54 protein-coding genes (1 of these 54 running past the window's edge) are annotated in these 57,671 nt (G+C 50.7%); 22 read left to right on the plus strand and 32 right to left on the minus strand.

What is annotated here, in order from left to right; genetic code table 11:
* Positions 1 to 531: 531 nt before the first annotated feature.
* Entirely contained in the window at positions 532 to 2,490 is a 1,959-nt protein-coding gene (locus BMZ51_RS04870; protein WP_074881829.1) for a M23 family metallopeptidase, read from the plus strand.
* A 44-nt stretch (positions 2,491 to 2,534) separates the two neighbouring features.
* Here the strand turns inward: BMZ51_RS04870 and BMZ51_RS04875 are convergent, their stop codons facing one another.
* Positions 2,535 to 3,134, minus strand: coding sequence for a DUF998 domain-containing protein (locus BMZ51_RS04875; protein WP_068008622.1), 600 nt, complete (start codon positions 3,132 to 3,134; stop codon positions 2,535 to 2,537).
* A 146-nt stretch (positions 3,135 to 3,280) separates the two neighbouring features.
* A complete protein-coding gene (gene clpB / locus BMZ51_RS04880; protein ID WP_068008619.1) occupies positions 3,281 to 5,860 on the minus strand; it encodes an ATP-dependent chaperone ClpB in 2,580 nt (859 codons plus the stop codon).
* 207 nt (positions 5,861 to 6,067) lie between these two features.
* Between clpB and BMZ51_RS04885 the strand changes: the two genes are divergently transcribed.
* The gene (locus tag BMZ51_RS04885; RefSeq protein ID WP_068008617.1) at positions 6,068 to 6,838 is read left to right on the plus strand and encodes an MOSC domain-containing protein; all 771 of its coding nucleotides are present in this window, start codon (positions 6,068 to 6,070) and stop codon (positions 6,836 to 6,838) included.
* 119 nt (positions 6,839 to 6,957) lie between these two features.
* Here BMZ51_RS04885 and BMZ51_RS04890 read toward each other — a convergent pair whose 3' ends face one another.
* The 5 genes from BMZ51_RS04890 to BMZ51_RS04910 all read right to left on the minus strand — a co-directional run bounded on the left by BMZ51_RS04890 (position 6,958) and on the right by BMZ51_RS04910 (position 13,793).
* Entirely contained in the window at positions 6,958 to 7,731 is a 774-nt protein-coding gene (locus BMZ51_RS04890) for a DUF4167 domain-containing protein (RefSeq protein WP_074881831.1), read from the minus strand.
* A gap of 409 nt (positions 7,732 to 8,140) precedes the next feature.
* A complete protein-coding gene (gene prmC, locus BMZ51_RS04895; protein ID WP_068008614.1) occupies positions 8,141 to 9,025 on the minus strand; it encodes a peptide chain release factor N(5)-glutamine methyltransferase in 885 nt (294 codons plus the stop codon).
* Entirely contained in the window at positions 9,025 to 10,098 is a 1,074-nt protein-coding gene (prfA, locus tag BMZ51_RS04900) for a peptide chain release factor 1 (RefSeq protein ID WP_068008612.1), read from the minus strand. Before prfA ends, prmC begins: the two co-directional genes overlap by 1 nt.
* A gap of 82 nt (positions 10,099 to 10,180) precedes the next feature.
* On the minus strand, positions 10,181 to 12,445 hold the full coding sequence (ptsP, locus tag BMZ51_RS04905; RefSeq protein ID WP_068008609.1) for a phosphoenolpyruvate--protein phosphotransferase: 2,265 nt from the start codon (positions 12,443 to 12,445) through the stop codon (positions 10,181 to 10,183).
* Between the two features lie 97 nt (positions 12,446 to 12,542).
* Entirely contained in the window at positions 12,543 to 13,793 is a 1,251-nt protein-coding gene (locus BMZ51_RS04910) for an aspartate kinase (RefSeq protein ID WP_068008607.1), read from the minus strand.
* 156 nt (positions 13,794 to 13,949) lie between these two features.
* On the opposite strand from BMZ51_RS04910, the gene ubiG reads away from it, so the two are divergent.
* The 3 genes from ubiG (at position 13,950) to BMZ51_RS04925 (ending at position 16,255) form a co-directional block, all read left to right on the plus strand.
* The gene (gene ubiG / locus BMZ51_RS04915) at positions 13,950 to 14,726 is read left to right on the plus strand and encodes a bifunctional 2-polyprenyl-6-hydroxyphenol methylase/3-demethylubiquinol 3-O-methyltransferase UbiG (RefSeq protein WP_068008604.1); all 777 of its coding nucleotides are present in this window, start codon (positions 13,950 to 13,952) and stop codon (positions 14,724 to 14,726) included.
* 32 nt (positions 14,727 to 14,758) lie between these two features.
* A complete protein-coding gene (locus BMZ51_RS04920; RefSeq protein ID WP_074881834.1) occupies positions 14,759 to 15,466 on the plus strand; it encodes an alpha/beta fold hydrolase in 708 nt (235 codons plus the stop codon).
* 219 nt (positions 15,467 to 15,685) lie between these two features.
* Complete coding sequence (locus BMZ51_RS04925) at positions 15,686 to 16,255, plus strand: phasin family protein (RefSeq protein WP_068008598.1); 570 nt, start codon at positions 15,686 to 15,688, stop codon at positions 16,253 to 16,255.
* A 73-nt stretch (positions 16,256 to 16,328) separates the two neighbouring features.
* Here BMZ51_RS04925 and BMZ51_RS04930 read toward each other — a convergent pair whose 3' ends face one another.
* From BMZ51_RS04930 to BMZ51_RS04945, 4 genes are all read right to left on the minus strand, one after another.
* Complete coding sequence (locus tag BMZ51_RS04930; RefSeq protein WP_068008594.1) at positions 16,329 to 16,901, minus strand: DUF1178 family protein; 573 nt, start codon at positions 16,899 to 16,901, stop codon at positions 16,329 to 16,331.
* Positions 16,898 to 17,752: a carbon-nitrogen hydrolase family protein gene (locus BMZ51_RS04935; protein WP_068008623.1), complete on the minus strand. Its 855-nt coding sequence runs from the start codon at positions 17,750 to 17,752 to the stop codon at positions 16,898 to 16,900. Before BMZ51_RS04935 ends, BMZ51_RS04930 begins: the two co-directional genes overlap by 4 nt.
* A gap of 48 nt (positions 17,753 to 17,800) precedes the next feature.
* The gene (gene grxC / locus BMZ51_RS04940; RefSeq protein ID WP_068008591.1) at positions 17,801 to 18,064 is read right to left on the minus strand and encodes a glutaredoxin 3; all 264 of its coding nucleotides are present in this window, start codon (positions 18,062 to 18,064) and stop codon (positions 17,801 to 17,803) included.
* Positions 18,065 to 18,221: 157 nt separating this feature from the next.
* Entirely contained in the window at positions 18,222 to 19,067 is an 846-nt protein-coding gene (locus BMZ51_RS04945) for a ComF family protein (RefSeq protein ID WP_068008589.1), read from the minus strand.
* 126 nt (positions 19,068 to 19,193) lie between these two features.
* Between BMZ51_RS04945 and BMZ51_RS04950 the strand changes: the two genes are divergently transcribed.
* Positions 19,194 to 20,078, plus strand: coding sequence for a methyltransferase domain-containing protein (locus BMZ51_RS04950; RefSeq protein ID WP_068008585.1), 885 nt, complete (start codon positions 19,194 to 19,196; stop codon positions 20,076 to 20,078).
* Here the strand turns inward: BMZ51_RS04950 and BMZ51_RS04955 are convergent, their stop codons facing one another.
* The 5 genes from BMZ51_RS04955 to BMZ51_RS24475 all read right to left on the minus strand — a co-directional run bounded on the left by BMZ51_RS04955 (position 20,079) and on the right by BMZ51_RS24475 (position 23,844).
* A complete protein-coding gene (locus tag BMZ51_RS04955) occupies positions 20,079 to 20,294 on the minus strand; it encodes a Flp family type IVb pilin (protein ID WP_068008583.1) in 216 nt (71 codons plus the stop codon).
* A gap of 29 nt (positions 20,295 to 20,323) precedes the next feature.
* Complete coding sequence (gene mutT, locus BMZ51_RS04960) at positions 20,324 to 20,728, minus strand: 8-oxo-dGTP diphosphatase MutT (RefSeq protein ID WP_068008580.1); 405 nt, start codon at positions 20,726 to 20,728, stop codon at positions 20,324 to 20,326.
* Between the two features lie 78 nt (positions 20,729 to 20,806).
* On the minus strand, positions 20,807 to 21,583 hold the full coding sequence (locus tag BMZ51_RS04965; RefSeq protein ID WP_208979306.1) for a GNAT family N-acetyltransferase: 777 nt from the start codon (positions 21,581 to 21,583) through the stop codon (positions 20,807 to 20,809).
* Between the two features lie 31 nt (positions 21,584 to 21,614).
* Entirely contained in the window at positions 21,615 to 22,850 is a 1,236-nt protein-coding gene (gene argJ, locus BMZ51_RS04970; protein ID WP_068008573.1) for a bifunctional glutamate N-acetyltransferase/amino-acid acetyltransferase ArgJ, read from the minus strand.
* A gap of 124 nt (positions 22,851 to 22,974) precedes the next feature.
* Positions 22,975 to 23,844, minus strand: coding sequence for a peptidylprolyl isomerase (locus tag BMZ51_RS24475; RefSeq protein WP_068008572.1), 870 nt, complete (start codon positions 23,842 to 23,844; stop codon positions 22,975 to 22,977).
* A 266-nt stretch (positions 23,845 to 24,110) separates the two neighbouring features.
* Here BMZ51_RS24475 and secA point away from each other — a divergent pair, with 266 nt between their 5' ends.
* On the plus strand, positions 24,111 to 26,897 hold the full coding sequence (gene secA, locus BMZ51_RS04980; RefSeq protein WP_068008568.1) for a preprotein translocase subunit SecA: 2,787 nt from the start codon (positions 24,111 to 24,113) through the stop codon (positions 26,895 to 26,897).
* A 261-nt stretch (positions 26,898 to 27,158) separates the two neighbouring features.
* Positions 27,159 to 27,920 (plus strand): SH3 domain-containing protein, encoded by a 762-nt coding sequence (locus tag BMZ51_RS04985; protein WP_068008565.1) that lies wholly within the window; start codon positions 27,159 to 27,161, stop codon positions 27,918 to 27,920.
* A gap of 119 nt (positions 27,921 to 28,039) precedes the next feature.
* Here BMZ51_RS04985 and BMZ51_RS04990 read toward each other — a convergent pair whose 3' ends face one another.
* Positions 28,040 to 28,651, minus strand: a complete 612-nt coding sequence (locus tag BMZ51_RS04990; RefSeq protein ID WP_068008562.1) for a L,D-transpeptidase — start codon at positions 28,649 to 28,651, stop codon at positions 28,040 to 28,042.
* Between the two features lie 333 nt (positions 28,652 to 28,984).
* Here BMZ51_RS04990 and BMZ51_RS04995 point away from each other — a divergent pair, with 333 nt between their 5' ends.
* Positions 28,985 to 29,767, plus strand: a complete 783-nt coding sequence (locus BMZ51_RS04995) for an alpha/beta fold hydrolase (RefSeq protein ID WP_074881837.1) — start codon at positions 28,985 to 28,987, stop codon at positions 29,765 to 29,767.
* An 84-nt stretch (positions 29,768 to 29,851) separates the two neighbouring features.
* On the opposite strand, the gene BMZ51_RS05000 is transcribed toward BMZ51_RS04995, so the two are convergent.
* Together BMZ51_RS05000 and BMZ51_RS05005 are read right to left on the minus strand one after the other, a co-directional pair.
* Positions 29,852 to 31,051 (minus strand): NAD(P)/FAD-dependent oxidoreductase, encoded by a 1,200-nt coding sequence (locus tag BMZ51_RS05000; protein ID WP_068008034.1) that lies wholly within the window; start codon positions 31,049 to 31,051, stop codon positions 29,852 to 29,854.
* A 153-nt stretch (positions 31,052 to 31,204) separates the two neighbouring features.
* Entirely contained in the window at positions 31,205 to 33,235 is a 2,031-nt protein-coding gene (locus tag BMZ51_RS05005) for a methyl-accepting chemotaxis protein (RefSeq protein ID WP_068008036.1), read from the minus strand.
* Between the two features lie 165 nt (positions 33,236 to 33,400).
* Here BMZ51_RS05005 and BMZ51_RS05010 point away from each other — a divergent pair, with 165 nt between their 5' ends.
* On the plus strand, positions 33,401 to 34,273 hold the full coding sequence (locus tag BMZ51_RS05010; RefSeq protein ID WP_068008038.1) for a DMT family transporter: 873 nt from the start codon (positions 33,401 to 33,403) through the stop codon (positions 34,271 to 34,273).
* Between the two features lie 6 nt (positions 34,274 to 34,279).
* Here BMZ51_RS05010 and BMZ51_RS05015 read toward each other — a convergent pair whose 3' ends face one another.
* Positions 34,280 to 35,161, minus strand: coding sequence for a YihY/virulence factor BrkB family protein (locus BMZ51_RS05015; protein ID WP_068008041.1), 882 nt, complete (start codon positions 35,159 to 35,161; stop codon positions 34,280 to 34,282).
* 163 nt (positions 35,162 to 35,324) lie between these two features.
* Here BMZ51_RS05015 and BMZ51_RS05020 point away from each other — a divergent pair, with 163 nt between their 5' ends.
* Positions 35,325 to 37,010, plus strand: a complete 1,686-nt coding sequence (locus BMZ51_RS05020) for an acyl-CoA dehydrogenase family protein (RefSeq protein ID WP_082825668.1) — start codon at positions 35,325 to 35,327, stop codon at positions 37,008 to 37,010.
* Positions 37,011 to 37,053: 43 nt separating this feature from the next.
* On the opposite strand, the gene BMZ51_RS05025 is transcribed toward BMZ51_RS05020, so the two are convergent.
* A complete protein-coding gene (locus tag BMZ51_RS05025; protein ID WP_208979307.1) occupies positions 37,054 to 37,365 on the minus strand; it encodes a DnaJ family domain-containing protein in 312 nt (103 codons plus the stop codon).
* A gap of 232 nt (positions 37,366 to 37,597) precedes the next feature.
* On the opposite strand from BMZ51_RS05025, the gene BMZ51_RS05030 reads away from it, so the two are divergent.
* A complete protein-coding gene (locus BMZ51_RS05030) occupies positions 37,598 to 37,834 on the plus strand; it encodes a hypothetical protein (protein WP_068008043.1) in 237 nt (78 codons plus the stop codon).
* Between the two features lie 150 nt (positions 37,835 to 37,984).
* Here BMZ51_RS05030 and thpR read toward each other — a convergent pair whose 3' ends face one another.
* The 3 genes from thpR to BMZ51_RS05045 all read right to left on the minus strand — a co-directional run bounded on the left by thpR (position 37,985) and on the right by BMZ51_RS05045 (position 40,625).
* Complete coding sequence (thpR, locus tag BMZ51_RS05035; protein WP_074881842.1) at positions 37,985 to 38,521, minus strand: RNA 2',3'-cyclic phosphodiesterase; 537 nt, start codon at positions 38,519 to 38,521, stop codon at positions 37,985 to 37,987.
* 190 nt (positions 38,522 to 38,711) lie between these two features.
* Complete coding sequence (locus BMZ51_RS05040; protein ID WP_068008046.1) at positions 38,712 to 39,764, minus strand: aldo/keto reductase; 1,053 nt, start codon at positions 39,762 to 39,764, stop codon at positions 38,712 to 38,714.
* Between the two features lie 180 nt (positions 39,765 to 39,944).
* Complete coding sequence (locus BMZ51_RS05045) at positions 39,945 to 40,625, minus strand: arylesterase (protein ID WP_068008049.1); 681 nt, start codon at positions 40,623 to 40,625, stop codon at positions 39,945 to 39,947.
* A gap of 239 nt (positions 40,626 to 40,864) precedes the next feature.
* On the opposite strand from BMZ51_RS05045, the gene BMZ51_RS05050 reads away from it, so the two are divergent.
* The 5 genes from BMZ51_RS05050 (at position 40,865) to BMZ51_RS05070 (ending at position 46,580) form a co-directional block, all read left to right on the plus strand.
* Positions 40,865 to 41,572, plus strand: coding sequence for an ABC transporter ATP-binding protein (locus BMZ51_RS05050; protein ID WP_068008052.1), 708 nt, complete (start codon positions 40,865 to 40,867; stop codon positions 41,570 to 41,572).
* Positions 41,569 to 44,142, plus strand: coding sequence for an ABC transporter permease (locus tag BMZ51_RS05055; RefSeq protein ID WP_068008055.1), 2,574 nt, complete (start codon positions 41,569 to 41,571; stop codon positions 44,140 to 44,142). The genes BMZ51_RS05050 and BMZ51_RS05055 overlap by 4 nt, the downstream gene beginning before the upstream one ends.
* 338 nt (positions 44,143 to 44,480) lie before the next feature.
* Complete coding sequence (locus BMZ51_RS05060; protein WP_068008058.1) at positions 44,481 to 45,266, plus strand: Bax inhibitor-1/YccA family protein; 786 nt, start codon at positions 44,481 to 44,483, stop codon at positions 45,264 to 45,266.
* 353 nt (positions 45,267 to 45,619) lie between these two features.
* Positions 45,620 to 46,147: a Panacea domain-containing protein gene (locus BMZ51_RS05065; RefSeq protein ID WP_208979308.1), complete on the plus strand. Its 528-nt coding sequence runs from the start codon at positions 45,620 to 45,622 to the stop codon at positions 46,145 to 46,147.
* Positions 46,137 to 46,580, plus strand: coding sequence for a hypothetical protein (locus BMZ51_RS05070; RefSeq protein ID WP_068008060.1), 444 nt, complete (start codon positions 46,137 to 46,139; stop codon positions 46,578 to 46,580). The genes BMZ51_RS05065 and BMZ51_RS05070 overlap by 11 nt, the downstream gene beginning before the upstream one ends.
* A gap of 12 nt (positions 46,581 to 46,592) precedes the next feature.
* Here BMZ51_RS05070 and BMZ51_RS05075 read toward each other — a convergent pair whose 3' ends face one another.
* The 4 genes from BMZ51_RS05075 to BMZ51_RS05090 all read right to left on the minus strand — a co-directional run bounded on the left by BMZ51_RS05075 (position 46,593) and on the right by BMZ51_RS05090 (position 49,418).
* Complete coding sequence (locus BMZ51_RS05075) at positions 46,593 to 47,825, minus strand: HlyD family secretion protein (RefSeq protein ID WP_068008062.1); 1,233 nt, start codon at positions 47,823 to 47,825, stop codon at positions 46,593 to 46,595.
* Positions 47,818 to 48,180 carry a hypothetical protein gene (locus tag BMZ51_RS05080; protein ID WP_068008065.1) on the minus strand — a complete coding sequence of 121 codons (363 nt, stop codon included), beginning with the start codon at positions 48,178 to 48,180 and terminating at the stop codon, positions 47,818 to 47,820. Before BMZ51_RS05080 ends, BMZ51_RS05075 begins: the two co-directional genes overlap by 8 nt.
* A gap of 291 nt (positions 48,181 to 48,471) precedes the next feature.
* On the minus strand, positions 48,472 to 48,966 hold the full coding sequence (locus BMZ51_RS05085) for a GAF domain-containing protein (RefSeq protein WP_208979309.1): 495 nt from the start codon (positions 48,964 to 48,966) through the stop codon (positions 48,472 to 48,474).
* A gap of 119 nt (positions 48,967 to 49,085) precedes the next feature.
* The gene (locus tag BMZ51_RS05090; RefSeq protein ID WP_068008068.1) at positions 49,086 to 49,418 is read right to left on the minus strand and encodes an ArsR/SmtB family transcription factor; all 333 of its coding nucleotides are present in this window, start codon (positions 49,416 to 49,418) and stop codon (positions 49,086 to 49,088) included.
* Between the two features lie 150 nt (positions 49,419 to 49,568).
* Here BMZ51_RS05090 and BMZ51_RS05095 point away from each other — a divergent pair, with 150 nt between their 5' ends.
* Positions 49,569 to 50,444 (plus strand): permease, encoded by an 876-nt coding sequence (locus BMZ51_RS05095; RefSeq protein WP_244271399.1) that lies wholly within the window; start codon positions 49,569 to 49,571, stop codon positions 50,442 to 50,444.
* Positions 50,445 to 50,521: 77 nt separating this feature from the next.
* On the opposite strand, the gene recQ is transcribed toward BMZ51_RS05095, so the two are convergent.
* Together recQ and BMZ51_RS05105 are read right to left on the minus strand one after the other, a co-directional pair.
* Positions 50,522 to 52,348: a DNA helicase RecQ gene (recQ, locus tag BMZ51_RS05100; RefSeq protein ID WP_208979310.1), complete on the minus strand. Its 1,827-nt coding sequence runs from the start codon at positions 52,346 to 52,348 to the stop codon at positions 50,522 to 50,524.
* A 213-nt stretch (positions 52,349 to 52,561) separates the two neighbouring features.
* Entirely contained in the window at positions 52,562 to 53,032 is a 471-nt protein-coding gene (locus BMZ51_RS05105; protein WP_068008080.1) for a DM13 domain-containing protein, read from the minus strand.
* A gap of 370 nt (positions 53,033 to 53,402) precedes the next feature.
* Between BMZ51_RS05105 and BMZ51_RS05110 the strand changes: the two genes are divergently transcribed.
* The 4 genes from BMZ51_RS05110 (at position 53,403) to BMZ51_RS24270 (ending at position 56,044) form a co-directional block, all read left to right on the plus strand.
* Complete coding sequence (locus BMZ51_RS05110) at positions 53,403 to 53,771, plus strand: group I truncated hemoglobin (protein ID WP_068008083.1); 369 nt, start codon at positions 53,403 to 53,405, stop codon at positions 53,769 to 53,771.
* A gap of 171 nt (positions 53,772 to 53,942) precedes the next feature.
* Positions 53,943 to 54,800: a CPBP family intramembrane glutamic endopeptidase gene (locus BMZ51_RS05115; protein WP_068008086.1), complete on the plus strand. Its 858-nt coding sequence runs from the start codon at positions 53,943 to 53,945 to the stop codon at positions 54,798 to 54,800.
* Positions 54,801 to 54,919: 119 nt separating this feature from the next.
* Positions 54,920 to 55,720, plus strand: coding sequence for an MFS transporter (locus BMZ51_RS05120; RefSeq protein ID WP_208979311.1), 801 nt, complete (start codon positions 54,920 to 54,922; stop codon positions 55,718 to 55,720).
* A 147-nt stretch (positions 55,721 to 55,867) separates the two neighbouring features.
* A complete protein-coding gene (locus BMZ51_RS24270; protein ID WP_208979312.1) occupies positions 55,868 to 56,044 on the plus strand; it encodes a hypothetical protein in 177 nt (58 codons plus the stop codon).
* A gap of 33 nt (positions 56,045 to 56,077) precedes the next feature.
* Here BMZ51_RS24270 and BMZ51_RS05125 read toward each other — a convergent pair whose 3' ends face one another.
* Positions 56,078 to 57,319 carry an MFS transporter gene (locus tag BMZ51_RS05125; RefSeq protein ID WP_068008088.1) on the minus strand — a complete coding sequence of 414 codons (1,242 nt, stop codon included), beginning with the start codon at positions 57,317 to 57,319 and terminating at the stop codon, positions 56,078 to 56,080.
* 99 nt (positions 57,320 to 57,418) lie between these two features.
* Positions 57,419 to 57,671: the 3' portion of a DUF2794 domain-containing protein gene (locus BMZ51_RS05130; protein ID WP_068008091.1), read on the minus strand. The gene runs 152 nt beyond the window's last position; 253 of the gene's 405 nt are visible here — the last part of the coding sequence; its start codon lies beyond the right edge, outside the window; the stop codon is at positions 57,419 to 57,421.

Here is a 57,671-nt window from a genome sequence, read left to right on the forward strand (position 1 = left end):
TGTCAGTTATTCCGTAACAGTAACTTGTTGCCAAGCTACTCGCGAATAACCGCCGTCCACGTTTCTCTTCCTATCATATTCAATTGTCAATGAACAAAGACTTGCGCCTTAATATCCAGAACTACAAAACCTTAAAAAGCCCCGTAATTCCTTCTGTTTTTTAACCGCTTGAGCCGCCCTGTGTGCGCCGCCCCGTTGGTGTGGAGCGGGTTATAGGCCCCTATTCGAACTCTGTCAACGAGCCTTGCAACAAAACTTCGAACTTTTCACAGTGTTGGGGAAAGTTTTTTTCATATTCCGCAGCCCCCCAATTAGTATGGTGCTCAAATCCGCAATTCAGCCGATAAAATCACTCGTTTCCGATTAATTCGATATTTCTATAAGTTTTCAGAGTATCAGCGACAAATTCCAGCCGTATTTTTCTTTCATGAGTTGTTCCCATCTTCAGCATTGTTTATCAATCGTATAAAGATGACGCAGATCCTTTGCTGCAGATGATCTCTGCCGACTTGGGGAAAGATAAGTAGCTCAATGAATTCTGGTAGGTTCCATTTTAATGGAAGACCGAACATCAATCTTGGCAATGAACCTGCCTTGATGGTGGATAGTCTTACAAGTTCGTCTGACCAGCCCGCACGGCTCAATGGCCGCTGGTTGATCGGAACGATCCTCACAGGTATGACCTCTATCGTTTTGATGGGAGGCGCGCTTATGGCTGCGCTCGACGGTCAATATACCTATAGCACCGCCGGGACACATTTAAGCAGCACTTCCGATCTTGCGCCTCAGCATAATTCCGGCGGGAAAGGGGATCGACTTAACTCTACGAGCAGTGACTTCTCCAACAAACACGTCATTGAAGTGAATACGGTAACCCGCATCGATGGTCGCGACCATGTAAAGGCGAAGCCATACGCTCTTTTAAGTGCAAGCCTTGATAGCTTCAAAAAACAAGAAACAGCAGCTGACATTCCACCGTTTGATCCGATCACTATGTATCAGGGAGAACAGGTGGCACCGCTACAGGTCGCGAGTGACGCAATCTACGGCGCGGACATTGAAGGTGAAGTATCTATCTCTCAACGAGACTTCCCGCTTGAGTCCATGAGTATGGTCGCTTTGCCTGATCACAGGGAAGAGGCCGTTCAGGACCAGGTTAAGAAAGCCGCGATGTTCATGCTCGACAATTCCACGGACATTGCTGCGGTCCAGAGCCTTGAAGATTTTGATGCAGGCTTCGCTCCACTCTCTGAACAACAGTTTGAGAACATCGAAGTTCGGATCACCGAGGAAAATGTTTCGTTCCAAGCAAAGTCCAGAAAAACTTCACAGGCCAACCAGATCGAAGAACGCATCGTTCCGATCCTGACACAAACTGACTTTATTGACGTATTGCTGGATGGTGAGGCCTCCGAAAAGGAAGCTAATGGTTATATCAGCGCGTTCTCTGATAATTTTGGCATCAAATCCATCAAGGCTGGACAGATTTTCCGCCTCTTCCTCAACACCGACGAGTTTGATGAGGATGAAGGTATTTTGCAGCGGGTCAGCATCTACGAAAATCAACGGCATGTAGGAACAATTGCGCGTAATGATGAAGGCAAATTTGTTGTCGCGCCAGAACCATCCACTCAGATGACAGCAGATGCCTTTGCATCACAGCAGCAGAATTCAGTAGGGCCTAGAGCCACCTACTATGATTCAATTTATCAGACCGGATTGGAAAACGAAGTTCCGCAGTCTCTTATTAAAGAGCTCATTCGCATTTACTCTTATAGTGTTGACTTTAATGCAGCCGTTAAGAGCGGGGATGAGATCAGCGCACTCTACGGCTTGGACGCTGATGAAAACACCGGCGCTTCGGAAATTCTGTTCACCTCCATTACAGTGAATGGCCGCACACATCGTTTTTATCGCTTCCGCACCCCAGACGATGGTGTCGTCGACTACTATGATGAAGACGGTCAGAGCGCCAAACAATTTTTGCTACGCAAGCCCATTGCTGCTGGTCGCTTTACCTCCGGTTTCGGCATGCGCCGCCATCCGGTCCTAAAAACGCGCCGCCTTCATACGGGAACGGACTGGGCCGCACCGCGCGGAACCACAATTTTCGCAGCAGGCGATGGCATTATACAAAAAGCAGCATGGTCGGGTGGGTACGGAAAGCGCGTTGAGATCAAGCACGCGAACGGATACGTCACCACCTACAATCATATGACCCGCTTTGCGCCTGGCATTCAAGCTGGCCAGAAAATAAGACAAGGCACCGTCATCGGGTATGTGGGCACCACAGGCCTTTCAACCGGTAACCACCTTCATTATGAAGTGAAGGTCAATGGCCGCTTCGTGAACTCACTCAAGATTAAGGTTCCTCAAGGACGCGTTTTGGAAGCGAACGTGCTGGAGAACTTTAAACGCGAAAGAGATCGCATCAACGCACTCATGGAGACAGGACGCTCCGGTCAGCGTGTTGCCTCACTTCGGAACTGACCTCTGTTCACCAAATGGATCTCACTACTAAAAAGCAAGTAACATCAAGCTACTTGCTTTTTATGATAACGCTTGCCCATCAGGATCACGAAAAACCAGAGGTAGATGCCAGTCTCAAGCACACGTTGCATGAGGCCATTGAAAGTGGTTTCAATAGAGAGATTGAAGAGCATCGCCATTAAGATCAGGCAGGGCACAATCCAAAAAGGCCTTTCATAGACCGCTCCAGACAATATGCTAAGACCAACAACAGCACAGAAATACGCGAGAAACCCAGCAGCCATGTGAATGAGCTGACTTTGGGTTGGGTCAGCGGTACTGCATTCAAAATCACACGGAAAGAAAGCAGCAACAGCAATCAGTATTGGGTAACCCGCAAAAACTAGCAAACCAAAACATTCAGCGCGACGACGCATAAGGTGAAAGAAGCAAATCACAAGGCAGGGTAAAAGAAGCAGCTCAGCCATTGCGAAACCCCAAAGATTCACAGCGGCTCCAAAAGGAGCACCAATTGCCCCAAGCTCACTCATGAACTGAGAACTATGGCTGTAATCTGGGTAGGTTGCCCCGCCAATTGCAACGGCTGCCACAAGCCAGAGATAGCTTAGGGCCGCAAACGAAATCGCAATTCCAGTTTTACTCATGGCCACCACTAACCAAGAAATTTAGTGCCCCAACTTCAATCTACACAACTAAGCACAAAAAACATGCGTTAGAAAAGCCCTTATGGAATGCCCAACAAAAAGGGCCGGAAAATCCGGCCCTCTTCTTTAACTCATGATCAAACCTGTCAATCCGCTTCAAACAGCAATCGATCCGTCCCGTTAGTTACCTTGATCCTCTGCCCGTCGGACAAGGAACCGGAAAGCAGCATCTCAGCAAGCGGGTCCTGCACTTGCTTCTGAATCACGCGCTTCAAGGGGCGTGCACCATAAGCAGGGTCATACCCTTTTTCGGCAAGCCAACCCATAGCGCCATCATCCAGTTCAAGCTCCATTTTTCGGTCGTCCAGCAACTTCTGCAAGCGGGCCAGTTGAATTTCAACGATCCGGGACATCTGAGTCCGTTGCAAGCGATGGAACAGTATAATCTCATCCAGACGGTTCAGGAACTCTGGGCGGAAATGAGCCCTCACGGAATCCATCACCGGGCCACGCATCGCTTCAGCATCCTCTCCCTCACCTTGTGCCGCGAGAAACTCGGAGCCAAGGTTCGAGGTCATGATGATAAGCGTGTTGCGGAAATCCACAGTCCGCCCCTGCCCGTCTGTCAAACGACCGTCGTCCAGCACCTGAAGCAGAACGTTGAAAACGTCCGCATGTGCTTTTTCCACTTCGTCGAACAAAACAACCTGATAGGGGCGGCGACGAACGGCTTCGGTCAGCACTCCGCCTTCTTCATATCCAACATAACCTGGAGGTGCGCCAATCAAACGAGCAACGCTGTGCTTCTCCATGAATTCAGACATATCCACGCGAACCATCGCGGTTTCATCATCAAAGAGGTAGCTGGCAAGTGCCTTGGTCAGCTCGGTTTTACCCACACCAGTTGGGCCGAGGAACATAAACGAGCCAATTGGCCTGTTTGGATCCTGCAAACCGGCACGAGACCGGCGAACCGCTGTTGAAACAGCGTGAACGGCTTCCTGTTGACCCACAACACGTTTGGCAATCTCATCTTCCATGCGAAGCAGCTTTTCGCGCTCACCTTCCAGCATCTTATCAATCGGTATGCCGGTCCAGCGGGCGACAACCTGAGCAATGCTTTCACTGCTCACGGTCTCGTTTAGCATGGTGTTGTCGACATCTTCTGCAAGCTGAGCGTCAGCAAGCTTCTTTTCCAGATCGGGAATAACGCCGTAGCTCAACTCCCCTGCCCGGGCCAGATTGCCGGTTCGTTGCGCTTGCTCCAGCTCAGTTCGCGCTTCATCCAACTGCTCTTTAATCTTCTGCTCACCGCTGAGCTTATCTTTTTCAGCTTGCCAGCGCTGTGTAAGCGCATTGGATTCCTCTTCAAGGTCAACCAATTCTTTTTCAAGGCGTTGAAGCCGGTCCTTAGTGGCTGCATCATCCTCTTTTTTCAAAGCTTCACGCTCAATCTTCAGCTGAATGATGCGCCGGTCCAGCTCATCAAGCTCTTCAGGCTTTGAATCCACCTGCATCCGCAAACGGCTTGCCGCTTCGTCAACAAGGTCGATGGCTTTATCAGGTAAGAAACGGTCTGTGATATAGCGATTAGAAAGAGTGGCAGCTGAGACGATTGCACTGTCTGAAATACGAACACCGTGATGAAGCTCGTACTTTTCTTTAATACCACGCAGAATTGAGATGGTATCTTCAACCGTAGGCTCGCTGACAAACACAGGCTGGAACCGACGGGCCAAAGCCGCATCTTTTTCAACATGCTTGCGGTATTCATCAAGCGTGGTTGCACCAACACAGTGCAGTTCGCCACGCGCAAGCGCGGGCTTCAGCAGATTGGAAGCATCCATCGCTCCATCTGTTTTACCAGCACCAACAAGGGTATGCATTTCGTCAATGAAGAGGATCACACCACCGGCAGCAGCCTGCACTTCGTTCAAAACACCCTTAAGGCGCTCTTCAAATTCGCCTCGATACTTCGCGCCAGCAATCAACGCGCCCATATCAAGCGCAAGCAAGTCTTTGTCTTTGAGACTTTCCGGCACATCACCATTCACGATGCGCAGCGCCAGACCTTCTGCAATCGCCGTTTTACCAACACCTGGCTCGCCAATCAGCACCGGGTTGTTTTTTGTGCGCCGGGAAAGCACCTGTATTGCACGGCGAATTTCTTCATCGCGGCCAATCACAGGGTCAAGCTTGCCATCGCGGGCAGCCTGCGTCAGATCCTGCGCAAATTTCTTTAGCGCATCATACTGGTTTTCAGCAGATGCAGAATCTGCCGTTCGCCCTTTTCGCAGGCCATTAATGGCTTCATTCAGCCCACTTGGTGTAACTCCGCCCTGTGCAAGCGCTTTGCCGGCCTGACTTCCTTTGTCCAGCGCCAAAGCCAACAGCAACCGTTCAACAGTTACGTAACTATCGCCAGCTTTTTCGGCAATTTTCTCCGCCTGTTCAAAAAGACGTGCAATTTCAGGCGAAAGATACAATTGCCCGTTTCCGCCACTCACCTTGGGAAGAGCAGCAAGGTCCGTTTCAATCTGGAGACGCACGTCCTGAGCCCGCCCCCCTGCTCGTTCAATCAAACCGGCAGACATCCCTTCGCTATCATCTAGCAAGACTTTAAGGATGTGAGCGGGAGTGAACTGCTGGTGCCCTTGCCCCAGAGCATATGTTTGCGCTGATTGAATGAATCCACGCGCCCGTTCGGTGTATTTTTCAAAATCCATATGTATCTCCTATGTGCTGCATCACCCGAAGCATGACCAAGCATTTTGGGAGGATCCGAGCCTCTATAAAAGCACCCGAAGCAGGAGGCGTCCCCCTGCATTCTTGATATAGTGGTTCTATCTGCCGACAAAAGAGGGTAGAAGCAAGGTCTTGTAACAAACCTATGTTTTTCATAGTTTCCATCAGTTTAACCAGCGGAAATTAAAATGACTTTTTCGCCTGCGCATATCACCGCACTTGCAACACACCCTGTCAAAGGCCTTACTGCCCACCCACTTCAGGTGACTACTCTACAAGCTAAAGCTGTCTTTCCGCTGGATCGCGCATACGCCATAGAAAACGGCCCTTGCGGGTTTGATGCAACTGCTCCCAAACATATTGCAAAAAACAAGTTTCTGGTGCTCGCGCGCTTTGCCGACGTTGCGCAGGTTAAATGTACTTATGACCTTGAAACGAAAACGGTGACGCTGTCCAAACCAGCTGCCGCAGATGTTACACTTTCATTAGACACTAAGGATGGACAAGAGCAGCTCGCGGCATATTTCACTGAACACATGGGGAATAAAGCTGCCGGACCACTCAAAGTCCTACACTGCGACAACCACGCGTTCACCGACACGGCTGAAAACCTCGTGCATGTTGTCAATCTTGCAAGCGTCAAAGCACTCTCACAAGCTGTTGGCACCGAGCTTGACCCAAAACGTTTCCGTGCAAACATCTATGTTGAAGGCCTGCCTGCCTACGAAGAATTTAATTGGGAAGACAAGAAAATTCGATCAAGCTCAGGCGTAGAATTCAGGTTTGTAAAAAAGACCCGACGTTGTGCCGCCATCGACGTAAATCCAGACACAGCTGAGCGCGACACAAACATCAACAAAGCACTCTACGATTCACTTGGTCACACCAATGTCGGCATTTATCTGGAGCTTGTGAACGGTGGCGTTCTTTCCGTCGGCGACACCCTCATAGTTGAGTAAGGCTTCACCCTAAGCTCCCATCACATGTCACCAAAAATAAAAAACCCCGCATTTTAAAGCGGGGTTTTCAAATAGTATTCCTAGAAACCAGCAAAGCTTCTTGCTTAACGCAGAAGTGTTCAGCTTTCACCATCTCCCGTGGTTTCCAGTGTGGTAGGTGCCGCTCCATCCTCAGCCGGAACACGAGCAGCGCGACCACGCTGCGAACGTGCAGCCCGAGGTGTACGTGCACGCGGTGTACGACGTGGTTTAAGAGCTGACTGATCGCCTTCTCCAGCCTCAGACGCATCGGCAGCTGGGGCTGCAGGAGCTGCTGGGGCCGCAGGAGCCGCAGGAGCCGCAGGAGCTGCGGAAGACGGCGCTGGCGTGCGGCGAACACCGCGACCACGAGTACCGCGAAGGCGGCGGCGTGGCTTTTCTTCATCGTCGTCACCATCTGCAGACACATCCGCCGAAGCTTCCATGCTGCCATCAACTTCAGGAGCGGAGTTGATAAACGGCTGAGGCGTATCAAGACCAATTACCGGCTGTGTCGTTGTGACTGCACCGTCTGGCTCTTCATTTGCCGCAGCAGCGTTTGATGTTTCAGCAGCAACAGGCGCGGCTTCATCTTCTACGCGAGTAGGAGGAGCCGATGTCTGCGAGCTCTGAGGTTGAGCAGCAGCGACAATACGCTGATAATGCTCTGCATGCTGATAGTAGTTCTCGGAGGTTATACGGTCTCCGGAGGCCTGAGCGTCACGCGCAAGTTGCTGGTACTTTTCAGCAATATGCAATGCGGTACCACGGATTTTTACATCCGGTCCATTTGACTCAAAGGAACGTGTCAATGGATTTGGAGCCTTACGCCCCCGCCCACGCATGCGCTTGTTATTCTGATTTCCTGGTCTCATCCTGCCGTTAACTTTCCGGAATAGCAATAGAACCTATCTTGAGGTCCAAGGGAGTATGTTTTCCCAGATTCCAAATGCCGTTAATAAGCCTGCATGTTGATTAAGCCAAAGGCCGTCAACATCGGAATGCAATCGCACTCGATCATATAACTGCTTCAATGCGATATCCGACATCCGATAGCAGCAATACAAATGCATTGCTCTCTCAGTTCTACGATACGAAGGGTCGCTCAACTATCTGCTTTGAAACTATCAACCGACGTCTCTGCAAGGCTCGTCTCACTATAAGTGAGTGCCCATCCCCATCGTTTTCAGCTTTTCGCTGGTATCGCTTGTCGGCGAGATGAAACTATCTCGTTCCGACGCATTTTCCAAGGGGTTTTTTGCAGATTATTGAATTCTTCTCCAATCATGGAAAAACTACAACAACAACCCTTGGCTGACCTGCTAGATCACGCTCACAACGAACCTCCAATCCCACGAGTTCCCTCGTAAGGTTTATAAGCTCATTAGCTTGATCAAACCCGATCTCCATTAGGAGTGCGCTATTTGTCTTAAGAACTCGTTTAGCGTTACCTATCAATTCTTTATAAGCAGTAAGACCATCCACGCCACCATCCAGCGCCAGCATCGGGTCATGCTGCTTTACTTCGTGGCTCAGGCCCTCAATCACAGCACTGCGAATGTAAGGCGGGTTACTCACAACAAAGTCAAATGATCTCGCTAACGGGTCAAGGTAAGAGCCGCAAACCGTTAAAAATCGCTTCAAAACATCATTATTTGCTGCGTTTTGTCGCGCTGTTTGCAGAGCTTCTTCACTTACATCAACAGCAACACAGACTGCGTTGGGTAACTCGCTCAGCAAAGCAATAGCAACTGCACCAGTCCCGGTGCCGATATCTGCAAAGACCCAAGGCTTATCCAAGCCCCCATGTGCCTGACAAAAAGCAAGCGTTGCTTCAATCAGTGTCTCAGTGTCGGGGCGAGGCTCAAGCGTTGCCGCAGACAAGGAAAACTCAAGCCCCCAAAATTCTCTTTTGCCAAGGATGCGGCCAACAGGCTTTCCGGCAAGTCGCTGCTCAACATATTTGCTGATCTTTGCATGAGCTTGCGCCGAAACACCCTCGTCATAATGAAGGGCCAGGTTCTTTGGCTCGTATCCACTTGCCTCGGCGACCAATACACGGGCATCAAGGTCGGCTTCCGCGAGCTGCGCATCACGAAACAGGCCCCTAACGTTAATGTACAACGCCTGCACGTTGGCCAGCTTAGACAGCTCAAAAAGGCTGGACATCAAAGTCCTTCGGCTGCGAGCAGATTGGCCTGATGGTCCATAATCAGCGCCTCAATCACTTCACGCGTTGCTTCACCAGCCATCATCTGGTCCAACTTATACAACGTTAGACCGATACGGTGGTCCGTCACGCGCCCTTGAGGGAAGTTATAAGTGCGAATGCGCTCTGAACGATCTCCTGAGCCAACCTGAACACGACGCGCTTCTGTACGCTCGCTAGCAGCTCTCTCACGTTCAACATCATAAATTTTCGCGCGCAACAACTTCATTGCGCGGTCTTTGTTCTTATGCTGAGAACGCTCATCCTGCACAGCAACCACAATACCGGTCGGATTATGGGTGATACGAACAGCCGAGTCAGTCGTGTTCACGTGCTGACCACCAGCGCCCGATGCACGATAGGTATCGATACGCAGATCCGCCGGGTTGATGTGCACGTCCACTTCCTCCGCCTGCGGCAGAACCGCGACTGTGGCTGCAGAGGTATGGATACGTCCGCCAGATTCTGTTTCTGGCACGCGTTGTACACGGTGAACGCCAGATTCAAACTTCAGCTTACCAAACACTTCTTGGCCAGTGACCGCTGCGACAATTTCTTTAAAGCCACCCATGTCCCCATCAGAGGAAGACATGACCTCAACTTTCCAGCCATTCACATCTGCAAAGCGTTGGTACATTCGGAACAGATCGCCTGCAAACAGCGCGGCTTCATCGCCGCCGGTACCTGCCCGCACCTCAAGAATAACATCATGAGAATCTGCTTTATCCTTCGGAAGCAAACCAATGCGAACTTTCTGGGTAAGCTCTTCTACGGCATCAACAAGCTCGTCGCGCTCAAGCTGCGCAAGCTCTTTCATCTCCGCATCACTTTCTGGATCAGACAAAAGTGACTCAGCGCCATCTAGCTCACTCTCTGCTTTACGAAGAGCACGGATGATCTGTACGATTGGATCGAGTTCTGCATAGTCACGCGAAAGTTTTACGTACACATCCGGTGCAGGGCCGGAGGCCATTTCAGCCTCAATACCTTCAAAGCGAGCTAGCAGTGTATCTAATTTTTCTGGCGCCAGCATTTCGCGGCAACTCCTTAAGCGATTGGCAACGAAGCAAATGAGCAGCTAGCACCTTTGGCTGCAGCAATCAAATTTGCGTTGCTTATACCGGAATATTGTTCTCGGATGCAAAGTTCGTCAAGAACTCGCGGATTTCATCCGTTCCATTACCAGCTTCCAGCTTTACCAGCAGTTGCTCTGAGAGAGCAGACAGGTCCAAAGTCCGCAACATTGCCTTCACAGGACCAATTGAAGCTGGAGACATAGAGAGGTTTCTATACCCAATGGCGAGCAAAGCCATGGCAGAAAGCGGCTGACCACCAAGCTCTCCACACAGGGTCACCGGTGTGTCCATCTTGTCGCCAACAACAACAATCTTGCGCAATGCACGCAGGAAACTTGCAGACAGAGCCTCAAAACGCTCAGCAACCAAGGTATTCCCACGATCAACAGCATAGAAGAACTGGAACAGGTCATTGGAGCCGACAGAGACGAAGTCTACTTCCTTGTAGATTTCGTCGAGCTGATACAGCAAGGCTGGCACTTCAAGCATCACACCAAGCTTCAGATCTTTTGGCGTGTCGTGTCCATGTTGGCGCAGATGTTTCAGCTCGCGTTCAACATAATCGCGCGCCTGCTGAAACTCAGAGACATCAGCAACCATCGGGAACATGATGCGCAAAGAACGCCCCGCCCCTGCATGTAGCATTGCTCTGATCTGTGTGCGTAACAGGCCCGGACGATCCAGCCCGAAGCGGATCGCACGCCAGCCCATCGCCGGGTTTTCTTCCTGCGCCAAACGCAAGTAAGGCAGCACCTTATCGCCGCCAATATCCAGCGACCGGAATGTCACTGGCTTGTCACCAGCCGCATCCAGCACACGAGCGTAAAGGGCGTGCTGCTCCTGCATTCTTGGGAAAGCAGAAGCCACCATGAATTGCAATTCCGTACGGAAGAGCCCGACGCCATCAGCTCCGGCATCTTCCAGACTTGGAAGGTCAAACAGCAACCCGGCGTTCAGCAGGAGCTTAACTTCTATTCCGTCCTTAGTAATTGTCGGTTCATCACGAAGCTGGCGATAAACCTCCTGGCGCTTGGAACGCAGACGCACTTTATCCGCAAAGGCCTGCTCAACATCGCTGGCCGGACGCAGGAAAATCTGGCCGATTTCACCATCGACAATGATGGCATCACCTGATTCCACCAGTGAAACGATGTCTTCCACCTGACCGACAGTCGGAATACCCAACGCGCGCGCCACAATGGTAACGTGACTTGTAGGACCACTTTCTTCCAGGACGAGACCACGAATACGATCCCGGTCATAATCCAACAGCTCTGCCGCACCCATGTTCCGCGCAATGAGGATTGCATCCTTCGGCAGCTCATCTTCACCACTATGGTTCTTACCCATCAGCTCACGAATGAGACGGTGGGCCAAATCATCAAGGTCATGAAGGCGCTCACGCAAATACGGATCTGTCTGCCGAAGCATCTGAGCACGTGTATCGCTCTGAACTTTCTCAACAGCTGCTTCAGCCGTCAAACCATTGCGGATCGCTTCATCGATTTTCCGAATCCAGCCGCGGTCATAGGCAAACATCCGGTAAGCTTCCAGAACCTCACGGTGTTCGCCGTGCTGCGAGAACTCCCCACTTGCCAACATATGGTCAAGAGATTGGCGCAGCCGTGTAACTGATTCTTCTAGACGTTTCTTTTCAGTATCCGCATCCTCGGCAATCAGATTGGTGATCACAACGCGCGGTTCATGAAGAACCACATGTCCCAGACCAATACCATCAGCAAGAGCAACGCCCTTAAGGTGCATAGGTCGGATCACGTCAATTGTCGTGCCTTGTTGTGCAATAGCTTCCAACTCACCCGCCGCGACCATCTCCGCGATCACCATCGCAGTGGTCTGCAGGGCTTCCACTTCGTCTTCGAAGTAAGTCCGGTGGTCTTTGTTCTGAACAACAAGCACGCCAAGCGTACGGCCTGCACGCAAGATAGGAACACCGAGGAAAGAGTTGTAATTTTCCTCGCCCGTTTCAGGACGGTAGGCAAACGCTGGGTGCGCTTGCGCGTTTGGCAAGTTCAGCGGTCGAGCGTCAGAGGAAATCAAGCCCACAAGACCTTCACCAACCTTCAAAGAAGTCTGGTGAACTGCATCTTTGTTGAGGCCCTCTGTCGCGTACAGCTCAAGAACCCCATCCGCACGCAATATGTACACGGAACACACTTCCGCAACCACATTTGCCGCGATCAGATGTACAATCTTGTCGAGCCGTTCCTGCGCATTAATCGGCTCCGCCATCACTTCACGAAGCTTACGGAGGAGTACGCGCGGTCCGGCCAAGCTGCTGCGCATGCTCCGCCCTACCTATAATTCTACAGGCCTTTTTAGCAGGCCACGTTGTGCCTTGGAATCTGACCAAGACACAACAATATTCTCAACAGTAGGAAGCCTAGCCGTCAAGTCCGTATAGCGAATGAAGAGTACGAACCGCGAGTTCCGTATATGCGGAATCGATCAAAACAGAGATTTTAATCTCAGAAGTCGTGATCGCACGGATGTTAATCCCCTTCTCAGCCAGCCCTTCAAAGCACTGTGCCGCAACACCAGCATGCGAACGCATACCCATGCCGATAACGGAAACTTTTACAACATCAGTCGCGCCTTCGATATTCTCGAAACCGATTTCGTCCACGTTCTCCTCAATTACCTTGCGCGCACGCTCGTAATCGCTCTCAGGAACGGTAAAGGTTATATCAGTCGTCTTTCCATCTGGAGAGATATTCTGAACGATCATGTCTACATTGATGTTGCCTTCGGCCAGCGGGCCGAACACTCTGGACGCAATGCCAGGCTTGTCATCAACATTACGTATAGAAATCTGAGCTTCGTCTTTTGAATAAGCGATGCCTGTGACGACTTGTTGTTCCAAAATCTCATCCTCGTCGCAAATGAGTGTACCTACAGGTGATCCGTCAGCGCTGATCTGTGGCGCATCTGGGTCATCAAAGCTGGAGCGCACAAATGTGCGAACGCCGTGAACCATTGCCATTTCAACAGAACGGACTTGCAAAACTTTTGCGCCAAGAGAGGCCATCTCCAGCATCTCTTCAAACGCAACGCGCTCAAGGCGGGTTGCTTTAGCAACAACACGCGGATCTGTTGTGTAAACACCATCCACATCCGTGTAGATGTCACAACGATCTGCCTGAATTGCAGCCGCAATCGCAACAGCACTTGTATCAGAACCACCACGACCAAGCGTTGCAAGCCTGTTGTCAGGCGCGACGCCTTGAAAACCAGCACAAACAGCAACTTGTCCACGCTCCAGACGCTCGATGAGAGTCTCACCTTCGATGCTCTCAATGCGCGCTGCTCCATGGGATTCGTTCGTGCGGATCGGGATCTGCCATCCCTGCCAGGACCGCGCGTCCACACCCATATCTTGCAACACAATCGCCAGCAAACCGGACGTTACCTGCTCACCTGAAGCAACCACCGCGTCATATTCACGTGCATCATGCAGCGCTGCGGCTGACTTTGTGTACCCAACCAGCGTGTTTGTCACGCCAGCCATAGCCGACACCACCACGGCAACCTGGTTGCCTGCTTCCACTTCACGTTTCACGTGCCGCGCAACATTTCTGATGCGCTCTAGGTCGGCAACGGAGGTGCCGCCAAACTTCATAACCAAACGGGCCATCGCTTCCCAAATTCCTCCGAGGGCCTATGTGATGAACCGATCATCACTACAAACGGCGCTAATCCATACAACTAGCGCCTCTCTATCGCAACCAGCGGCTTGACAAAAACAGCGATTGGACCCACCAGTACCTGGATGAAAGTGGAGAGTTGAGCTATGAACGAAGCGCAAAAACCAAGCAACGCCGCCAAAAATCAGGCGCCAACGACAATCGACCCAGCGGAAGTTGCGCATTTCTCATCAATTGCCTCAGAATGGTGGGATCCTACTGGAAAGTTTCGTCCTCTCCACAAATTCAGCCCAGTACGTATCTCCTATATTAAAGAGTATGCGTGCGACCACTTCAAACTGGACGAAAATTCTCCTAAGGCATTAGAAGGACTGCGTATTTTAGATATTGGGTGTGGCGGTGGCCTGCTCTCAGAACCCATGGCACGCATGGGTGCAACCGTCGTTGGAGCGGATGCTTCTGAAACCAATATCAAGGTAGCAACACTTCATGCACAGCAATCAGGTTTAGATATCGATTACCGTGCCCAAACTGCTGAATCCTTAGTAGAAGCAGGTGAACAATTCGACATAGTGCTTAACATGGAAGTTGTTGAACATGTCGCCGATGTTCCCCTGTTCATGAAATCCTGTGCAGATCTTGTGCGTCCCGGTGGATTAATGTTCACTGCAACTATCAACAGAACTCTCAAAGCCTATGCACTTGCCATTGTCGCAGCCGAAACAGTGCTCCGCTGGCTGCCCAAAGGCACCCACCAATATGAGAAGCTCGTGCGCCCGGAAGAACTGGAACACCCTCTCAACGCAGCTGGCATGCATATCTACGAACGCTGTGGCGTAAGCTTCAATCCGTTGACAGACACCTGGTCCAGAACAACCGATCTGAATGTAAACTACATGGTAATAGCTCGGAAGCCAGAATAGCAGTCGAGTTCTAATCCAGCCTGAGAATGAAGATGACCGTAACAGCTCCTGCCAATACCATCGTTTTCATTCCCGGCCTCGCTTGTACCGGCGCCGTATTCTCGCACCAGATCGCCTCTCTAAAAGAACACGCAATCATGATTGCCGAGACCTTTGGGCAAGACACGATTGAAGCGATGGCACGTCGCCTTCTGGACCACGCCCCAGAAAAATTCGCTCTGGCTGGCTATTCTATGGGCGGCTATATTGCTCTTGAGACAATTCGAATTGCCCCTGAGCGTGTCGACCGATTGGCATTGATCAGCACAAATGCTCGGATTGATCTCCCTGCACAAACACAGCTTCGTCAAGCACAAATGGAGATCGTGAAGAAGGGTGGCTATCACAAAATCGCAGCCATCCAATACACCCAACTGGTTCATCCAGCACGACATACAGACATTACATTGCGCCAGACCATCGTGGATATGGCGGAGGAAGTTGGGGCAGAAAACTACCTAAAACAACAGCATGCGATCATTAATCGCCGCGATCAGCGCCCCAATCTCTCTTCAATTCAATGCCCCACCATAATCCTGGCCGGTGCTGATGATAAATTACTCCCGCTGGACAGGAGCTATGAGATGCATGAATCAATTACTCAAAGTGAGCTTCATATCCTCCCCCACTGTGGCCACATAGCGCCCTTGGAACACCCAGCCCACACGAACGAACTCATTCAAGACTGGATCAATCGTTGAACATGCTGACTCAATTTTAACCAGCATCTTCAGAAAAAAACCGCTGAAATCCCTTAGAATCCAGAATATCCTTTTGACAAAATTAGCCTATAAACAAGAGGGTTCATGGCGAACGTTATCGGCACGCGAGCTTCTTCCAACGTCTTGATAGCTCGGAAAATGTTGTCTTAAAACCTAAATCGCCGCCCGAGATTTTGATCGGAGTCCGGAGGAAATACCATGCTGAACATCGACAAAGATATAAAAGAAGCAATGGATCGCTGGTCAGTAGCGGCCGATTCACTGCCATGGCAGGGCTGGTTTTGGGCGCAAGGTGGAGATCAATTATCCAGTACTGCGTTGGAGAATGCGATATACAACAACAAAGCAATGCTGGAAAATTGTCAGGCAATACTGAACGCCAATATGAGCTTCCTGAGCAAACGAATGAAAGCCAATACGGATTTCGTTCAGGAAATGTGGAATTGCCCGACAGGCATCGAATTCTCGCACTTGGCAAGCAAATACATGCAACAGGCCTTTGTGGATTGTTATGAGGAGGGCTCACGTCAGGCGGGCCAAGTGTCCTCAACAATGCAAGGCACCCTCTCAAAAACCCAAGAGGCAGCATCTGACGCACTTACAAGTATCGATGACTTAAAGGCGATGGCTCAAGCCAAAACTGCAAAGGCCCCAGCAAAGCCAAGACGCAGAGCACCGCGCAAATCAGCGCCGACACGCAGCCGCGAGAAAAACACAGATACCCCCTCTACGTCACAAGCCTCTGGCGGCAAAGGGGTTACTGCCTGAGTAGCCAGCCAAATAAAAAGGCGCATTCCTGAAGAAGCGCCTTTTGGTTGCTGACTAGAACTGCAGTATCAGATCAGTTTCTGTCCTCTGGCAACACTGGAAGCTGCATGAGGTCAATTCCCTCTTCGATAAGCTCCTGTGCATCGTCCGGGGAAGTTTCACCATAGATTCCACGCTCTTCGCTTTCACCATAGTGAATTTTGCGAGCTTCCTCGGCAAATTTATCTCCAACGTATTCGGAGTTAGATACCACTTGCTTACGAAATTCTCGCAGGGCCTCCACCAGCTCCTTGGCCTTCTCAGGAACTTTCTGCAGGTCTACCGCTGTAGCTGGTCTCGCGACGGGTTGCTCAGAGCTTATTGAGGCATCATTGGTGGGCTTTGGCTGGCTTGGAGCATTGGCACTTTCAGTGGCCTTTGCTTGAACAGCGGCAACAGCTTGCGCCACTTGACGTTCAGCTTGTGCCTTTACCTTGCTTCGCGCCGTTGAAACATTGGGAGCCATGAGGCGTTTTTGAACGGCAGAGCTGTCGCAATAAGGGCAAGTTACCAGACCCAGCTCTTTTTGCTTGTCGTAGTCACCGGAATTACGAAACCAGCCATCAAACTCATGCCCGTTATCACAGGCAAGCGAATAATTAATCAACTGACCATCTCCCCACGAACGGAAACAGTGGCCACCAGAAAGTCACGTGCATTCTCGATGGCTGGAATCCGTTGGCGCGCCTCACCAACTTTTGCCATATCCAGTTCGCCAATCAAAATACCTGGCTCATCGTGGTCTAACTCCGCAATCACCTGCCCCCAAGGGTCAACCATTAAGCTATGGCCATATGTATGACGTCCATCTTCATGAACGCCACCTTGTGCGGCAGTGACGACAAACGCCCCGTTTTCAATCGCACGCGCTCTTTGTAAAACATGCCAATGCGCTTCACCGGTTTGCTTGGTAAAGGCAGCAGGTGCGGTCAGCACTTGGGCCCCAACCTTTGATTGCTCTCGGAAAATCGCTGGCTGACGAATATCATAGCAAATTGCCATTCCAAGCTTCACCGCCCCCATATCAATGACCGGAGAAACTCCACCAGCGCTATAGCTTTCAGACTCGCGCCAGCTTTCTCCATTGGGCAGATCCACATCGAACATATGAATCTTATCGTAACGAGCGACAATCTCACCAAGAGGTGAAATCAGGAAACCACGGTTGGCAAGCCTTTCACCCTCTAGGCGGATTGCCATTGAACCAATGTGAAGCCAGACATTCAACTCTTGAGCAAGCGCACCAAGCCGCTCCAAAAATGGATCATCAGCTTCAAAATTGGACGCCGCCAGTTGGGCTTTGCGGCTACGTTCCAAAACATTGGTCATCTCAGGCGTCTGTATATAAGTTGCACCTTCAGCAGCTGCATCTTTGATCAGCGCCTCGCAGACCTCAAGGTTCTCGAGCGGGTTTATGCCGGTCCTCATCTGGACACATGCAGCCACAAAACTTGTCATCATCACTCACTTTCAAAGCCACGTCACGAAAAGGCTTTCTAAGCTTCTTTAAATATCAGCGTTCAGCAGACCATCCAAATGCCCACGACGCTCAAGCGCAAACAGGTCATCACAGCCACCAATATGCTCCGACCCGATAAAGACCTGAGGGAAGGTATTTGATCCATTGGACTTGGCAATCATTTCCTTACGGATCGTTGGATCTTCGCTGTAGTTGAACTCTTTATAATCAACGCCCTTTTCATCAAGAAGCTTCTTTGCACGAGCACAGTAACCGCACATGTCACGGGTGTAGATTGTAACTTGAGCCATATTTTTTTGTCCTTTGGATACTCATCGAAGGCCAATGCAATTCAGCCATCATAACTGAAGCTTATATGGATCACCCCCGAATAAACCGCAAGCCCACCCCAACTCAAGTTAATCTCATAGCGATGCTGTAAAGTCTGCTACTCAACTCAACAGCTAGTCAGTCACTATACTCACTTACCTTGTCTGGATCGACCAGCGCAAAAACGAGTACATCCACTCGTGCAGCACCTGCTGCTTTCAAGACCCTTGCACACTCTTCTACAGTTGCACCTGTGGTCAAAACATCATCAACCAGCACAACATTTGCCCCGGAAACATTTGGCAGGAAGTCGTCGGACACAGCAAATGCTCCTCTTACATTGGCTGTTCTTGCATCACGCTTTAAGCCAACCTGCTGATTGGTGCGTCTGGTCCTGAAAAGGCCGTTCAATATAAACTGGCAATCCAACCGCGTCCCCACTTCGCGTGCAAGCAAAGCAGACTGGTTATAGGTCCGCTCTCGCAAACGTGCCGTGTGCAAAGGAACCGGGATAAGAATGCTATCAGACTGCAACAGCTCAGTTGCTGCATTGAGCATACAGACTGCAAGGAGCTTCGATAATCTAATCTCGCCATAAAACTTAAACCGCTTAACAAGCTCCTTGGCCGGCCCGTTATAAAGAACAGAGGCGCGTGCCCGGTCATAATCAGGCGGATTAACAAGAGCCGCCGCACTCCAGGCGTTTGGGCCAAGCTCGTAGTGCAATGGAATACCCAACCGCTCGCAATAGGGCGCCGAAATCAGTTCCAGTGTCTGCCAGCAGGAAAGACAGACCCCACCATCGCTCTGAACCAGCTCATCACAAACCGGGCAACTATGCGGAAAAACTGCATTCAAAAGCAGTTGAAGCCCCTGTTTAAAACGACGAGGAAATGCAAGCCTTGCTGTAAGGGGGGCGGAAGTGAGCGGGGCTCTATCCACTGTATCGGGCAACCATTCCAAAGAAGATAACTTGTCGCCCATTCTGGCTCACCGTATATACCTACAGACAGATTAAGCTAACAAAACCTCCTGTGAACATCACCCCATGTTCAATCGGGATACTATTTCCAAGAGTGCACACTGCACCAGCTGGCCAAGGGCGCCCCAATGAGCGAACACATTCTCTTTGATCGTCAACTCATAGCAAAACGGCGCATGGCCGCTTTGACGAAAGCTCAAGATGGTGCTGATTTCTTGATGAAGGCAGCAGCAGCTGACTTGCAGGACAGGCTGGACTTCATCAGCAGGCAGTTTGACTGTGGTGTGGACCTTGGCGGGCACACCGGTCACATTTATGAAACTCTAAAGGCATCGGGTAAGGTCAATAAACTACTGAGAGCCGATATATTTGCAGCCGACCCTAACCTGCCCAAACCAGACCTGGTTCTGGACGATGCGGTTTTGCCATTTGCACCGGAAAGTTTGGACCTGATCGTTTGCGCCCTTAACCTGCAAATGCTCGACGATCTTCCAGGCGCCCTCATTCAAATCAAACGCGCTCTAAAGCCAGATGGCCTCTTTCTTGGCCTGCTCCTAGGAACTGACACCCTTGCAGAATTGCGCGATTGTCTAATGCGGGCAGAAATGGAAGTCAGTGGAGGCGTATCTCCGCGCGTTATTCCGTTTGCAGACACAAGAGATTTGGGCGGACTTCTTCAGCGCGCTGAGTTTGCGCTTCCAGTGACCGACATTGATCGACTTACTGTCAGATACGACACTATGTTTGATTTGATCAAAGACTTGCGTGCAATGGGAGCAACAAATCCGCTCAATGACCGTTTAAAGGCCCCAACCAGCAAAAAAGTCTTTCTGCGTGCTGCTGAAATCTATGCTCAGGATTATGCGGACGCGGACGGTCGCATTCGAGCAACCTTCACCTTTGCATCTTTGTCGGGCTGGGCACCGCATGAATCCCAGCAAAAGCCCCTTAAGCCCGGGTCAGCAAAGCACAGCCTAGCCGAAGCGCTTGGCACAAAAGAAATCAAATCCTGATTATTGGGAAATGACTGTAGACATTGTGTCGGCGAGAAACTCGAAGTTGCCTGAAATAGCAGACCCGATCGCCGTCACAGCAGCAACAATTGCCAAAACAATAAGTCCTGCAAGAATGGCGTATTCAACTGCAGCAGCACCGCGTTCGTCTTCTGTCATGTGGGCGATTGTGAAACCGCTTTTTTGAAACTTAAACGCTTGGTTGCTCAACGCCATTATTTGCCTCTTATTTCCGCAGTCTCCGGCTAATAAGACACGAGGTCGATTAGATGTGGAATCAGCGGTTCATCTGCTGGTGGCATGTCGTAATCACGCAAGCGAACTGCACGTACCCATTTAAGGTTTTGCCCTTCTGCCCCGTGAGGTGTACCCGACCACCGTCTGCAAACGTAAAGTGGCATTAGCAAATGAAAATCTTCGTAAGTGTGGCTAGCAAAACTCAAAGGCGCAAGGCACTCTTTTTTAACCGTAATTCCCAGTTCCTCTGTTAATTCACGGATCAAACAGTCCTCTGGAGTTTCATTTTCCTCCAGCTTGCCACCAGGGAATTCCCAGAAACCAGCCATTGATTTACCTTCGGGACGCTGAGCAAGCAAAATCCGGTTGTCCGCGTCAATAAGTGCGCAGGCCGCGACCATAACAATTTTCATCTTTTTTCCGTCTCAAATAAGGACACTTTGAAAACCTTTGAGAAACCATAACAAAGGTTCGCTGTGAAATTTTACTGATTATATTAAGTCAGGCGGAGTCCGGCAGTAGTGGTAAGCATAGGCTTCTCTATAGCCAAGAGCTTCATACAGCGCGCAAGCAGCAGCATTCTCGGCCACCACCTGCAGCCAGGCAGTTTCAGCTCCCGCTTCTGCGCCAAGTCGCTGCACTTCACACATCAGGGTGTAGGCCAGGCCTTGTCGGCGGTATTCATCCCGCGTCACAACATCAAAGATGCCGAGCATGTCACCATCAATCACGCCAAGCAAAGCTGCAGCAGGTGTACCCTCATGCGTTTCAAGGACAAGACCCAGCAGCTCAACGGTCACTTTGGACAATACCTCAAGCAATGCTTGGTGAGCACTACTCAGCGGAGCGCCGCCATCAGCCCCGGATGCCTGAGCAAACTTATAGATCCACTCATCCAACGGAACTCTGGTCAGTTGAAACCCTTCAGGCACCTCAGTATCACCAAGCCCCCATATAGACCGGCTAAGCACCTGAGTTTCATCGATCCGCGTATATTTTTGAGCGTCGAGCACTTGATCTACATCCTGAGGAACCAGCGGTGTCCAGCGCACATGAAACTTGGAACCGAGCCGTTTAAAGCGCATACGAGCAGCATTTAATCGGCTTTCTGCCTCATCGCAATCATTGGTATCGTAGAAGTTCAAAGAGTTATTTCTGCGCGCACTGCTCCCCGGAGAGATCCGGGAAATCCAGCTTCCATCATGGTGCGCCATGAGGCTGGGAAAGCAATTTATATTTGCCTGCTCCAGCCTGTACAATGTTTCCATATCGCACTTAGGTTGACGAGGTTGAACCCTCTTAACTTCTGTAGTCACCATTGATTGCCACATATTCCTTCGTGAGATCACAAGTCCACACGTTTGCGCGGCCCTGTCCAAGACCAAGCCCTACTTTCAAAGTGATCTCGGCTTTTTTCATGACCGCAGAAGCGTCTTCTTCGCTGTAATCAGGATCGCGCTCTCCTTCAACCGCAACACGGATATCTCCAAACCAGATTTCCAGTTTATCCCGGTCTGCTGGCTCTCCAGCTTTCCCGACTGCCATAACAACACGGCCCCAGTTCGCATCCTCGCCTGAAAACGCGGTCTTCATCAAGGGAGAGTTTGCAATCGCCATTGCGATACGCTTTGCCGAAAGATCACTCTCAGCGCTCTCCACCTGCACTTCAACAAACTTGGTAGCGCCCTCACCGTCACGTACGATCATCTGAGCTAGTTCAAGCATCATGTCCGACAAGGCATCACGGAAGTCAGACAAGCGCGGATCCGTCACATCATCAATCCAGTCGCCCCCGCCTGCACCACCTGTTGCTGCAAGAAGCACAGTGTCAGACGTGGACGTGTCGCTATCAACCGTGATGGAGTTAAATGAACCGCTGACACATTCAGAAAGCAGTTGTTGCAGCACTGGAGCCTTGATGGCAGCATCAGTAAAAAGAAAGCCGAGCATCGTTGCCATATCGGGTGCAATCATACCCGCACCTTTGGCAATTCCGTTCAATGTGACCGCGGTCTCTCCCAGCTTTACAGTGCGCGTGCTCAATTTGGGATAGGTGTCGGTCGTCATGATTGCTTTGGCAGCATCCATCCACTTATCTGGCACTGCATCGGCAACCAAACCATCAGCAACACCTGCAAATTTCTCCGCTGGCAGCGGCTCTCCAATCACACCGGTAGAAGCAAGGTAAATCTCTTCGACAGAAAACCCTGTCGCCTGTGAAAGAATATCAGCGGAAAGCTCCACTGAGGCCGTCCCTTTCTTGCCTGTAAAAGCATTCGCATTTCCGGAATTGACCATGATCGCCCGCGCAACGCCCTTTGAGAGCTTTTGCTTACACCAATCAACGGGAGCGCTCGTACATTTAGACGTCGTAAACACACCTGCAATTTGCGCTGGTTCGTCAAATACCGCCAAAAGGACATCGGTACGTCCCTCATATTTCAACCCAGCTGCCGCGGTCGCCAAACGAACACCCTTAAGCGCTGGAAGCTCTGGATAGGATACAGGAGCCAATGGAGAAAGTGTTGCGGTCATAAGAACCCCCCGAAGAAAACAATGCTTTTACAAAAAAGTAGCCTCGGAAGGCCTATGCCATCCGAGGCTACAAAAACAAGGTGTTTTATTTCAATAATCAGCAGAGCTATTCGCTAGGTGCGAATTACTTGCTTTCCTCAGGCTTTGGCTGGTCAGCATCAGCACCAATGATTTCCACAGTGTTCTTTGCTTTCAGCTCTTCAAGCACTGTGCTGAACTTAGCTAAAACCAGTTCTTGGCGCAGCTGACCTTCAACGGCATCGAAGGTTGGCGCTGGCTGTGTACGTGTCTCCTTGTTCAGGATGACATGGTAACCGAACTGTGTTTGCACAGGTTCCTTTGTGAACTCACCTGGCTTCAGATCATACGCAGCTTTTTCAAACTCAGGAACCATCTGGCCTTTTCCAAAGAAGCCAAGGTCACCACCGTTCGGGCCGGAAGGACCAGTGGATTTTTCCTTCGCAAGCTCTGCAAAGTCCGCTCCACCTTCAAGCTGTTTGATAATGTCGCGTGCTTCATCCTCAGTCTTCACAAGAATGTGAGCAGCATGAACCTCTGGAGTACCTTGGAAATTGGCATACTTAGCGTCGTAAGCCGCCTTAACTTCATCCTCGGTAATCGTGCTTTGAATGTTTTTCTGGAAATATGCATTGCGCAGAGCACGCATACGCTCAAAAGCCATTAAGCGTTTAAAGTCATCAGTTTCTGAGAGTTTCTCTGCCTCACCTGCATCTGCAAGCAGCTTCATCTCTACAAGCACGTCGGTCAAAACCTTGCGCCATTCAGTTGGCGGAACGCGCTGCAGCTGCTGCGCATAATCTTGTGCAGCAAAAGCAAGATCTGCTTCAGTAATAACGCTGTTCCCAACCTTCGCAACTGGCTTGTTCAGATCTGGAGCAGTATCTGCATCCTGAGCCTGAGCAACATTCAGACCCACAACCAGTGCGGCAACTGCAACGGACCCACCGAGAAACCTTGTAAATTTACGAAGCATTCGATCTCTTTCTTTCCTGTTTATGGAGAGTTTAAAAAGAGTTGCAAAACAACAAAGCTTTATGTTGCGACGGCAACTGCCGTTGACAACCTTAGAGCCCACTCTTATCTCTCTGTCGCCTGCTTTTTTACGCGCAGGTGCTTAATATGCAGTGACTCATGTCAGAACCACCGAGTTTTGACTGGATAGATCACGAATGTGAAGTTTTTTAGGGCCCGGCCGCGACGTGAAAAAACCGGCGCGCCCAAAACAGGAAGGACCGCCACATGGTGGGACTCGGCGCACTCGCTCGAAAAATATTTGGTTCAGCTAACGACCGTCGGATCAAGACAATCAGGCCTAAAGTAGACACGATCAATGCTTTAGAGCCAGAGATGGAAGCTCTGACTGATGAACAGCTGAGAGCCAAAACGGACGAGTTCCGTGAGCAACTTGCAAACGGTGCAAAACTGGACGACCTTTTGGTCCCGGCCTTTGCAGTCGTGCGTGAGGCATCTCGTCGTGTTCTTGGCCTACGCCAGTATGATGTGCAGCTTATCGGCGGTATGGTTCTCCATGCTGGCGAAATCACAGAAATGCGGACCGGTGAAGGTAAAACCCTTGTGGCAACCGCACCCGTCTACCTAAACGCCTTGACTGGTAAGGGTGTTCACGTCGTAACAGTGAACGACTACCTTGCCTCTCGTGACGTTGAATGGATGGGCCAGGTTTACCGCTTCCTGGGCCTGACAACCGGCCTGATTGTGCACGGTGTCACCGACGAAGAGCGCAAGGCAGCCTACGCTGCCGACGTTACCTACGGAACGAACAACGAATTCGGCTTTGATTATCTTCGTGACAACATGAAGTATGATCGCGAGTCTATGGTTCAGCGACCGCACCATTTTGCGATCGTCGATGAGGTCGACTCCATTCTTGTCGATGAAGCGCGTACGCCACTCATCATCTCAGGTCCTTTGGAAGACCGCACCGATTTCTACAATTCAATCGATGCCTACATCCCAAAGCTCGCCGACGAAGATTTCGAGCTGGACGAGAAAGCCCGCTCCGCGACCTTCACTGAAGAAGGTAACGAGAAGCTAGAGCAACTCTTGTCTGAAGCTGGACTTCTGAAGGGTGATTCGCTGTATGATGTGGAAAACGTTACAGCAGTTCACCATTTGCAACAGGGCCTGAAAGCCCACAAACTCTTCCAGCGCGACAAAGATTATATTGTCCGCGATGATGAAGTTGTCATCATCGATGAGTTTACTGGCCGTATGATGCCAGGTCGTCGTTTCTCTGAGGGCCTCCACCAAGCGTTGGAAGCTAAAGAGCAAGTTTCGATCCAGCCAGAGAACCAGACACTCGCCTCTATCACCTTCCAGAACTACTTCCGCATGTACGACAAGCTGGCTGGCATGACCGGTACAGCAATGACTGAAGCTGAAGAGTTCATGGACATTTACAGTTTGGATGTTGTTGACATCCCAACCAATGTTCCTGTGCTGCGTATCGATGATGACGATGAGGTTTACCGCACCGTCGCTGAGAAATACAATGCGATCATGGAACTGGTAGATGATTGTCATGAGCGCGGTCAGCCGGTTCTGGTCGGCACTACGTCCATCGAAAAATCCGAGCTCCTTGCAGAACTGCTGCTCAAGCATGGCTACAAGCAGATCGATGTTTCCGACCCGCAAGCTTTGGCCGACTATGCGCTTACTGCAGGCAAAGAGAAAGTCTTTGCAGTGCTGAACGCGCGCTACCATGAGCAGGAAGCAACCATCATTGCACAGGCAGGCGTGCCTGGCGCGGTGACCATTGCAACCAACATGGCTGGTCGTGGTACAGATATCCAGCTGGGCGGCAACGTTGAGATGCGTATCGCCACCGAACTGGGCGATATGCCTGAAGGCGATAAACGCACGGCTCAAGAAGCTGCCATTAAAGCTGAAGTTGAAAAACTAAAGCAAAAAGCTATCAAGGCAGGTGGTCTCTACGTTGTAGCAACCGAACGTCATGAAAGCCGCCGCATTGATAACCAGCTGCGTGGCCGTTCTGGCCGTCAGGGCGATCCTGGGCACTCTAAATTCTTCCTCTCGCTGCAAGATGACCTGATGCGCATCTTCGGCTCTGAGCGCATGGATTCCATGCTCCAAAAGCTTGGTTTGAAGGAAGGAGAGGCCATTGTTCACTCCTGGATCAATAAAGCACTCGAGAAAGCTCAGCAGAAGGTCGAAGCACGTAACTTTGATATCCGTAAGAACCTGCTGAAATTTGACGACGTGATGAACGACCAACGTAAAGTGGTCTTTGATCAGCGACTTGAAATGATGGACCCTGAAGTAACGCAGGAAGCCGTTGTGGAAATGCGCGAAGAGTTCGTCGAAGATCTCGTCGCAGCACATATTCCAGAGCGCGCTTATCCTGAACAGTGGAATACTGAAGGCCTTCAGGAAGAAGCACGGACAAAACTGAACCTTGAACTCCCGATCATGGACTGGGCAAACGAGGAAGGTATCGCGGACGAGGAAGTTACCTCTCGTCTGAAAAAGGAAGCCAACGAAGTAATGGCGAGCAAGGCTGCTAACTACGGCCCTGACGTCATGCGCCAGATCGAACGTGCAGTTCTTCTGCAGACCATCGATAACTTGTGGCGTGAGCACTTGGCGAACCTTGATCACCTGCGCTCAGCTGTTGGCCTGCGTGGCTACGCACAGCGTGACCCGCTTCAAGAGTATAAGACAGAGTCCTTCACTCTCTTTGAAAATATGCTCAGCACACTGCGCCAGACCACAACATCACAGCTGATGCATGTTGAGTTGGTTCAGCAGCAGGCACCAGAAACGCCGCAAATGCCAGCTCACATGGAGGCTCATCACACCAACCCATTAACTGGTGAAGATGAGATGGCTGAAGCAGATCGTCAGCTGACAGAAGCACGTGCAGCTGCCGCTCCAACAGGGCGTGATGCTGGCGATCCGGAAACATGGGGACGCGTTGGCCGTAACGAACCTTGTCCATGTGGCTCTGGTAAAAAATACAAGCATTGCCATGGAGCACTCGTCTGATCCAACATAAGGTTTTTTAAAGCACATGCGCCAAAACGCTTCCTGTATTCTGTTAGGATGCCGTTATGAAACATGGCTTGTAAGACAGTTGGCAGATCCAGTTTCCAGATAAACTGCTTTCATTAAAAGGGCTGCTTCGGCGGCCCTTTTTTATATGGTCACATCCCCCTGCTCCCGGCTTAAGACTTCCTAGGCAAAACTTCGGTATACTTCTTAAAAACAAAACCGGGTTCTCTATATCCCGGCGCTCAGGAGCATTAGATGGCCTCAGTCTTCGTCAAGATTACAAGTCGCCATTACCTGCCAAGCGCATACGTTCTCGCGCTATTCATTGGCATGCCCGCCTCCCCTGTATCAGCACAATCAGAGCCTCCTGCCAATCAGCAGGAAACACAAGCACCTCGCGCTAAAGAATCTCCTGACGAAACAGCGGCCCCGCAACTGCGCCATGTCTCTCCCGGGTACTACCGCCAGGTTGATCAAAGCTTAGGCGCACAGCTTCCGATCTATGATGATGCTTCAACAGATGCTGCCGTCATTGTTCAGCTACCAGGAGACACCATTCTCAACTCTGACGGTGAGGAAAAGGAAGCCGGCGATATACTGTGGCAAAAAGTAAGCCTTGGTGAAATTGAGGGCTGGGTTCATGCAGACAAACTAACGCCAGCAAAGCCGATCCCATTTGCAGGAACAGACCTGCCGGTACTGGGAGTATGCGGAGGTACAGAGCCATCCTGGAGCATAGAGTGGAACTCTAATACCGTCACCTATTCCAACATAGCAGGACTGCTCCACCGTGCCCCGCTCAAGGCTGTGGAATCAAAAAAAGACGAGAGTGCAACGCTATTAACAGCAGAGGATGAGACATTTAACCTCAAGATGACCATCACCGCAAAGCAGTGTACCTACACGCCTCTCGATTCCTTTGTGTGGGGTGAAGCCGTAGCAACCATCACCCAAACAGGACAAAAGCCAGTCGAGCTTAAAGGATGTTGTCGCCCCGTCTCAGATGGTTATCACTAAAGCATAATTTGGCTTGAGCCAGTGTATTGACGCACCAAAGAAGTTAGTCGCACCTTGCAAAACGGCATAAAAAAACCCGGGTCACCCCGGGTTTCTTGTTGCTGAAATCATGCGCCAATTTAATTGACGACGACCTTAGCTCCGATATCTACTTGATCGTAAAGGTAGGAAACATCGTCGTTGAACATACGGATACAACCGGACGAAACAGCCCGCCCAATGCTCCAGTCCTCGGTGGTTCCATGAATACGGTAAATCGTTGCGCCTAAGTACAAAGCACGTGCGCCAAGTGGATTTTCCGGGCCACCCTTCATGTAACGCGGTAGAGTGCGACCTTGTTTCGCCTCACGTCGACGCATTTCCTCAGGTGGTGTCCAGCCTGGCCACTTCGCTTTACGCGTAATACGCTCAGTACCATTCCACTCGAAGCCTTCGCGACCTACGCCAATACCATAGCGCATCGCCTTACCGTTCTCCTGAACGTGGTAGAGAAAACGCTTATCAGTATCAATGATAATGGTGCCCGGCTCTTCCTTGGTGCGATACCGCATCAGCTTACGCTTGTATTTACTGCGCGCCATACTTGATGCCATGCCAGGCGGATCCGGGAAAACGTCCCATTGGCGTGTGCTTGGATTCCACAGCTTACCCGCGCTTGCAGGTGCTACAAACACAATGCTAACCAAGGTACAAAAAACAGCAAATATTCCCTTGCGAAGTAGTCCTCGCATAATCACCCCCTGAAATTGGCGATGGCCCCCACCCCTGCGGGACCTTTCGAATCTAAAAAATAAATCAGCCCCGAGAAACAAATCCTTTTTCGGGGTTATCAACTTACATATGTTTCAAATTGCGACTCATTATCAACATCTGATCAACGATATCCAAGCAAAACCGCACTTAATCGAGTCAATTATTCCATTTTCGTGAAATTTTATGAGCCTAGACAACATTTTCTCCCAAGTTCATCCGTTTTTATACTGATAAAAATATTGTCTTAGCCTAAGTCACAGGTAAACCTCCCAATGAAAGGGTCATATAATACGCCCAATGGGAGGCCTTATATGAATATCGATAGTATCCAAGATGTAACCTGCCTGCCTTTCACCGCCTTTGGCCCTGAAAGCGCAGAACCTGTAATCTTCATCCATGGCTTTGGAGCCGACGCCAGCACATGGCGCAATCTTCAAACTCAGATGGAAAACACACGCAGGACAATCGCGTTTGACTTGCCAGCACACGGGCGGGCGCTCGCCAATTTTGCACCTAGCAATGCAGTTGGTTCAGCCAAAGCCATCACAAAATCGCTGGATGCCTTAAAACTCGACAAGGTGCATTTGGTCGGTCACAGCATGGGCGGCGCAATTGCCAGCCTCATTGCAATGCGCAGTCCAGAACGCATCGCAAGTCTCACTCTGCTGGCTCCCGGCGGTTTCGGTCCAGAAATCAACGCCAAGCTGCTGCGTCGCTACGCGACAACACACACTGAGGCGGGCCAGCAAGTGCTGTTGGAACAGTTTGTGGGACTGGAATTTAAACTTCCCAAAAAGCTAGCAGAATACGTTGCAACACAACGCGCCACACCTGGCGCGTCTGAAGCATTGAAAGCCGTTGCAGAGCTCATTTTGGAGGGCGACCGTCAGGGTGTTCTGCCAACCGAAAAACTTGCTGAGTTACCAATGCCAATCAAAGTGGTTTGGGGCACTCAGGACAAAATCCTGCCGACCCGCCAATGCCACAAATTGCCGGGGCCAGTGGCCTGCCATGTATTCGACGGCGTTGGCCATATGGTTCATATGGAAATTCCGCAGGACGTCATCCGTCTTATTTTAGAAAATATCCGTTAAGGCGTGTCTCTGAAAAGGAACTCCTGCCTTTAGAGATTTCAGAGCGTGTCGCCATAACAGCGACGCGCTCCAAAAAACAACGACTCAAGCAGGTGGCAACAAGCCTTCTTTCCACTCTTGCCCGATAACCCGGCGGGCCATCATATGAGAGCGTGGATGATTGACACTATCGACCGCAATCAGTTTCCCTTTCGCCAGATAAGCGACATAAAAACTGTCCGCAGACGTATCGCCAACCAAAACAGCCTCATCATAACCGTTTGAAAGCCCAGCAATTTGCAGTTTGATATGATGCTGATCAGACCAGAACCAAGGCAACGGGTCATAATCATGACTGTGGTCATTGTCTGGATCAGTCAATGCATGCGCGGCAGCCTTTGCCTGATCAATCGCGTTCTGGACGCTCTCTAATCGAATGCTTCGGCCATATCGCTCTGAGAAGAACCGGACACAGTCTCCGCAAGCATAAACATCTTCGTGGGAAGTCTGCCCTGCTCCGTCAACGATGATACCGTCATCGACCTCTAATCCCGCCGCAGCAGCAAGTTCAGAGTTTGGCACAGCACCGACCGCAGAAAGCACCATATCACAAGGCAATTCTCGTCCATCGGCAAGCTTGACAGAAGAAACCTTACCGCTAACGCCTTCAATGCTGGTTACGCCAGTACCGCAATGCAATTCCACGCCGCGCTCTTCATGCAGGCTATGAAAGAAAGCGGAAAGGTCAGGAGAGACAACGCGCTTGAGCAACCGTTCCTGAGCTTCAAGAACAACAACATCCAGCCCCATAGAACGTGCAACCGCAGCTACTTCCAGGCCAATATACCCACCACCAATAACAACCAGCTTTTTGCCGGGCAAAAAAAGCTGCTTCATCAGCTCAACATCTGCAATGGAGCGCAGCGTAACAACGCCATCAAGGTCGGCCCCAGGAAGCGGCAAATCACGTGCACGCGTTCCTGTTGCAAGCAACAATTTGTCCCACTGCACTTCTTCGCCACCAGAAAGGCGAAGGCTCTTTTTGCCAAGATCGATATGATTCACATGAGCATTAAGCATCAAATCAATATTATGCAGCTCGTAAAAGGCCTCAGGACGAATAAACAGCGCATCTGGTTCCACTTCTCCGCGGAGAAATTTCTTGGACAGCGGCGGGCGTTGATAAGGTGGTTGCGGTTCGTTACCCAAGACCACCAGTTTACCTTTATAACCCTTTTGCCTGAGTGTTTGCGCAGCCTGCACACCTGCCTGCCCCGCGCCCACAACAACAATCTTATTCGTCATTTTCAAAACCCGTATTAGCGCAGAAAAACAACTCAACAGGTCTGCGCTGTTTGCTTTGCTTGATAAAACCCATGCCCAACAGCAATGTGGCGCTTAACACCGGCAAAAACCAGTGGCAAGCGCCACATTTAAAACGGTAATTCGTGACAATCTTTAGGCGGCGCGGACTTTTCCAAGGAATGCACCAACCGTGTTGTTGATGTGATCAGCTTGGGTTGAGAGGGTATCTGCAAGATCAGAAACTGTTCCACCCGTACTTCGTGCATTTTCAGACGCACTTTCAACCATCTGCATCGCATCTGCGCCCTTTTGGGAACTCTGCGTTGCATTTGTTACATTCTCTGTAATGGCCTGGATGGCAGCATTTTGTTGTTCTACAGATGCTGCTACCGCAGAAGCGATCTGGTTCATCTCATTAATAACGTCGCTAACGTCGCCAATCGCTCCAACAGCTTCAGCAGAAGCCTCCTGAATAGACCCAACTTGCTGTGCGATCTCTTCCGTTGCCTGTGAGGTTTGGTTCGCCAGAATCTTGACCTCAGAAGCCACGACCGCGAAGCCCTTGCCATGCTCACCCGCACGAGCTGCTTCAATGGTAGCGTTCAACGCAAGAAGGTTCGTCTGATTCGCAATATCGCGAATAAGCCCCACAGCCTCGCCAATGCGGTTTGCAGCCGCGCTAAGCAAGTTCATCGTTTCAGCTGTCGCCTTGGAGCCCTCCACGGCACGACTTGCAACACGAGTGGATTGCTCTGCCTGTCCTGCAATATCATTAATGGACATTGCCAGCTCTTCCGTGGCTGCCGACGCGCTAGAAACATTTTCCGTTGCATTTTCAACGGCGCGGCTTGCAGATTCAGCCTCTTTGGAAACATTGTCCGCAGCGGTGCCTACATCGTTAGACGCTTCACCAAGACCGTCTGCGGCCGAATGCAGATTGTTAAGAGCCTCCGCAACAGTTTTCTCAAACCCGATGATCAGGCTATCGACCTGCTCAGCACGCGCATGTTTCTCTGCATTCTCGCTGTCTTGTTGCTCACGCAGTTTATGACGCTCTTCAATATTGTCGCGAAACACTTGAAGCGTCCGCGCCATCGCAGAGATTTCTCGTCCGCCTTTATTGAGAGGGATCACTGCGGACAAGTCATTCTTCGCCAAAAGCGACATTGCATAACGCAGCGCATTGAGGTTTCGAAGAATTCCAATAACGAGCGCAGAACCAAGAAGAAACAGGGTCAATGAAAAACCAGCAACAACCACGCCTAGGTAGAAGTTGGTTTGCTGTCGTGTTTCGACCAGAGCCGCCTGTGCATCAACCTCACCCTGGATCGCTGAGTTCTTCAACTCTGCCAAGCGTGGTGGCAAAAGATCAAACAGATTTGCGAGCAACTCGGAGCTTGTCGCGCGCTTATCATAGGCCTTGGTATATGCCTCAAACGCCTTTTTGTAGGCTGCAATATTGGTTTTAACCACTTCAGCGACAGCTGGATCAATTTCAGCCCGAGGGAGCGTGCGCTCAAAACGAGAGAACGTAACCTCAAACGTTCCCAGCGCATTGTCACTTCCACTGATTGCAAAATCAAACTGAGCACGCGCCAGATCGCTAAAGCTATGCATCAGTTTCAGCGTATTGGGGTCTTTGCTGCGTCTGTGCTTTTGTTTAACCGCTGCCTCAGCTTGGAACAGCGCAGAAGATAGCTTTTTCTGCAAACCATGGTCTGCATCATATCCAAGCGTGGACTGGTATCCGTGTAACATCCCAAACGCACCGCTGATCGCATCAATCGTGTCGCGTGCATCTGCAATTTCAAGGAAATAGTCCATCGCAACAGGCAGCGCATTCAACTCGTCGAGTTCCGTTTGCGCATTCCGAATGAGCGTATCAAAACGACTTTTCAAACTGTCGCTTGGCGTATTCTCATAACTCTTCTGCGTGGCTTGCAAAACGCCAGCCGTAATCGCAATGTTTTGGCTCAATTCAGCAAGCTCAGTATATTCTTTAGATTGCTGAAATGCGATTTCTGTCTGCTGCTGGCCCCACATAAAAACAATGCCGACAGCCCCAAACCCGACGAGCGTCATCACTCCCAGCAAAATCGCTCTAAGCCGAATACTTGTATTACGCGTGATTGCAAAAATGCCACTGCGCGATACTGCAATAATTCGTTTCCAATCAAAACGCATCGGAGACCCCTCAACCGATAATATTACCATCAGTATTTTTATTTACTGCTCGCAGGTATAAGCACAAATCGTTTAAAGATTACAAAGAATGCTCAAAACAACTAACATTGTAACTTAACCCAATCAGCGTCATAGCTTCTTGGCACAGAAAAATAAGCTAACTCATTGTCTAATATCATCAAACTAACACCCGTCATTTTCGTCTTACTTTGGTCCACCGGGTTTATCGGTGCACGCTTAGGTGCTCCCTATTCAGAACCCTTTGCTTTTTTGAGTCTGCGTTTTCTCATCGTACTGCCGTTGATGGGCGCTGTTGTTTGGATGAGCGGAAGAAGCTTTGCACTCACCAGGCATCAACTCATTCATGCGATTACAACAGGTATGCTCGTCCACGGTGTTTATCTGTCTGGAGTATTTTGGGCTATCGCCAATGGCATGCCAGCAGGTGTGACGGCTCTGGTAACAGGCCTTCAGCCATTTATTACAGGCACCCTCGCCTATTTCCTGCTCAAAGAGGATGTCACGCCCCGCCAATGGCTGGGTCTTGCAGCCGGGTTTGGAGGTATCGTACTGGTAATCCTGCCAAAACTTGGCACTGGCCTATCTCAAATACCTCTATGGACGGTGCCAGCAGCGTTTGGAGCTACTCTTGGCATTGCGTTTGGCACAGCGTTACAGAAACGACAGCCTACCAACACAGATTTGGTGACGGGCACGTTTTACCAGTATTTCGGAGCTCTACTCATCGCGCTGCCTCTGTCATTCACAGAGTCCTGGGTAATCACATGGTCTGGAGACTTCATCTTCGCACTGGCTTGGTTGGTCATTGTGCTGTCGATCGGCGCTGTCTTACTGCTCATGTACCTGCTCCAACATGGAGCCGCTTCGACAACCGCAACCTTGTTCTACCTGACCCCAGTGGCAGCAGCAATTGAGAGCTACTTTCTGTTTGATGAAACTCTGGATGTCATCCAACTTATCGGTATGGCGGTTGTGGTGGTCGCAATTGCAGCAGGCAGACCAAGGCAGAAAGCTTAGTCGCAGCTATTCGTCAGTGACCGGGGAACCCTGCTCGTTTCTCCGGCTGAGCCGGCGAACGCGCATCAAAGAGGCATTAAACTCTCCACCCAGAATAAAGATGACAGCGGTCAGGTACATAAAGATGATCGCTGTCATGATACCTGCCAGACCTGCATACAAAGACACATAGTTTGCCCAACGAGCCAGATAGGCACCAAAAGCAGCGCCAGCAACAATCCATAAAACCATGGTCAGAATGATGCCTGGAAGTACATCCCAGAGTCGGCGTTGGCCAGCGGGCAGGTAAAGGTGAGCAGCAAGTAACGCAATCAACAACAGTAATGATGTGACACCATAACGAACGATGTTTGCCTTATAGCTGAATTGCTCCATGACCGGCGCAAGGTGGACAACCCACTCCCATGCCAGTGGACCAAACACGATCAGAAACGTTGAAACTATTAAAACGACGGTACCAATCAGCACCGCAAGAATGGATTGGGCCCGGCACCAATACCAACTGCGCATATCTCTCACTCGATAAGCGCGATTAAGGCCAGCGCGCATGGCCTCGATACCGTTGGAAGAAAACCAGAGCGTAACCACCACACCAAAAGTCAAAAGGTCACCACGCGGCTGTGTCAAAACCGCTTGGATTTCATTAGATACCGGGCCTGCAACCTGCTTGGGCCAGACATCAAAAATCAATTCACTCGCACTTTGTGCAACTTGCTTGAGACCGAGAAAGCCTGAGAAAGCAGCCACAAAAATCAGAAATGGAAACAGCGCCATCAGCGAAGATAGCGCAACATGACTTGCGACAGCATACCCATCATCAGTATTGAAGTGCCCGAGTGCATCTGCAAGGACCTGATACGCTTTTCCTACTGGACCATACTTCTTCATAAAACTGATCTGGTTCGCCTCACTGTTCTTTTCAACTAAGATAATAGACAGTTCTTCAAGAATTATGCATGAAGAAAGATCCCACCTTTAGGGCATTGCACAAATATGCATCCCATTTAAGTTTGCGGTGCACAATGACCGAGTGGATTGAGGGAGGCAAGCTGTGTCGGAAACGGTGAGTACACGAGAACAAACAAGCATATCAACACACCAGAACCGCGATCTGGCTTTGCAGTCGCTCTTGGCACTTTTGGGCATAGCGCGCAAAAACGTAAAACAACGCGTTCTGAAAGATGGACGAATTGCATCCGCATTGATGGAGCAAGAGCAGCGCGCCACCCACGGCCTTGCCTGGCTTGGAACCTATGTAGAAGCGCTCAAACAGCTCAACGCCTATGCTGAACGCCTGAAAGAACAAGGCACATTTAGCGAAGTTGAAGACCTGATCCTGCGCATTGGCTTTGCGGAATACACCTCACAAGTCTTTGGCGGCCTGCCAATGAGCCAAGGTGAAATTTTGCGCTTGTCAGACCTTGGCATCAGCCGCGATGAAGCAAACGAACATTATTCAGCGGCTGTCGAAGCTGTCATCGCTGATGGTTCTCAACCTGCCCTGCGCTCTCGCCTTGCAGAGCTGATGCAGCACGCTGAAGGCAATTCAACCATCGGTGCCACAGGGCTGGATGAAACCTACGAGCAAATTCGCGAAGAAATGCGCAAATTTGCAGAGGCAAAAGTCACGCCATTTGCACATGAATGGCACCTCAAAAACGAATACATCCCCCTTGAAGTCATCAATGAGATGGCAGAGATGGGCGTGTTCGGTCTGACAATTCCGGAAGAATACGGCGGGTTGGGCCTTGGCAAGGAATCCATGTGCGTTGTTTCTGAAGAGCTGTCTCGCGCCTATATTGGCGTTGGCTCACTGGGAACACGCTCCGAAATTGCAGCAGAGCTTATTCTAGGCGGCGGTACTGACGAACAAAAAGCCAAGTGGCTGCCACTGATTGCATCTGGCGAAGTATTACCCACCGCCGTCTTTACAGAGCCAAACACCGGCTCTGACCTGGCATCCCTTAAAACCCGCGCGGTTAAAGAAGGTGACGCTTGGAAGGTTTCAGGCAATAAAACATGGATCACACATCCTGTACGCGCCGACATCATGACCCTTCTCACCCGCACTAAGCCAGAGGAGCCAGGTTACAAAGGTCTTTCCATGTTCATCGCGGAAAAGCCACGTGGCACAGATGAAGAGCCGTTTCCAGCTGAAGGCATGTCCGGCGGCGAAATCGAGGTGCTCGGATATCGCGGCATGAAGGAATATGAGATCGCATTTGACGGGTTTGAAGTCAAAGACGAAAACCTCTTGGGCGGGGTCGAAGGTCAGGGCTTTAAACAGCTCATGCAGACATTTGAATCCGCACGCATCCAGACAGCTGCTCGCGCAATCGGTGTTGCGCAATGCGCTCTGGACCTCGGCCTTCGTTATGCGCAGGAGAGAATTCAGTTCGGCAAAGCACTGATCAGCTTCCCACGTGTCGCGGACAAGCTCGCCATGATCGCTTGTGAAACAATGATCGCGCGGCAGCTGACCTACTTCTCGGCATGGGAGAAAGACAGTGGACGCCGCTGCGACTTAGAAGCAGGCATGGCAAAGCTGCTCGGTGCACGCGTGGCATGGGCGGCCGCTGATAATGCTCTTCAAATTCACGGTGGCAACGGATTTGCGCAGGAATACCCGATCTCTCGCGTTCTCTGCGATGCGCGTATTCTCTCAATCTTTGAGGGTGCAGCAGAAATCCAGGCGCAGGTTATCGCCCGCCGTCTACTGGATGAGACCGAGCTTTAAAGTCTCAACGGAAGACTGACAAATACAACGAGATGGAGCGCGACTATTTACGCCGCGCTTCTTCATAAACTGAAAGCTCAAGCTTTTTATCCATCAGCGTTTTTCTAAGCTCAACGCACTCTTCGGAGGATGTTGCCGCTTCCAGCTTCGCCTCCAAAGACGTGATTTCTCGGCGCAACGAAAGTTCAGCCTGAACGCCACCGCCAGCCGAATTCATCACACCCATCCGCGCACTTTGGGCGAAGTTCACACCAGACCTTCTGGGGATTGGTTTACCCGCACCTTCTAGGCGATCCATAGATCCATTCATCTGTGACCGGCGGATTTGTTGCTCTATGAGTCGATCCATTCCCATTAACAGACCTCTTTCCTTTGTTTTTCTTAGTCTCAACCATCTCTGATGACTGTGGCTTCAGCATGGTCAATACGCTGGTTTTTGATGTCTGTGCGGTTTTGGAGATGCGCGAAATCGTCGCGTGGGTGAACTGCACGCGCTGGATTTTATTCCACACGCCAAGTTGCATTTTGCAAATTTCAAGATACATTTAATTACAATTTTAATTAATTTGTAACTTATGGAGACCGCGATGACGCGACCTCTGATTATTTCCATTGTCCTATTGAGCGCAGTTCTCTCATTTTCCAGCAAAGCTTGGGCAGTCACACCGCGCGACACATCAGGCCCTGGCCTTACCCAGCTCCATGGTCCCGCTGTCTCAGCGTTAAAGCCACTGACTGCAAAATCAAAGCTGGTTCGCGTTTACCCAAAATCGAAACTGACACGATATAGGGTGAAACCCTCGAAAACAAAGTCAGCGCAGTAACTCGCTGGCTTTAATGGGCAAGAAGGCGGCGAACAATTCCTGGCATCAATTTAGTTGCATTGGTAACAGCACTCTTGCCATAGCCTGCAAAGCCCCAAAAACACTTAGCCTCAGGGTATGCCATAGAGCTTTTGCTCTCCCGCAGTCTGTTCAAGCTGCCAACGGGTAGCTTTCTTCCACCAGATACGGGCCACCACCAACTGCTGCCTTGGCTGAAAACAAAACAAACCGCCCAGCGGTAAATGCTGGGGCCGAGAACTCACCTTGCAATTCAAGCCAGTTCGCCACCTCTTCCGGTGAAGTGCCTCTTAAACGGGCGAGCGTCACATGGGGCTTATATTTGCGCCTTGCAGCCTGTAGGCCCAACCGTTGCAAAATACGTTCTTGTTCCGCTTGAAGCTCTGTCAACTCCGGCGTTCGCTCCACTCGCGCCCAAAGCGTGTGAGGTTTAGTGCCGCCGAAGGCACCAAGCCCGATTAGCTTAATCGTGAGTGGGGCGCGATGAACCCGTGCCAGTTCATAGGCAACTTCGTCGGCAATACGATCATCAATATCGCCTATAAACCGCAATGTGATGTGATAGTTTTCTGGGTCTATCCAACGAGCGCCACGCAGCCCCCCGCGCAAAAAGCTCAACATCATTCCGGTGCTCATTGGAAGCTCGAGACCAGTAAAAAGACGAGGCATATCAGGACCCTCCGCTAATGCAGATGACAAATTAGCTCACGTTTAGCGCCAGAGTACAAGTAGAAAATAACAGCTCTACGAACATCAGGGGATTTTTTCCGCACTCCCAGAAAACAAAAATGCCGAAGCCCATGAAAGGCTCCGGCATGAATTTTCACAGTGCGCCTCTAAGACAGAGGCAACCCATAAGTTATGGACACGGGTTGGTGTACTGAAGGTGGATCTGGTTGATCTTCTCTTCAATTTCCGCAGTCATTTTAAAGTCTGCAGCACCGATATCAGTCATCAACTGCGCTTGGCTCGTCGCTCCAATAATCACCGAAGTGACAAAAGAACGACTATGTGCAAACGCAAGCGCCATGACGGAAGGGTCGATTCCCAGCTCCGCTGCAAGCGCGCAATAGGCAGCAACTGCTTTTTGGCCACCGTCAGTTTCATAGCGTCCAAGGCGTTTAAAGAGTGTTTTACGTGCACCTGCTGGCAACGCACCATTGAGGTATTTGCCAGTCAGATAGCCTTGCGCCAATGCGGAGTAAGCCAGCAGGCCAACATCCTCACGGTGAGCGATTTCCGCGCCACCAACTTCAAACAGACGGTTCACCAAAGAATACGCATTCTGGATAGACTGAACCCGCGGCAATCCGCGTGCTTCAGCTTCCTGCACAAACTTCATGGTTCCCCATGGGCTTTCGTTGGACAGACCAAAATGACGAATCTTCCCGGCCTTCACCAACTCCTGCATGACTTCCAGGGTCTCATGAATGGCGTTTTCGTCTTCAACTCGCTCTACATCCTGCCAAATAGTGCTTACGGATCCGAAGCTAGAAACATTACGGTCAGGCCAGTGAATCTGGTAGAGATCGATATAGTCCGTCTGCAAGCGCTGCAAACTGCAATCCACGGCTTCCATAATCTGTGTGCGAGAAAGCTGGCTGTCAGAACCATCCTTACGGTGCCAGTTCTGTACAGAGCGCCCGACAACCTTTGTTGCCAGAACGACCTTGTCTCGATTGCCAGTTTTCTTAAACCATGTACCAATGATTTCCTCAGTCCGGCCTTTGGTTTCAGGCTTAGGCGGAATAGCGTAAAGCTCAGCAGTATCAAAGAAGTTGATGCCCTGCTCCAGCGCCACGTCCATCTGTGCGTGACCTTCAGCTTCAGTGTTTTGTTCGCCCCATGTCATCGTGCCAAGGCAGATGCTGGAAACGTTGAGGTCTGTACGCCCCAATTTACGAAAGTCCATATAGTCCCCATTTACAGCACATAGCTGCTTTTATTCTCGCGGATTTAATTAAGCACAAATGGCACAAACCCTCTCCGTCCAAAGAAAGCGGCTGCACCTGTAAAACCCATTCAGGCCAAATCTACTTCAGGGATAGAGACCCTTCGGATCATAAGCCTGAAGTCAAATTCATTATGTTCATCAAGATTTAGTCCGTTTGATGAGTAATTCAACGGATGGCAAAATCTTTTCGACAATAATTGAAACACCTTCACCTGTTGGGTGGATACCATCTCCAAGATTCAGCTCGGGCTGAGCCGCAACACCATCTAGAAAAAACGGATAAAACAGAACGCCATGCCTCTCGGCAAGCTCACCATAAAGAGCGTTAAACTCCTGCCCAAACTCACTGCCCATATTGGGCGGAGCCTGCATCCCTGCAATGAGCACTGGAATACCACGGGTTCCCAAGCGTTCAAGCATGGTATCCAGATTCTTGCGTGTGCTTGAAGGATCCAGTCCCCGCAAAGCATCATTCGCACCAAGCTCAAGAATAACGCCGTCCACATCATCCCCAACCGACCAGTCCAGCCGTGAAAGTCCGCCAGATGTGGTATCACCGGAAACACCGGCATTCACAACAGTAACGTTATAGCCCTTCTCTTGCAGGGCTTTCTCCAGTTTGACAGGAAATGCATCTTCAGGCGGCAATTGATAACCAGCAGTCAGGCTATCTCCTAATGCAACCAACTTAACCGGCTTGCTCTCATCCTGCGCAAAGCTGGCGACAGAACTGAAAACAACCAACCCCAGAGCGATAACAGCTCCGCTCACAAGACCAAGCACACCGGGTTTCGTTTCAACTTTTCGTGAAGCAAGCATGCAATACCCTTAGATTTTTTAAAAGCAAACTGGACGATGCAATCCACCTTACCCATATGCTTCCCAAGTAAGGCCGTCACAAGAGCGGTCAACCAAATTAGTATAGTATGTATTTCAGGATTTGCATCGCCTGTACATTAAAGCGCATTCCGAAAAGTACCAAGCGGCCTTCGGAGTAGAGATTTTGTAGTTACGATAGATTGAAGCAGTTCGAATGCAAACTGCTAAAAGGTGGAAGAATGACAGGTAATTCGGTACTAGACTTGAACGGCGTTCACCTCAGTCTAGGTCATGGCGCAGGCCGCACCCATATTCTCAAAGGCATTGACCTTAAGATCAACACAGGCGAGAGCGTTGGTCTGGTCGGTCCGTCAGGTTCCGGCAAATCGACCCTCCTCATGGTAATGGCAGGCCTGGAGCAGGCTGACAAAGGCACCGTCAAGGCCACTGGTCAGGAGCTCGGCCAAATGAGCGAGGATGAGCTTGCGCGTTTCCGTGGGCAAAATGTCGGCATCATTTTCCAGTCCTTCCATCTGGTTCCCAATATGACTGCACTCGAAAACGTCGCTGTACCGTTAGAACTATCTGGCGACCCAAAAGCTTTTGAGCGTGCAAAGGAAGAGTTGAAAGCCGTTGGCCTCGGCCATCGCCTCAATCACTACCCAACACAGCTTTCCGGCGGTGAGCAACAGCGCGTTGCGGTCGCCCGCGCACTCGTAACAAACCCTGGTATACTTATTGCTGACGAGCCAACAGGCAATCTGGATGAAACCACAAGCGAGCAAATCATCGAGCTTATGTTCGCAGCACAAGCGCGCACGAACACAACGCTGATCCTTGTAACCCACGACCCTTCTCTGGCAGACCGGTGCCAGCGCAAAATTCGCGTGCATTCCGGCACCATAGATGAAGAAACAGTTCCAGTGCGTGAGGCTCGTGCACAATGAACACGGACAATTCAAAAGGGTATCAGCCCGGTTTCAGGCTAGCTGCCCGTTTCGCCCTGCGCGAAATGCGGGGTGGCCTCAGGGGGTTCTACGTCTTCATCGCCTGTATCGCCTTAGGCGTGGCAGCAATTGGCGGTGTAGCTTCCTTCTCTCGCGGGTTAACAGAAGGAATTTCTGCAGAAGGTCAGGCAATCCTTGGCGGTGACCTTTCCTTCTCACTGGTCCACCGTCAGGCCAATCCAGAACAGCTTGCTCACTTACAAAGCATCGGCGACACCTCCAGAATTTCTAGCCTGCGGGCAATGGCGAGAACACAAAAGGCGGGCAACCAGACGCTTGTCGAGTTGAAGGCAGTTGACGATCCATACCCACTCGTCGGAGATTTTGACCTTGCCTCTGGTAAAGAGCTGCAATCAACAATCACAGGCAGAACCGATGGTTTGCGCAATGCTGTCGCTGAAGTAGCCCTACTCGCACGCCTGGGTCTCAACATTGGCGATAAAATCTCCGTTGGTAAAACCACTTTCAATATTGCTGATACGATTGAGCTAGAGCCTGACAAACTCTCCTCCGGCATGACAGTTGGCCCGCGCCTTCTCATCTCACAGGCAGCTTTAGCGGACACAGGCCTGATCCAACCAGGTTCTTTGGTGAACTATAAGTACCGCGTCAATATCGGTTGGAATGTACAGGAAGACCAGCTCCAACAAATTATTGACCACACGAATGAACTCTTCCCCAATGCAGGTTGGCGTATCCGCTCCAAACTAGAAGCGGCTCCAAGCTTGCAGCGTAACATTCAACGCTTTGCCCAGTTCCTGACCCTGATTGGTATAACATCGCTTGTGGTGGGTGGTGTTGGCGTCGCCAATGCCGTGCGCAGCTATATGGATACCCGCCGAGAGGTCATCGCAAGTTTTAAATGCCTCGGCGCCTCTGGTGGCTTTGTCTTCAAGGTCTACCTCATACAGATGATGGTTCTTGCCACGATCGGCATCGGCATCGGTATGGTCCTTGGTGCATTAATCCCACTTGCTGCCATGGCGGCCCTCCAATCCATTCTGCCAATTAACGCTGTGCAGTCCGTATACCCGCTTCAACTGCTGCTCGGCATGGCCTATGGCTACCTTACCGCTCTCACATTTGCCCTTTGGCCACTTGGAAGAGCGCACGACATCGCACCAACGGTTCTGTTTCGTGATGAGGTCAGCACGCGTAACCGCTATCCAAAGCCGCTTTATATCGTAAGTGCTGCAATCACTTTAATGTTGCTCGCTGGCCTTGCGCTCGTCATGGCCTACGACAAGTCCATCGCCATGATCTTCATTGGCGCATGTGCAGGCACATACTTGCTCCTGTTGATCGTCGCCCGTCTCATTATGGCTGCAGCGCGCAGGGTACCAACGGTACATTCCACCGAACTGCGTCTTGCAATCACAAACATCTATCGCCCAGGTGCTCTAACGCCTTCCATCGTGCTGTCACTTGGCCTTGGCCTGTCCCTGCTCGTTGCTCTAGCACTAATTGACGGCAACCTACGACGCGAGTTGAACCAAGCCGCACAAGAGCAGGCACCAAGTTTCTTCTTCGTGGATATCCAGAACCACGAGAAAGACGCCTTCCAGTCCTTCATTACAGAAAAGACGCAGGGAACCGACTTCAACGCAGTCCCGATGCTGCGCGGAAACATTGTTTCACTCAGAAATATACCCGCAGCCGACTACCCAGCGCCGCCAGAAGCCGAATGGATTTTGCGTGGGGACAGAGGCATCACCTATTCCGACAGCTTGCCAGAAACCTCGAAAATCACCGAGGGCACTTGGTGGCCAGAAGATTATTCAGGCGAACCGCTTGTTTCCTTTGCAGATGATAACGCAAGAGAGCTTGGCCTGAGCATTGGAGACAAGGTCACCATCAACGTTCTTGGCCGTCAGATCTCTGCAAAGATTGCCAATTTCCGGACAGTGAACTGGGAGAGCATGTCCATCAACTTTGTGATGGTTTTCTCCCCTAACACCTTTGCAGGCGCACCACATACGCACCTGGCAACAGTCGCATGGCCGGGAGAAGCAACGCTTCAACAGGAACTGGATCTGCTGAAAGAAGTCACACAGGCCTTCCCAACCATCACATCAATCAGGGTGAAGGATGCCATTGCTCAAGTGAATGAGCTTGTCGGTCAGCTAGCATGGGCAATCCGTGGTGCATCTTCCATCACACTGCTTGCAAGTGTACTGGTGCTGGCTGGCGCACTGGCAGCAGGCCACCAAAGCCGCATTTATGACGCAGTAATCCTCAAAACACTTGGTGCAACGCGCGGGCGTCTCATCAAGGCATATGTTTTAGAATATCTGATCCTTGGCGGCACAACAGCCATATTCGCGCTGTTTGCAGGCTCACTGGCAGCTTACTTCATCATCACGGGAGTAATGGACGGAACCTTTGCACTCATGCCAATGACAGCTGTTGCATCTATTGTGGGTGCATTGGTCTTCACGGTAGGCTTCGGACTATTAGGCACATGGCGTATTCTTGGAGAAAAACCCGCGCCTGTCCTACGAAATCTCTAATGTAGATTGGGCAGCAGCAAGTAAAAGACACGGTTGATCCGCGCCTGCTGCCCAACTTTCTCAGAATTTCCGTCCCACCTCTCAAGGCTTCCTTGCAAATCTAAAGGTCTAAAGGCCCATCGAGCATTACATCTCGTTAATAATAACGCATGGAATTACCAGTTTTCTACCGTTTGACCATCACTTTCGGATATCTTTTACAAAAAATAGAAGGGGCACACTCTTGTCTTGCGCCCTTTTTCCTACCATATTCTCTAGTAATGTAACTCGAGTAAAACACTCGGGCTGTTTGGGGCGACCTTACAGCCAAATTTTTTGGGAAAGAAGAGAGGATCCACATGGCGACTTTCGACCGCAACAACACCACGCGGTATGGAACGGCTGGCTCTCATGCCAATGCAGCCGAGTTTGACGCTGGTCTGCGCGCCTACATGCTCCGCGTATACAACTACATGGCTGTTGGCGTTGCCATCACCGGTGTTCTTGCTTTGCTCACCTCCATGGCTGCAACAACAACAGACTCATCCATGGCAGCTGCACAGCTTGGCAATGGTGATTACCTCACCAACCTTGGTGTTATGCTTTACACCAGCCCATTGCGCTGGGTTGTTATGCTGGCTCCTCTTGGCTTCGTGTTCTTCCTGAGCGCACGCATCAGTAAGATGAGCGCTTCTGCAGCCCAAATGACCTTCTGGGCCTTCGCTGCATTGATGGGTGTATCACTCTCCTCAATCTTCCTGGTGTACACAGGCAACTCTATTGCGCGTGTATTCTTCATCTCTGCCGCTTCCTTTGGCGCGCTGAGCCTCTTCGGCTACACCACCAAGAAAGATCTCTCCGCATGGGGTTCTTTCTTGTTCATGGGCCTGATCGGCATCATCATCGCGTCTGTGGTCAACCTCTTCCTCGGTTCTTCTGCGCTCCAGTTCGCAATCTCCGTGGTTGGTGTTTTGGTGTTTGCTGGCCTCACAGCCTACGACACCCAGCAGATTAAAGAGATGTACGCAGCTGTAGATGACAGCGAAGTAGCAGGCAAAAAAGCCATCATGGGCGCGCTGCGTCTGTACTTGGACTTCATCAACCTGTTCATCATGCTGCTGTCCCTGTTTGGCAACCGCGAATAATCGCTGATAGCCATCAAGAACACAAAAATGATAAAAGCCCGGAGCACTACTCTGGGCTTTTTATTTGGCAAAATAACTCGCTGAACAATGTCACCATGGATTTATCGTAGTTCAGTTTTACCAATCTGTTTTCAATGTCTGTCCACAGGTGCCGTTTAAAACAGCAATATTCTCACTGAATTATCAGTAGCACCTTCGGCACAAATGCAACGTTTCCGCTATTTTCTTCGTAAATACAACCAAATTTCACTAGCCAGGATCAAGGTATGTGGTCTAATTTCTTAACGTAACGTAGCTATTGTTTTTCTAAGCAATTTTCTATCTGTTCCAACAGCATTTGTGTGGGAGCAAAAATGCCAAGACATTCGCCTAGTTCCATCGCCAATGAATTTCTGAAGCGCCGTGGCAGCTCAGAATACCCATCGCAGATGTATATTCAAAAGCTGGTCGCCATCGCAAACGGCTGGAACCTTGCAATCAACGGTGAGCCGTTGGTCAATGCAGCTCCCCAAGCATGGAAAAACGGGCCGGTCTTCCGCCAGATTTGGGACTTCATAAAAGAAGGCGGACACAAAGGCCCCAGCTGCGAAATCGCAGACCCAGTCACTGGCCAGATCGCAATTGCCCATATAAGTGGCAGCGAGCAGGATATTATCGACCACGTCTGGAAGAAATATCGCAACTACACACCTCAGCAATTATCAAACCTTACCCATCAGGCAAACTCGCCTTGGGCCTATGCTTATTTTGAGAAAGGCCGAAATGCTGAAATTGATACAGAACGCACTCGGCAATACTACATCAAACTCGCATTAGCAGGCCGCTCCAACCTAGCAGAAGAGCAGTCTCTTTCAGCGGCGGGTCGGATCAATGCTGCCTGATGACACATTAGACGAAACCATCGAAAAGCCTCTCACCGTCGATGATATCGACGCTGCAGTCTCCAAGCTGCCCATAGAAATTGACCCTCCCGCGAAAATCGGGTTCGAGCAGTTGCTGCAAGACCGGCAAGTACTTTCGGATGACAACACACAGCTCCAAAATGAACTGATGGAGCTCAAGTCCAAGCTCGCAACCAAGCAGGAATTGGACGCACTGATCAAACCCTATGCAGGCAAAGCCTACTGGTTTATGTGCGTGTATTGCGGCACCGTAGCTATGATCCTCGTGCTAGCTGGCTTCAAGACCGTCTTGGGCAACTCATTCATGCTTGCTGACAGCGTTCTGGAATTCCTCGTCGGCAGCACCGCAACCACGGTTATCGGCCTTGTCGGGATGGTACTCACTGGCATTTTTGTGGGTGCCAGAAAGTAACCACCGACATCATCAATGACCTGAGAGCACCAGAACCTTGACTGGGAATGCAAGCGCTTGGAACCGCAAGATGAGTGCGTGCATAATAGCGACCGCATCCACCATGTGATAATAGAGCCCGCCCCAAAAGCCATATTCACCAGCTGCAATCTGATCGCCAAAATTGCTGTAAGCATTGGCGATGCATTTGCTCCCTGGCGGAATATCACTTGTATCCTTCTCGTAAAGAGGCTCAAGCACGACCAACAACGTCCCTGGACGCGCGATATCCTGGGCGTCAATCAGTTGATCTGTCGGACGAAACTGGCCGGATGAAATGAAATCTTGCACCCCAACCACAACCATCGGAATCACTTCAAATGGACGGGATGCACAAGTAATTTCTGCCGCCATTCCAATACGGATAACCGACGCAGTAATCTGACCAAAGCCAGCCTGAAACCTTCCATATCCAGTAGTGTCTGGAACCAATATTCCGGCAGGTCGCAAGACTGGGCTGACTATATCACCTGCTTGTAATACAAACTGCGTGATCACTCCGTCGACACCAGCATAAACAAACTTTTTATCGTAGGCAGATTCTGCCTGATGCAATCTGGCAATTGCACTTGACCGCTGCGCCGGCAGGCTCACCGATATTTTTGTCTGCACAATATCGCGATTGGCAACCGCTGCATCCAACTGCCCTTTGCGCACGACCACCTGATTTTCACGGGTATCAATTTCTTTCTGGGTCACAACATCTGAATTGCGCCGTTGCAAATCCAGCGTCCGCTCCAGTTCACTCACAGCCTGATTATACGAACCTTGTGCCTGTGAAATCAGGGCTTCTGCGCTGATCAGCTCTGTATTCGCCAGATCGATCTCAGCATCAATCTCGTCCACCTCGCTCTGGCCAGCCGCCACCTGCGCCATTTCGGTAGACGCATCCAGCGTAAACAACAGCTCGCCCTCTTTCACGCGCTGGCTGTTCTTTACAAGCACATTCTCAACCCGCCCTGCACCCTCAGGTAAAATAGTTACTGTGCGGAACAAAGAAGAAACGTGGGAGGTCGTTGGATGGTAGAAAAAAACCAATGTGATCAGAGCGATGGTGAGCATCATCGCGGCGGTAATACCCCAACGCAACTCATACCAGACTGTAAAGAACGTAATCTCCTGTCCCAAACGCTTTCCCTGCCGATATCGACGAAAAAGATAGTCGGGAAGGATCGTTACCAGCGAACAGAGAAAAAACTCAATCATCTGGCTTATCTCCCTTCCACGATTTGCGTAGTGTTTTCGCTATGGAATTGAGAGGTGTCTCATAATCAGGCAGGTTGATTGCAGCAAGAAGCAGCGCTGCAATCCAGAAGTAGTTATTGTGCGTAAACAGCGCCAGGATCGCCAACAAAGCGACGATCTGCATATGCGAGCGCCCATATTTATGCGCCATACGCTCCGGCAAGGCATGAAGCGAGAAGTAGAAAACACCGGCCAGCAACACTGCTCCAATAGCAATGATCACAGTCGTGACCATTAAAACATCTGTGCTACCGGGCGCAGTTATAAAAATCGGAAGATGCCCGTCAAGCTGCTCATGTTGGCCGCCAGAATCCATAGCCTGTATCGCCCTTCTATCAGGGTTACAAACGCCAGCGTAAAACGCAGACGGAACGGAACACCTTTAATGCCCCACCCTTAGTTACCCCGCATAAAACGAAGCGGCAGAAAGCCGAGCAAATTTGGTATTTCTAACCTCAGGGTGAAAGAGATCTGAAAGAAAAAGGTAAGGATGGGCCAAACAAGTTTCTTCTTATTCGCAGCTCCTGCCCAGTGCTAAAAAAGGTCATGGCACCTGAGTATGCCTCACAGAAGGTGGGCTAGGTCCACATCTGCTGGATATCACAGCTTAGACCACAACCAACTTTTCTCGCGCTTTTAAGAAAAGGGGAGCAAGAGCTTGTGCGCACAGGAAGGCATTTTCTGCTGTTTGCTCAGTATAGGCATGGTCACGGTCAAGAAGGTTCACAGTTCCAACCACTTCGCCCGAAACCACCACGGGCAAGTTAAGCGTTGCGCCAAGGCCCATAGCTGCAATTTTTTCGTGGTCTGGAAAGTAGTGTCTTACATCCTCAATTGTGTAACCAAGAAAAGGTTTCTGTCGCACAAACACTTGCTCATACCAGCCCCCTTCTTTTTCAATGGGTTTTGTTCCTGCGGTGCTATAGGCCCCTTGCGCACTGGAATAGAGCCGCACGACCCCGCACCCATCAGGATGCACCGTTGTAAGGGTAAAAAGCTTGTATCCAGGGTATCGGGAGAAAAGCGAAGCTACATTGCTTGCACCGTCTTGCAAACCCGCACTGTGTGTCACCGCCTGCACAAATTCTGAATGATCAATCACATTGAATACCTGTATTTTGAAACACAGATACTCTAGCCACTGTCGGCTCTGCATCAAGTCAGAGAAACTCAAGAATGGCCAGTTCTATAATTTGGCAGATAAGCGCTGTAAATTAATCCTCAGCCGCGGCTCAGCTCCGACAAACCAGGGTCATCAGTATAAGCCTCCTCGTCAATGCAGCACTCTTCACGCAAACATTGCAGAACGGCATTGAGTTGCTCGTACTGCGCAACGCAATACAAAACACGCCCTTCTCGCCGTTGTATGATCAGGCCAGCAGAAGCCAGACCGGACAAATGATGCGAAAGTGTTGAGCCTGGTATCTCAAGTTCTTCCTGCAACGCGCCAACAGCCAGTCCCGTACGCCCTGCTTTTACCAGCCGTCTGAAGATCGTAAGGCGCGTTACATGCCCAAGTTCTTTCAATGCCTTAGCTGTCTTTTCAAAGTCCATAACTCTCACCATCTTGACTGATATTTCGATATTACTAGAAATATCTTGACAAGCAAACCCCTTATACATATATTTCGATAAATCCAGAAATGTCGTAATAAGGCAAATCCAATGTACCTAACCTCAGAAATGCTTATAAGCAGCCTAGAGATGTTCGCTTTCCTCGCCGTGGAGCTAACCATACTCTTCCTGGCGATCAGCTATTTCGTCGGCATCCTGCAGGAGTACATCCCACCCAGCCGCGTTCAAAGTATTCTCAGCAGCCAAAACGGTAAGGGTTATGTGACCGCCGCAGCGCTCGGCGTAATCACACCCTTTTGCTCTTGCTCCACCATCCCGTTTCTAAAGGGTCTACTCAGAGCACGAGCAGGCTTTGGCACAATGATGGTCTTCCTGTTTGCCAGCCCTCTGCTGAACCCAATCATCATTGGCCTGTTCGCAATAACTTTCGGTATGAGTGTCACTCTCTTTTACTTCGTGATCGCGCTCTCCGTTTCGATCCTTGCGGGCTACTTGCTGGAAAAACTCGGCTTCGAAAAGTTCGTTAAACCAGAGGCCTATGCAGCCCCTGTGACGTCATCTTGTGGCAGCAGTTGCGGATCTGCCGCGCCACTACAAAACAAATGGGTCAAGATCTGGCATTCCACCTGGACGGACTTCAAGAAAGTCCTGCCTTACCTGATTGGCGGCATCGCCATTGGCTCTATGATCTATGGATTTATGCCAACAGATCTGGTGTCCTCTTGGGCGGGTGAAAACAACCCACTCGCGATACCCGTGGCCGCTGTCATCGGCATCCCGCTCTACATCAGAGCAGAAGCCGTCATTCCGCTCACCGCAGCCCTTGCAGGCAAAGGCATGGGACTGGGCGCAATCATGGCCCTCATCATCGGCAGCGCTGGCGCAAGCCTGACAGAGGTAATCTTACTAAAGTCCCTCTTCAAAAACCAGATGATCGCCGCTTTTCTGGTCGTCATCCTGGGCATGGCAGTGAGCGCAGGGGTGCTGTATTCTCTGATTTTCTGAACCTATAAATCCCATAAATCCAACAGGTTATGCAAATCAAACCCTACTAACTTGAGTGTTAGTAGGGTTTGATTTTGCTAGTCGCGAATGATCTCCAGGAAGGCAGGGCCAAAGCGCTCCAGTTTGGACTCTCCAACACCGGAAATCTCCAGCATCTCCTCTAGTCGCTGCGGGCGGTCCACTGCCATCTCAATAAGGGTCTTATCGTTGAAGATCACATAAGGCGGCACATTCCGCTCACGTGCCAACTCCATTCGCCGCGCCCGAAGTTTCTCAAACAGCTCCTGATCCGCTATATCCTCAATCTGAGCCTTTGCCGGTGCTTTCGCCCGCCGCTCCATCTTCGCAGAGTTAGCAAGCTGGTCCACCTTCAACTCAATGGTCCGGCGTTCTTTCAAGAACTCCATGCCCAGCGCTGTCATCTTCAAAGCCCCATGAGCATCATGATCAGCATAAATCAGGCCAGCAGCCAGCAGCTGCCGGGCAATGGCGTTCCATTTAATCTTGTCGAACTCACCACCAATGTTGAACGTCGACAGCTGGTCGTGCCCACGTGAGATGATCCGCTCACTCGCATTGCCAAGCAGAACGTCAATCACATAGTTCGCACCAAAGCTCTGCCCAGTGCGCAAAATGCAGGACAACAGCTTCTGCGCGGCAATAGTCCCGTCCATAGTCTTCGGCGGATTCAAACAGGTATCGCAATTGCCACAAGGCTCGCACTCATCGCCGAAGTAGCGCAGCAGAACGGAGCGCCGACAAGTCGCTGTTTCACAGTAAGCGAGGAAAGATCGCAGCTTCTGCCGTTCAATCTGCTTCTGGCTCTCTGGCGCTTCACTGCGGTCAATCATCTGGTTCAGGAACACAACATCCTGCATGCCATAGACCAGCCACGCCTCAGACGGCAGACCATCACGCCCAGCGCGGCCCGTCTCTTGATAATAGGCCTCAATGTTCTTCGGCAAATCCAGATGCGCCACAAACCGCACGTTGGGCTTATCAATGCCCATACCAAATGCAACAGTGGCAACCATGATCATGCCTTCTTCTTTGATGAAGCGGTCCTGATTGGCCTCACGTACGGAACTGTCAAAACCCGCATGATAAGGAAGCGCGTCAAAGCCCTCATCAACCAACCATGCAGCCGTCTCCTCCACCTTCTTGCGCGACAGGCAATAAATGATGCCACTCTCGCCAGCTGGCCGATCTTTCAGGAAACGCCGCAGCTGCTGCTTCGGATTACTCTTGATGCCCACGGTGTAGGTGATGTTAGGCCGATCAAACCCGGAGGAAATCAGGCGCGGCAGATTGAGGCGTTCTTGAATGTCTTTCCGCGTCGGCTCATCCGCAGTCGCCGTCACAGCCAGGCAAGGCACACCCTCAAGCTTTGCCCGCACATTGGTCAGTTCACGATACTCAGGGCGGAAATCATGGCCCCACTGACTGATACAGTGCGCTTCATCAATCGCCAGCAGCGCAATCATCCCCCGTTGGTTCAGCTCTTCCAGCAAACCAACAAACTCGGGCCGCACCAACCGTTCAGGCGCCACATAAAGCAGATCCAGCTCACCAGCCCGTAAATCCCGATAAGCGGCCTGAATGTCCTCGCGAGAAAGCGCTGAGTTGATGGACGTCGCCCGCACACCTAGCTCGCGCAGGGTCGCAATCTGATCCTGCATCAATGCAATCAGCGGAGAAACAACAATGCCAACCCCACGACGACACAAGGCAGGCACCTGATAACACAGCGACTTACCCGCCCCTGTTGGCATCAAAACACAGCAGCTCTCTCCAGCCATTACGCTATCAATCACAACCTGCTGATTGCCGCGAAACGCGTCGTAGCCAAATACTCTTTTCAGAACATCATGTGGCGAGGCAACAATATCTTGCGTGAGTGTCATGAGCAGCAGCACTTACCTAAAGCGTATTCCCGAAAAGTGGTTCCGGTTTTCGGATAAGAATCCGCGTTAAAAAAAACTTAGGGCTTGGCGCGTGAATGGAAATGAACGCGACATGCACTAAGGGATTTGAAGGGCGTTTCCTAACGTCTACCCGTCTGCCCCAAGTGCGCAAGACTTATCTGCCACTCGGGCACATAAACTTCGAGCAGCCGATCACCGATACTGTGCTGCAGAAATAAACTCGCCAAAGGTTTCGCACCACACCAGCACGGTGTTGTAGGTCTCAATGTCAACGCCCTTCGGCACATCCAGTAGGAAGCCATCGAAGGTTTTCACATCACCGATCAGAACCGAGTTGTCTTTGATTGGCAGGAACTCATCTTCATGCTCAACGAACTCCGGGACCAGATAAACCTTGTAATCCGGCCCCGGAGCAAGACGGCCCTGATGAACGATCATCTCTGGAGAGATACTCACCTTGCCCTCACCCCAATGCAGGAAGTCACTGCCGCGCTGGTCGCGGTTAAACTCCGCAGTGTACTGCGCGTTCTGAGCTTTCTGCTCCAGTACGGCGGTCTCAGGAGAATCCGGTGCAGTCAGGATAGGCAGGAAGTAGATCCCAAGCGCAAAGCCAACAACAAGCACTATGGTGTGCGAAACGAGCAATGCAACAAAACGGATCATAGGAGTTCTCTCGGTTTACAAGGTCAAAATCATTATGATCATAAAAGCGATCACATCAAAGTGTCTAGCGACCATGCATGAGGATGGCACCAAAGCTACCTCATTGTAATCAATCCCAAAATCTCAAAACACTGTGAAATACCGTGAAGACCCCACTGTTTCCTGAGCAGGGCCTGTTTTACCTCAAAACATTCTTCTCTCACACACAAAACATAATTAATTTCAATAAGTTAAAACTTTCCGACTTACCCAGAATCAGAGGCCTTAGCCTGTTTATCCATGAAATATGCAGACTTAACATTCATCAAGTAGATTTACCTAAATGCTGTTTAGTCTCAGCCTTTTACCCCCTAGAGCAAAAGGTCTATTTATGAGTAACAAGACTTTATACGAGCGTCTCGGCGGCTATGACGCAATTTCTGCTGTCGTCAACAATCTCCTCCCGCGCCTTCAGAGCGACGAGCTGCTCGGACGCTTCTGGCAGAACCGTGGAGAAGACGGGATCGCACGCGAAAAACAACTGCTTATTGATTATCTCGCCTACAGCGCGGGTGGCCCACTTTACTACACAGGCCGTGATATGGTGATCACACACACTGGCATGGGCGTCACCGAAGCAGATTGGGACGTGTTCTTAGCTCACCTGAAAGCCACTCTGGAATCCTTTAACCTGCCAGAAGCAGAGTTCAACGACACCGTTGGCTTTGTAAGCAGCCTGAAAGCGGAAATTCTAGTCTGATATTCCGGATAATTTTCAGACCAACCCTATAAGCATCGCTCGCAGCAAATCTACATTATGCCTATCGGGCGATGCTTTCTACCCCCTACACATTTGACACAGAGGCAGCTTTACCGCACTGTTTGAGGCAGTTCATTTTTCCGACCATTGCGACACCCATAAAGTTTCACCATGCTGCTTTCATTGAGTGCCTTTCTTAGTCTCGGCCTTGCCATAGCAAGCATCCCACTCATCACACAGCGATGGGTGCCACTCACCTTATTCGCACTCTCGCTGGTCCTTGCAGTCACCGCAGGTGTACTTGGTTGGACAGCGCTATTGCTCGTTCTCAGCTGGGCTGTGGTTAGCGCTGTTCTCTTCCAGCAAAAGCACCCGCTCTGGTTATATGCGCTCATGGCAGGACTGTTGCTGCTGGCAGGGCACTTGGTGATGACACACACAGCCCCCGGCTTTCACAATCTTCAAGTCTTGCAAGATGTGAAGACCAGTCCGGATGCAGTGCCCTATTCACTTTATCTGAACTTCGACAAGGCAGCTCTGGGGTTTTTGCTGTTTCTCTTCGCCGCCCCTCGCATCACCTCTGCAAAAGAGTGGTTGCGCTGCCTTCGCATAACCCTGTTGTTTTTCATCCCCACAGCGGCTGTTCTGATTGGCGCCACATATGCGGCTGGTCTGGTTGTTTTTGACCTCAAGCTTGTTCCCTTCCTACCGCTTTGGATCTTTGCAAATCTGCTATTCACCTGTGTTGCAGAAGAGGCCTTTTTCCGTCAGTTCGTCATGGGGCAACTCATGAAAAAGCTTGGACGCAGTGTATGGGCAGGAGTTATCGCGCTTGTGCTCTCGTCCCTGTTTTTCGCCTACTATCATTTGGATGGCGGAGTGCCCTACGCAATCTTCTCCCTAGTTGCGGGATTGTTCTACGGCGCGACCTTCTGGAAATCCGAGCGCATCGAAGCAACAATAGGCGTCCACTTCCTCGTCAACCTCACCCACATCCTGTTCTTCACCTATCCAATGCTGGCGAGATAAAGCAGGAGAGCAAAATGCTCATAGCTACAACGCAGCCATAGTCTGAAGGGAAAAATAACCAACCTAAGCCCACAATTGAAAAGGCGTAGCGCTTCACTTTCGTAACAACGGGAAGCTGAATGACCGGACCGCGAACGAGGCTGCAACCGCGTTCGATCATCGCCGTGCTGGCTGTCGGGTACGCGGCGCGCCCCATTGGCGATGTAGTTTTTGACCATATTGGAAACCGTTTAGGCCGAAAGGCCGGCCTGATCATCTCTGTCTTGCTGATGGGGGGAGGCTCCTTCGCAATTACTGTGTTACCCACATATGATCAAATCGGGATCACCGCAGCTATACTTCTGGTTTCGATAAGGGTCATTCAGGGTATAGCAGTTGCCGGAGAATACACCGCTTCCGGCGTCCTGTTAGTGCAACGGGCACTCACGGGTGCATGGATTGCATGTGCCATGATCTCCAGCTGCCTCGTCGGCTCAGCGGTCCGAGCCGCAATCAACTACTTTCTCTCTGCCGAACAGATGATGGACTGGGGATGGCTTTTGGTTTTTGGTTTTGGCACACTGGTCGCCATCTTCAGCGCTATTATCAGGCGAAACATCACTGATACCGTGCTTAACAAAGACCCAGCGGATACCTCATCCCCTGTCTGGCAAAGCCTGAAAAATCATTCTGGCTTGATCGCGCAGATGGTCTTCCTGCTCCTTCCAACAGCCGTGATCTACGTCTATGCGGTCTCATATTTAAGCGCGGTGCCAAGTGTTGGCTCATCAGCGTCTCTCAATGTGATGACGTTCAACCTAACTGTCATGGCCCTGTTTATTCCGGTTTGCGGATTTGCAGCGGACCGGTTCGGTTTCCGGCCTGTATTGCTCGCGGGGTCCCTGGCAACTTTTATTCTGGTGGTCCCTGCTGGTCGTTGATGCTCCAGCCGAACACAACATTTGTTTTTCTGGGGCAATTCGCGCTCACCTTAACAAACACGATAGGTTGGGCGCTCTCTATCACGCCCTCACCTTGATGGCCCCAGACCATCTGCGATGCAGCGTTGTCGCCCTCGGATACAATCCGTGCATGGCTCTCTTCGGCGGCACAACGCCAATCATCGCAACTTACCTGGTAAACCAACCGGTGAAGACTACACGCCCGCCTACTACATCCTTATCGCAGTCCTCATCTCACTCCCAATCATCTGGCGACTGCCAAAACTAATCGACCCAGCACGGCTGAACAGAGTTTTGGCGTGATGCTTCAAGAAATCAGCCAGCCCGTTCCAACGTCTACCCATGGTCCAACGCTCGAATATCCGCTTGGCGCCACAGAACAAAAATAAGCCCCAAGGCAATCACAAAGCAAGCAATGCCCGCAAGGAACACTCCATGAATGTTAGCTGTCATCAAAGATGCCCCAGCAATAGCAAGCAGGAACTGACCTCCTGTCGAGCTTGAAATAGTAACCCCCATGACCCAGCCCTGTTCACTTTCGTCAGCTGCTGCAGAGAACAAGGAAAACATCAGAGGCAGAGCAAGAGCAAAGGCCGCGACTATTGGAATTGTCAGAAGATAAGATAGCCAAGCCACATCGTTCAAAGTAAAGGCCAAGAGCCCAACCGCCATCACTGACACACTAACGACAATAATCGCTACCTTCGAATATCGTTTGGATATAGGCCCCACCAAGAGCGCACTTACAAAAGCCAGAACCAATCCAAAGATGATCATTAAGATGCTGTTTTGAAGCGTATTAAACCCAAAGCGCAACACCATGTAGTTATTGAGGTAAATGTAGAAGGCGCTCAGCCCAATCTCTACAAAGAGGAAAACTGCGCACAGCTTCAAAATTGTGGGCCTTGCATGCGCCCGCCAAAGGACAAGAAAGACCTCTGACAGGCCAAAATCTATCTTGCGGCAAGTCTGGTTTGTTTCATGGAAGAAAACAACTATCAGGGCAATGTTAATCAAGATCAACACGAGCGCCGCATAAAAAGGAAGTTCAAGCGAAGCATAACTGCCCAAAATTGACGTGTCACTGAGCACCCCGGCAAGCAAAGGCCCGACGATCAAACCAATGGCAATGGCTGCTGTTACGTATCCCATATTGCGATTTTTTTCTTCGCTCGTACGGCTGAGGTCAACAAGAGCAGCTTGTGCGATTGGCTGATTACCTGCGGCAAACCCGGTAATTACACGCGCTAGCACCAGTAATGTCAGGTTTGACCAAACCAACGCAGCGATTGTCAACGCATACCCAAACAAGGCACCAAACAGGCAAATAAGGATGGCCTTCTTGCGACCGATATAATCCGAAAGCTTGGAAATATAGGCACCACCGAAGAACCAGCTTATGTAGAATGCCCCCGTCAAAATACTAAAATCGATTTCCCTAATTGCTAGGGAATCGCCACGGGGTACAAATGTGCTACCAGGCACCATCACTAAGCTATTAACGATCGGAAAAATCAGCCCTTGCCCCATAACATCCACGAGGACGAGGAGAAGCAATGCAATTCGAGACCAACCCATAGCTTCACGCCTTTCGCTCTTTACGTCAGCAAAACATCAATCTGAAAAACTGTAGATGCTCACTGGAGGTATGCAGCAGCGGACAGCGTGTCCTGCAGATCACTCCACCACGCGCAGGTGTTTCTTCTTCTCAAGCACCTTAAGCACATTACCAAGATCGTGGCCGCGTTTGAGGATCATGCCGCCTGTGCCGACAACGCAATAAGCGCCTTGTTTTCGGGCAAGTTTAGGGTCTTTTTCAATGCGGTAGAGCGGCATTTCGCTGGCGCGGCGGAAAATAGCAAAGATCGCTTTATCAGTACCATGCCCGATGGCGTAATCACGCCACTCGCCGCTGGCAACCATGCGCCCA

This window comes from Pseudovibrio axinellae, assembly GCF_900110875.1.
Taxonomy (GTDB): domain Bacteria; phylum Pseudomonadota; class Alphaproteobacteria; order Rhizobiales; family Stappiaceae; genus Pseudovibrio; species Pseudovibrio axinellae.

Coding starts and splice junctions, on each gene's coding strand:
- BMZ51_RS04870 (WP_074881829.1), top strand. CDS start 532: ATGAATTCTGGTAGGTTCCATTTTAATGGAAGACCGAACATCAATCTT.
- BMZ51_RS04875 (WP_068008622.1), bottom strand. CDS start 3,134: ATGAGTAAAACTGGAATTGCGATTTCGTTTGCGGCCCTAAGCTATCTC.
- clpB (WP_068008619.1), bottom strand. CDS start 5,860: ATGGATTTTGAAAAATACACCGAACGGGCGCGTGGATTCATTCAATCA.
- BMZ51_RS04885 (WP_068008617.1), top strand. CDS start 6,068: ATGACTTTTTCGCCTGCGCATATCACCGCACTTGCAACACACCCTGTC.
- BMZ51_RS04890 (WP_074881831.1), bottom strand. CDS start 7,731: ATGAGACCAGGAAATCAGAATAACAAGCGCATGCGTGGGCGGGGGCGT.
- prmC (WP_068008614.1), bottom strand. CDS start 9,025: ATGTCCAGCCTTTTTGAGCTGTCTAAGCTGGCCAACGTGCAGGCGTTG.
- prfA (WP_068008612.1), bottom strand. CDS start 10,098: ATGCTGGCGCCAGAAAAATTAGATACACTGCTAGCTCGCTTTGAAGGT.
- ptsP (WP_068008609.1), bottom strand. CDS start 12,445: ATGCGCAGCAGCTTGGCCGGACCGCGCGTACTCCTCCGTAAGCTTCGT.
- BMZ51_RS04910 (WP_068008607.1), bottom strand. CDS start 13,793: ATGGCCCGTTTGGTTATGAAGTTTGGCGGCACCTCCGTTGCCGACCTA.
- ubiG (WP_068008604.1), top strand. CDS start 13,950: ATGAACGAAGCGCAAAAACCAAGCAACGCCGCCAAAAATCAGGCGCCA.
- BMZ51_RS04920 (WP_074881834.1), top strand. CDS start 14,759: ATGACCGTAACAGCTCCTGCCAATACCATCGTTTTCATTCCCGGCCTC.
- BMZ51_RS04925 (WP_068008598.1), top strand. CDS start 15,686: ATGCTGAACATCGACAAAGATATAAAAGAAGCAATGGATCGCTGGTCA.
- BMZ51_RS04935 (WP_068008623.1), bottom strand. CDS start 17,752: ATGACAAGTTTTGTGGCTGCATGTGTCCAGATGAGGACCGGCATAAAC.
- grxC (WP_068008591.1), bottom strand. CDS start 18,064: ATGGCTCAAGTTACAATCTACACCCGTGACATGTGCGGTTACTGTGCT.
- BMZ51_RS04945 (WP_068008589.1), bottom strand. CDS start 19,067: ATGGGCGACAAGTTATCTTCTTTGGAATGGTTGCCCGATACAGTGGAT.
- BMZ51_RS04950 (WP_068008585.1), top strand. CDS start 19,194: ATGAGCGAACACATTCTCTTTGATCGTCAACTCATAGCAAAACGGCGC.
- BMZ51_RS04955 (WP_068008583.1), bottom strand. CDS start 20,294: ATGGCGTTGAGCAACCAAGCGTTTAAGTTTCAAAAAAGCGGTTTCACA.
- mutT (WP_068008580.1), bottom strand. CDS start 20,728: ATGAAAATTGTTATGGTCGCGGCCTGCGCACTTATTGACGCGGACAAC.
- BMZ51_RS04965 (WP_208979306.1), bottom strand. CDS start 21,583: ATGGAAACATTGTACAGGCTGGAGCAGGCAAATATAAATTGCTTTCCC.
- argJ (WP_068008573.1), bottom strand. CDS start 22,850: ATGACCGCAACACTTTCTCCATTGGCTCCTGTATCCTATCCAGAGCTT.
- BMZ51_RS24475 (WP_068008572.1), bottom strand. CDS start 23,844: ATGCTTCGTAAATTTACAAGGTTTCTCGGTGGGTCCGTTGCAGTTGCC.
- secA (WP_068008568.1), top strand. CDS start 24,111: ATGGTGGGACTCGGCGCACTCGCTCGAAAAATATTTGGTTCAGCTAAC.
- BMZ51_RS04985 (WP_068008565.1), top strand. CDS start 27,159: ATGGCCTCAGTCTTCGTCAAGATTACAAGTCGCCATTACCTGCCAAGC.
- BMZ51_RS04990 (WP_068008562.1), bottom strand. CDS start 28,651: ATGCGAGGACTACTTCGCAAGGGAATATTTGCTGTTTTTTGTACCTTG.
- BMZ51_RS04995 (WP_074881837.1), top strand. CDS start 28,985: ATGAATATCGATAGTATCCAAGATGTAACCTGCCTGCCTTTCACCGCC.
- BMZ51_RS05000 (WP_068008034.1), bottom strand. CDS start 31,051: ATGACGAATAAGATTGTTGTTGTGGGCGCGGGGCAGGCAGGTGTGCAG.
- BMZ51_RS05005 (WP_068008036.1), bottom strand. CDS start 33,235: ATGCGTTTTGATTGGAAACGAATTATTGCAGTATCGCGCAGTGGCATT.
- BMZ51_RS05015 (WP_068008041.1), bottom strand. CDS start 35,161: ATGAAGAAGTATGGTCCAGTAGGAAAAGCGTATCAGGTCCTTGCAGAT.
- BMZ51_RS05025 (WP_208979307.1), bottom strand. CDS start 37,365: ATGGGAATGGATCGACTCATAGAGCAACAAATCCGCCGGTCACAGATG.
- BMZ51_RS05030 (WP_068008043.1), top strand. CDS start 37,598: ATGACGCGACCTCTGATTATTTCCATTGTCCTATTGAGCGCAGTTCTC.
- thpR (WP_074881842.1), bottom strand. CDS start 38,521: ATGCCTCGTCTTTTTACTGGTCTCGAGCTTCCAATGAGCACCGGAATG.
- BMZ51_RS05040 (WP_068008046.1), bottom strand. CDS start 39,764: ATGGACTTTCGTAAATTGGGGCGTACAGACCTCAACGTTTCCAGCATC.
- BMZ51_RS05045 (WP_068008049.1), bottom strand. CDS start 40,625: ATGCTTGCTTCACGAAAAGTTGAAACGAAACCCGGTGTGCTTGGTCTT.
- BMZ51_RS05050 (WP_068008052.1), top strand. CDS start 40,865: ATGACAGGTAATTCGGTACTAGACTTGAACGGCGTTCACCTCAGTCTA.
- BMZ51_RS05055 (WP_068008055.1), top strand. CDS start 41,569: ATGAACACGGACAATTCAAAAGGGTATCAGCCCGGTTTCAGGCTAGCT.
- BMZ51_RS05060 (WP_068008058.1), top strand. CDS start 44,481: ATGGCGACTTTCGACCGCAACAACACCACGCGGTATGGAACGGCTGGC.
- BMZ51_RS05065 (WP_208979308.1), top strand. CDS start 45,620: ATGCCAAGACATTCGCCTAGTTCCATCGCCAATGAATTTCTGAAGCGC.
- BMZ51_RS05070 (WP_068008060.1), top strand. CDS start 46,137: ATGCTGCCTGATGACACATTAGACGAAACCATCGAAAAGCCTCTCACC.
- BMZ51_RS05075 (WP_068008062.1), bottom strand. CDS start 47,825: ATGATTGAGTTTTTTCTCTGTTCGCTGGTAACGATCCTTCCCGACTAT.
- BMZ51_RS05080 (WP_068008065.1), bottom strand. CDS start 48,180: ATGGATTCTGGCGGCCAACATGAGCAGCTTGACGGGCATCTTCCGATT.
- BMZ51_RS05090 (WP_068008068.1), bottom strand. CDS start 49,418: ATGGACTTTGAAAAGACAGCTAAGGCATTGAAAGAACTTGGGCATGTA.
- BMZ51_RS05095 (WP_244271399.1), top strand. CDS start 49,569: ATGTTCGCTTTCCTCGCCGTGGAGCTAACCATACTCTTCCTGGCGATC.
- recQ (WP_208979310.1), bottom strand. CDS start 52,348: ATGACACTCACGCAAGATATTGTTGCCTCGCCACATGATGTTCTGAAA.
- BMZ51_RS05105 (WP_068008080.1), bottom strand. CDS start 53,032: ATGATCCGTTTTGTTGCATTGCTCGTTTCGCACACCATAGTGCTTGTT.
- BMZ51_RS05110 (WP_068008083.1), top strand. CDS start 53,403: ATGAGTAACAAGACTTTATACGAGCGTCTCGGCGGCTATGACGCAATT.
- BMZ51_RS05115 (WP_068008086.1), top strand. CDS start 53,943: ATGCTGCTTTCATTGAGTGCCTTTCTTAGTCTCGGCCTTGCCATAGCA.
- BMZ51_RS05120 (WP_208979311.1), top strand. CDS start 54,920: ATGACCGGACCGCGAACGAGGCTGCAACCGCGTTCGATCATCGCCGTG.
- BMZ51_RS05125 (WP_068008088.1), bottom strand. CDS start 57,319: ATGGGTTGGTCTCGAATTGCATTGCTTCTCCTCGTCCTCGTGGATGTT.